Source organism: Pseudomonas imrae (genome assembly GCF_046352735.2).
Classification (GTDB): Bacteria; Pseudomonadota; Gammaproteobacteria; order Pseudomonadales; family Pseudomonadaceae; genus Aquipseudomonas; species Aquipseudomonas imrae.
The window spans coordinates 3,334,234-3,388,896 of record NZ_CP110853.2 but is presented as its reverse complement, the minus strand read 5'-3'; the positions used below and the strand labels follow the sequence as shown (position 1 = coordinate 3,388,896).

Here is a 54,663-nt window from a genome sequence, read left to right as displayed (position 1 = left end):
GTCGCGTACCCCTTGCATGACCATCGGGATCGAGCCGGAAGCCAATAACGCTGGGCGCAGGTTGCCCAGGTTCAGGTCAAGGAAGCGGGATGGAAAATCCTTGAGCGGATGCAGGGGAGGTGCCTGGCGCGGATCGTGGATGATCAAGCGTTCAAAATGCCGGGACAACCGCGCACGGCCTCGCAGGTTGTCGGCGATCACCGACGACAAGCCCAGGCCCAGGCGGCCACGGTGATCGTCGGCCAGCAAGCCGTGGCTTTTGACCACCATGATGTTCAATCGGTAGTGAGGGTTATCCAGCACCGTGGCATCGCGCCCGGCCAGCAACTCATCGAGCATGCGCTGGCAGCTCTGGCTGACTTCGACCATGGTCACGCCTTTGGCAAAACGCTGTTCGTTGTACAACTGGCCCAGATCGAGCAAGCCTTGTACCGGGTCGGGCAGGCAGGCGCTGGCAAAGCGCCAGGAGCCAATGGATGCGCCGATCAGCGCACGTTCACGAGGCTCACGCAGCAGCCAGTCACCAAACAGCGCCAGGTCCAGGCCCTGGATACCCAAGGCTTTCGGACCTCCGGCAGCTCCCGGCAAAATGCCCACATCGGTGGGTTTCAGGCCTTGTTCGCGGATGCGCGAAAAAGCGCGTTGGCCAGCCTTTAACGTCAGCGCTGGGAACTTGATGTGGATGGCAGTCATACCGGTCTCTGTGGCAGCGAGCGGGGCAGTATAGAAAATCCTGTCGCGTTGATGGCGGGCATTGCCGATAATTGCCATGGTGGCAATTCAGTTTCAGTTAAGTTGCCGTCGGTACTGTGAGGCTGTAGGAATAACATCCTGAATTGGAGAACCATCATGAAAACCCTCACAGCATTAGTCGCCACCAGTATTATTGCCCTCTCCAGCGGTGTAGCCCAAGCCCGCGACCTGGGGCCGGACGAAGCGCTGAAACTGCGTGACGCTGGTACTATTCTGTCATTCGAGAAGCTCAACGCCACAGCCCTGGCCAAACATCCCGGCGCCACAGTGACTGAAACCGAACTTGAAGAGGAATACGGCAAGTACCTTTACCAGGTTGAGCTGCGTGATGCCCAAGGCATCGAGTGGGATCTGGAATTGGACGCTGTCAGCGGGCAAGTCCTCAAGGATCATCAGGATACGTAATGAAGGTAAATCTACGCACCAGCAGTCGATTGGCGCTGGTGCTCCTGGTCTTTTGCTCGATGGTAGCGGCCCGGGACCTCAATCAGGATGAAGCCTTGGCGCTTCGCCAACAAGGTGTGATCCTGCCCCTCGAGCGACTGTTGCAGCAGGCGATGGCGCGTCATGCTGGATCCAGGTTGCTGGAGGCAGAGTTGGAAACCAAACATGGCCTTTACATCTATGAGGTGGAATTGGTGACCACCGAAGGTGTAGTGCGGGAAATCAAACTGGATGCGACCACCGGGGCGCTGCTTAAAGATGAGGAGGATGACTGATGCGCCTGCTTCTGGTGGAAGACCACGTCCCGCTGGCCGATGAGTTGATGGCCGGGCTCAATCGCCAAGGGTATGCCGTCGACTGGCTGGCCGACGGGCGTGACGCGGTCTATCAAGGCCGTAGCGAACCTTATGACCTGATCATCCTCGATCTGGGCCTGCCGGGTTTGCCGGGGCTTGAGGTATTGAGCCAATGGCGCGCCGCTGCGCTGGCCACACCGGTCCTGATCCTGACAGCCCGCGACTCCTGGGCCGAGCGCATTGAAGGGCTCAAGGCCGGGGCGGATGACTACCTGAGCAAACCCTTTCATCCCGAAGAGCTGCACCTGCGTATCCAGGCGTTGTTGCGCCGCTCCCATGGGCAGGCCAACCAGCCCACGTTGCAGGCTGCCGGTTTGCATCTGGATGAGGGCCGCCAATGTGTCATGCGTGACGGTGACGAGATTCAATTGACCGCCGCCGAGTTTCGGTTGTTGCGCTATTTCATGCTGCACCCGGAACAGATTCTTTCGAAAAGCCACCTGGCCGAACATTTGTACGATGGCGAGACCGAGCGCGACTCCAACGTATTGGAGGTCCACGTCAATCATCTGCGGCGCAAGCTGGGGCGCAGCGTGATTGAAACCCGGCGTGGCCAGGGCTATCGCTTCGGTGCCAACCCGACGTGAGGTCTATCCAGCGGCGGTTGAGCCTGGGGTTGATCAGCGTAATGGTGATTGTCGGCCTGGTGCTGGCGCAAACCAGCCTTTGGCTGTTCGAAATGGGTTTGCAGCGTTATCTGGAGTCCGGCCTGCGCAACGACAGCGAGAACCTGCTGGTTGCGCTGGTGCGCGGCCCCGCAGGGCTTCAGTTGGACGAGCAGCGCTTGTCGTCGGCCTATCAGCGACCGTTTTCCGGGCATTATTTCAGGATCGACTTCAGCGACACACATTGGCGCTCTCGTTCCTTGTGGGACCAGGAACTGCCGCGGCTGCCCCAGGCGGGCTTGAAAGGCAACCTGCAACTGGGCCCGGAAGGGCAACAGCTGTTGGTGTTGCGCTCGGACTACAAGCGTTTTGGCCAAGCGATTTCCATCAGCGTGGCCCAGGACTACACGCCGGTCCGGGAAAGCTTTCGCTTGATGCGACAAATCGGCCTGGTCCTTGGCCTGTCCGCGCTACTGTTGATTCTGATCCTGCAGCGAGTCACCGTACGTCGGGCCTTGCGCCCACTGGAAACGGCACGCGAACAGATTGCGCAACTGCAACAAGGCCAGCGTTCGCAACTCGATACCCACGTGCCAGTGGAGCTGGAGCCATTGGTGGCGCAGATCAACCATTTGCTGGCCCATACAGAAGACAGCCTCAAACGCTCGCGTAATGCGCTGGGCAACCTGGGACATGCCTTGAAAACCCCGCTGGCGGTGTTGTTGAGCGTGGCATCCAGCGAACAGCTCAAGGACCATCCGCAACTGGCCAGGCTGCTGCGCGAGCAATTGGAGCAGGTGCAGCAGCGACTCAACCGTGAACTCAACCGCGCCCGGCTGGCCGGTGAGACCTTGCCGGGGGCCTTGTTCGACTGCGATGCAGAGCTGCCGGGTTTGCTGGCGACCCTGAACATGATCCACGGTGAACACTTGGACTTGAGCTACCGCGCGCCCCCTGGCCTGCAGTTGCCGTGGGACCGCGAAGACCTGCTGGAGTTGCTCGGCAATCTGCTGGACAACGCCTGCAAATGGGCGGATGCCGAAGTGTGCCTGAGCGTTGAACAAACACCTTTGAGCTTTTACCTGGTCATCGAAGACGATGGGCCGGGAATTCCCCAAACCCAACGCGATCAGGTATTCAGCCGTGGTACCCGCCTGGATGAGCAAACGGACGGCCATGGCCTGGGGCTGGGGATCGTGCGGGACATTGTCGAAGTCTGGGGTGGGACGTTGCTCTTGTGCGAGAGTGAATTGGGCGGGCTCAAGGTAGTGATCGAGTTGCCAAGGCGCCAGGCCTGAAAAAATGGGCCACGCCTTTTTGGGAGTGGCCCGCGCAACATCGCCTCAAACCCTGAACTGATCCATCAACCCTTGCTGCTGGTTGGCCAGATTGTTCAGTGCCTGGCTGACCCGTGCCGATTCATTGGCCTGGCCAGACAACGATTCTGTCACGTCACGAATGGTCGCCACGTTGTGGTTGATTTCTTCGGCCACGGCGCTTTGCTCTTCGGCGGCGCTGGCGATCTGCAAGTTCATGTCGCTGATCACTGTCACCGCATCACCGATCTGGCGTAGTGCAGTCACGGCCTGACCCACTTGTTCGACACTGCCTTGGGCCTGGCGATGACTGCTGCCCATGGCGCCAACTACTTGCTGAGTACCAGCTTGCAACTGTTCGATGACCTGGCGGGTTTCTTCCACCGACTCCTGTGTCCGGCGGGCCAGGTTGCGCACTTCGTCAGCCACCACCGCAAAACCACGACCGGCCTCACCGGCGCGGGCGGCTTCGATTGCGGCGTTGAGGGCGAGCAAATTGGTCTGCTCGGCAATCGCACGAATCACTTCCAGCACCGAACCGATCTTTTCGCTGTCGGCCGCCAACCCCTCCACTTGAGTCATCGCCATGCTCATGTCGGACGCTAAATGGCCGATGCTGATGGTGGTACGCTCGATGACGGTCAGGCCTTCACGGGTTGCCTGGTCGGCGTCGCGCGCTGCCTGGGCCGCTTGGGCTGCGCTGCGGGCGACATCCTGGGCAGTGGCGCTCATCTCGTGGGAAGCCGTGGCCACTTGATCTACCTGGCGGTATTGCTGCTCCATGCCGGCGCTGGTTTCGCTGGCGATGGTGGCGGACTGATCGGCAGTCCCCCGGGCGTCCTGTACCGAGCGTTTGACCTGGGCGATGGTCGGCTGCAACTTGTCCAGGAAGCGGTTGAACCAACTGGCCAGTTCGCCGAGTTCGTCCTGCTTGTCGTAGGCCAGGCGCCGGGTCAAATCACCTTCGCCGCTGGCAATGTCCTGGAGCATGCGCGCCACCCCGAGAATCGGCCGGGTCACGCTGCGCGCCATCAGCCACACCAACCACAAGCCGACGATAGCGGCCAGCAAGCCCAGGCCCAGTTCCAGCAAAGTGCCTTTGGTGTTATCGGCGTCCAGTTCAGCCTTGAGGGTTTCGGCAGGGCCGACCAGGACTTTTTCCGGTACTTCGAGCAATACGCCCCATGATTTGCCGTCGGGGATCGGCTGGAACGGTGCCAACACCTTCAGTCGATGGTCGGCGCGCAAGCTGTGGGTCTGCGTACCGCTGGCCAGGAGATTGATCAACTGCGCGCCGCTGGCGGTGTCGACGCTGTCCAGGCGCTGGCTGAGCTTGCTGGCGTCCGGGCTGTAGCCTGCGAGCAGACCCACCGGGCTGATGATGCTGACGCTGGTCTGACCGTCATACAGTTTCTGGCCGGCATTCTGGCTGACTGCCTGCAAGCTATTGAGATTGATGTCCACCGACAGCGAGGCGATGACTTTACCGTCTACTTTCAGTGGGAAGACGATGCTGGTCATCAGCACATTCTGACCGTCAATCACATAGAAATAGGGTTCGATCACGCACGGTTTGAGGTGCGTACGCGGACAGGTGAACCAGGCGTTGGCCTTTTCGCCGCTGGGGCCGGTGCTGGTGTCGGACATGTCGCTTTCGGGCAGCGCCATCGAGTTCAGTGAACCGGCTGTCGGCTGTGACCAGTACAGGGCAAAGCGGCCCTTTTCGTTGCTTCCCAGCTCTTGCTGGCCGGCGAACAGCTCATCCTTGCCGTCCAGCGCATTAGCCTCGAACACCAGGGACAGGCCCAGCAGGTCTGGGTTGGCTTGCAACGCGGCCTTGACCTGGCGGGTCAGGTCCTCACGCAGGTCGAAAGCGTCGAGGAAACGTTTCTCGGCTTGTTCGCGCAGGAACAGTACCTGTCGGGAGAAACCATGGCCGTACTGATAGGCGTCCATGAACTGCTGGCGGATGCCCAGGGCCTGGACCTCCCCCTGGGCCTCGATTCGCGCTTGAGCCGCAACGTTGAGCATTTGCATGCTCGATGTCTTGACCTGTCGGGAGCTGTGGTCCATGCGATACAGTGAAAGACCCACCAGCAGGGTCACGATCCCGATCAGGCACAGGCCGGCCAGCAGGGTGATTTTCCATTGAATGGACAGCTGTCTGAGCGACATGGAGATTCTTTACCTTTTCAGTTCGACAGAAATGATTCACTAATATCGGCTGGCCAGCATTTTTCTTTATTCATACGTTCAATTGAATGCACTGGGCAGCGTCGTTCTTTGACATGACGCGCTGCCTGCTGCAAAGTGCGCGCCCTCTAAGAAAGCTCCTTTTTGCCTGTATCCTGCAGCCGCTCGCACGGCGGGCATGGCGCCGGCATGTGCGTTTTTTGTCGTTTTCACGTTTCTGCCTGAGGTAACCATGATTAATGCAGTAATTGCCGCGGTCGGTACCATGCTGGTGCTCAGCCTGTCCCGCGTGCATGTGGTCATCGCGATCATCGTCGGCGCCCTGGTGGGAGGCTTGACCGGTGGGCTTGGCATCGATGCGACGCTCAAGGCGTTCAACAGTGGGCTGGGCGGCGGTGCCACGGTGGCGCTGTCCTATGCCTTGCTGGGGGCTTTTGCGGTGGCAATCGCCAAGTCCGGGTTGGCTCATGCGTTGGCGGACAAGGCCTTGCATCTGGTAGGACGCCAGGAGTCCGCGGGCGGCGGCCATGTCAAATGGCTGTTGATCGGCCTGTTGGGTTCGGTGGCGATTGCCTCGCAGAACATCCTGCCGATTCACATTGCCTTCATCCCGTTGCTGGTGCCGCCACTGTTGTATGTGCTGACCAAGCTGCAGCTGGACCGTCGTCTGATTGCCTGTGTCATGACGTTCGGCCTGATCACGCCCTACATGTTCCTGCCGGTCGGGTTCGGCAATATCTTCCTCAACCAGATATTGCTGGCCAACGTCGCCAAGAGCGGGGTGGATATCAGCCAGGTCAACGTGACCCACGCCATGGGCATTCCGGCCCTGGGCATGGTCTTTGGCTTGTTGGTGGCGGTGTTATTCAGCTATCGCAAGAAGCGCGTGTACGACCTCAAGAAAATCGAACGGGTCGAACAGGTCGCCGTGCAGTACAACCCGCTGACGCTACTGGTGGCCGGGCTGGCGATTGCCTCGGCGTTCGTCATCCAGTTATGGCTGGATTCGATGATCATCGGCGCGCTGGTTGGCTTCCTGATCTTCTCGGTGTCGGGCATCGTGCGCTGGCGCGACACTGACGACTTGTTTACCGAAGGCATGAAGATGATGGCGATGATCGGCTTCATCATGATTGCCGCCTCGGGTTTTGCCGAAGTGCTCAAGGCCACCGGCGAGGTACAGACCCTGGTGCAATCCTCCGCAGCCTTGATCGGCCATAACCGAGGCGTAGGTGCGCTGCTGATGTTGTTGGTAGGTTTGCTGGTGACCATGGGCATTGGCTCGTCGTTCTCCACGGTACCGATCCTTGCTGCGATTTTCGTGCCGTTGTGTGTACAGCTCGGTTTCAGCCCGCTGGCCATTGTGTGTATTGTCGGCACCGCAGGCGCCCTGGGGGATGCTGGCTCCCCAGCGTCGGACTCCACGCTGGGCCCGACCTCGGGATTGAACATTGACGGTCAGCATCACCACATCTGGGACACCGTGGTTCCGACATTCCTGCACTACAATTTGCCCTTACTGGTGTTTGGCTGGTTCGCTGCCATGACCCTGTAGTCGAGACTCCAGTTTTCTCCCGGCGGGCCGTTAACCTGTTAACGCTGCCCTATACAGAGAGAAGATCCATGCGTCTGAGTCTGAAGGTCAAAGTCCTGTCCCTCGCCGTACTGCCCGTGCTGTTGTTTGCCTTGGTCATCAGCCTGACCACGGTCTGGATACTCAAGGAGCAGGCGCGGACCGAAGTCGAAGATACCCGCCAACGCCTGCTCAATGATGCGAAGGCCACCCTGCAAAGTTATGTAGAGGTGGCCTTGACGACTATCAAGCCTATCTACGACGCCGCCGCGCCGGGTGATACGGCGGCGCGGGCGCAGGTGGTCAAGTTGTTGTCGAACATCACCTACGGCAAGGACGGCTATTTCTTTGGCTACGATTCCGAGACCATCCGCCTGTTCAAGGGCAATAGCCCGGACGGCGTGGGCAAAAGCTTCAAGGACAATCGCGACCCCAACGGCGTGTACGTCAACCTGGGGCTGGTGAAAGTCGCCAAGGACGGTACGCACTACCTGCAATACAGTTCGACGCAGCCGGGGCAGACCGAACTGGTGCCCAAGCTCGGCTATACCCAATACCTGCCCAAGTGGGACATGGTGATCGGTACGTCAGTCAACCTGGACGGCATTGAAGCGTTGGTCGGCGAGGTCCAGGCCAACGTCGATGAACGCATGGAAGGCGTGCTGCTGAGCATCGTCGGGATCGCGGTGGTGCTGTTGGTGGTGATCGCTGCCGTCGGCATATTGCTGGCCAATACCATTTTGCGGCCACTGCACTTGATGAAAACCAACCTTGACGACATCGCCGCCGGCGAAGGCGACCTGACCCGACGCCTGGCAATTACCAGCCAGGACGAGCTGGGTGAGTTGGCCGGTTCATTCAACCGGTTCGTCGACAAGATCCACGGTCTGGTGCGGCAGATTACCGAAATGACTTCGCAGCTCACCGGCCTGGTGAGCCAGGTTGCGGAGCAGGCCCAGCGCTCGGAGCGGGCCATGGAACGCCAACGCCATGAAACCGACCAAGTGGCGACGGCGATCAACGAAATGTCTTGCGCAGCCCATGAAGTGGCTCGCAGCGCCCAGGGGGCTGCGGTGGCAGCGCAGCAGACCGACGCCGAAGGCCAGGCCGCCAAACGTGTGGTGGATGGCAGCATTGCGCAGATCCATGCGCTGGTGAGCGACATCCGCAGCAGCGGCGTATCGCTGGACAGCCTGCAGCAGGACGTTTCTTCGATTGTCAGCGTGCTTGGGGTGATTCGCTCGATTGCCGAACAGACCAATCTGTTGGCGCTCAACGCAGCGATTGAAGCTGCCCGTGCCGGCGAGGCAGGGCGTGGTTTTGCGGTGGTGGCTGATGAAGTCCGCGCGCTGGCCAGCCGTACCCAGCAAAGTACCCAGGAAATCCAGGGCATGATCGACCGCTTGCAAAAAGGCACCGAGGCCGCCGTCGAGTCCATGCGCCGCTCCAGCGATGCCGGTGACGGTACCTCGGCCCAGGCCAACGAAGCGGGGGCCTCCCTCGATACCATGGCGCAGTTGATTGGCACCATCAACTCGATGAACGCACAGATTGCCAGCGCCGCCGAGGAGCAAACGGCAGTGGCCGAAGAGATCAACCGCAGCGTGCATCAGATTGCTGTGGCGGTGGACAGTGTGGCGAATGAGACCCAGCAGGGCGCACAGACGTCTCGCAGCCTGGCTGATTTGGGGCAGCGGCTGGGGCAACTGGTGGGCCAGTTCAAGATTTGAGCGTTTTGAGCGAGCTTGCTCGCTCCTACAAGGTGATGGAGTGCAGTTGTCGGGCTGTCGTGCTTTTGATTCAGGCACCGCTAAACATCGCGCATCAGCAAGCCGAACTGCACCTCCATCTCCAGCGGAACCGGCACATACACCGTGTGCCCATCTCCCGGCGCCACTTCGATGGCTTGATCCTTGGCATTGCGCATCATCCCCAGATCAAAATGAAAATTTCCCGCCGGTGTCATCAATTCCAGATGATTGCCCACGGCAAAGCGGTTTTTCACCTTGACCTCGGCCAGTTCCCCGCGTCGCTCGCCGGTCAATTCACCGACAAACTGCTGACGCTGCGACACTGAGCTGCCGTTCTGATAGTTCTGATATTCGTCGTGTACATGGCGGCGCAGGAAGCCCTCGGTGTAGCCGCGCTGGGCCAGGGATTCCAGGTTTGTCATCAGGCCGCGATCAAACGTGCGACCCGCCACTGCATCATCGATTGCCTGGCGGTACACCTGAGTGGTCCGTGCGACATAAAAATGAGATTTGGTGCGGCCTTCAATCTTCAGCGAATGCACGCCCATGCGGCTCAGGCGTTCGACGTGTTGCACCGCCCGCAGGTCCTTGGCGTTCATGATGTAGGTGCCATGTTCGTCTTCGAATGCCGGCATTTGTTCGTCCGGGCGGTTGGCCTCCTGCAGCAGGAATACCTGGTCGGTGGGTGCGCCCAGGCCCAGGGTCGGTTCGGGCGGGTAGTGCTGGACGATATCGCCCACCGCATTTTCCTCGGCCGGCGTGGCCTGATACTTCCAGCGGCAGGCATTGGTGCAACTGCCTTGGTTGGCGTCGCGTTTGTTCATGTAGCCCGACAGCAGGCAGCGACCGGAGTAGGCCATGCACAATGCGCCATGCACGAATACCTCCAGTTCCATGCTGGGCACGTGTTGCCGGATCTCGGCGATTTCTTCCAGTGACAGCTCCCTGGACAGGATGATCCGGCAAATCCCTTGCTGCTGCCAGAATTCCACGCTGGCCCAGTTCACCGTATTGGCTTGTACCGACAAGTGAATCGGCATCTGCGGGAAGTGTCGGCGCACCAGCATGATCAGTCCCGGATCGGACATGATCAACGCATCCGGCGCCATGGCGATGACCGGTTCCAGGTCCTTGAGGAAGGTCTTCAGTTTGGCGTTGTGCGGCGCGATATTGACCACCACATAAAAGCGCTTGCCCTGGGACTGGGCCTCTTCGATACCCAAGGCGAGGTTGGCATGGTCAAACTCATTGTTGCGCACCCGCAGGCTGTAGCGCGGTTGGCCGGCATAGACTGCATCGGCACCGTAGGCGAAGGCATAGCGCATGTTTTTCAGGGTGCCGGCGGGGGCCAGCAATTCAGGGGCAGGGAACATGGGAGTTTCGATCGCAAAAGGGCGGCAGGGTAATGGGCGGCGCCCCGGGTGGTATTGATCTGGGTCTACGCTGAATGAATTAAAGAGGGCACTCCCGGGATTTGCGGTGGACTAAGCAACATGGCGCGATTGGGCGTCTTGCGTTTTTAGGGCATGGATCGGACATGAATCAGACGAATCTGCAATTCAAAACCCTGTTGCTGCTGCTGGTCCTGGCGACCATAGCTTTTGTCTGGATCCTGCTGCCGTTTTACGGCGCGGTGTTCTGGGCGGTGATCCTGGGGATTATCTTTGCGCCCATGCAACGGCGCCTGCAAGTCAAGTTTGGCTGGAACCGCAACCTGACGTCCTTATGTACGTTGATGGTGTGCCTGGTGATCGCCATTTTGCCGGTGATTATCACTAGCGCTTTGCTGGTTCAAGAAGGGGCGACGCTGTACAAGAATATCGAAAGCGGCAAGCTGGACGTCGCCGGCTATATCGAACAGTTCAAGAACTTCCTGCCCCCGTACTTTCAGCAACTGCTGGACCGCTTTGGCATGGGCAACCTGGAAGGCCTGCGGGAGAAGATCGTCAAGGGCGCGATGCAGGGCAGTCAGTTCTTCGCCACTCAGGCGTTCAGCTTTGGCCAGGGTACCTTTGAGTTCCTGGTGAGCTTTTTCATCATGCTGTATCTGTTGTTCTTCCTGCTGCGCGACGGCCCGGAACTGGTGCGCAAGGTGCGCACGGCGGTGCCGTTGGCCGAGCCGCAGAAGCGCCGTTTGCAGCTCAAGTTCAACCGGGTGGTGCGCGCCACAGTCAAGGGCAACGTACTGGTGGCCGTGACGCAGGGGGGGCTGGGAGGCTTGATCTTCTGGTTTCTGGACATTCCCAGCGCGCTGCTCTGGGCGGTGCTAATGGCTTTTCTGTCGTTGCTGCCGGCGGTGGGCGCGGGGCTTGTCTGGGGGCCGGTGGCGGTTTACTTCCTGCTCAGCGGTTCGATCTGGCAAAGCGTGGTGCTGGCGTCGTTCGGCATATTTGTCATCGGCCTGGTGGACAACGTGCTGCGTCCCATCCTGGTGGGCAAGGACACCAAGATGCCCGATTACCTGATTTTGATCTCGACCCTGGGTGGCCTATCGATCTTCGGTCTCAACGGCTTTGTGATCGGACCGCTGATCGCCGCGCTGTTCATCTCCAGCTGGGCACTGTTTGTCGAAACCAAACGCAGTGTGAGGCTGCCACTGCCTTAGGCCTGGAAGCGGTGAGCCATCTTGCGCGACAGGGCTTGAGCAGCGGGCAACGAGGTGAGCGGGCCGCTGATGGCTTCTCCATCCTGCACCAGATACCAGCAGGCGAGCATGCCCATTTCGCGAAGCGAGGCGGGTACGGCGCTGCCGATGACGGACATGATTTGAATAGTGGGCATGATTACCTCCAGTTCGTTCTGGAGGTCACCTTACGGTTTGCAGGCAGTCAGGAAAAATCAACCTGCTTGATAGTCGACATCATTGTTTTCATGACAACGCTCATCAAGACCACGCCAGGCGCTGATCAGTCGACCACCTGGTCAAGCATGCCTACCACTTCCTGCTCGCTGAGCAGCCCCTTGCGAACCAGGTTTTCTGTCAGGAGCGCAAGGAACTTGGCGCTGCGATGGCCCTCCAGGTGCTTGAGTTCGGTCAGGGCGCTGTAGACCTTGCTAGAGGTGCAAAGACCGGCGGTACGGTGCGGGTTTTGTGTGGGCATGCTGAGGCGTCCTTGTTGTTATGGCTTGTCAGGGATGGACAGTGTTGATAGTGAGAAGATGATGTGACACAAACATGACAGCGCACGACCTTGCGGGGCAAGTACATAGTGCCTCAATGATGGAGGATTTAATCGCAGCCGATATCCTCATAGCGACCTTGGCAAGATTTATTCAGACCAGGCGACTCAAGGACTGTCGCGCAGGATGCTTTAAAGCAGTGTATTTGCCGAAAACAGCATGGCCTCGATAGATCAAGGTTGTGTAAGGTCTGTATCGAGTTGCTTACTTCAAGGAGTTACCCATGCTGATGAATCCCAACAGGGACACCCAACTGTGCATGTCACTGTCGGCGCGCCCCGGGAATTTCGGGCTGCGTTTCCACAATCATCTGTATGAGCAGTTGGGGCTGAATTTTTATTACAAGGCTTTCAGCAGCCAGGACTTGCCGGGCGCCGTGGGCGGTATCCGTGCGCTGGGTATTCGCGGTTGTGGTGTTTCCATGCCATTCAAGGAAGCCTGCATTGCCTTGGTCGATGAGCTGGACGACTCGGCCCGAGCCATCGCTTCAATCAATACGATCGTCAATACAGACGGCCACCTCAAGGCTTACAACACCGATTACATTGCCATTGAACAACTGCTGAAAAAGCACGCCGTGCCCAAGGATTCGACATTCGCCCTGCGCGGTAGCGGCGGCATGGCCAAGGCAGTAGCCAGCGCCCTGCGCGATGGCGGTTACACCAAAGGGCTGATCGTCGCCCGCAATGAAGCCTCCGGCAGAGCGCTGGCACACAGCCTTGGGTATGAGTGGCAAGCCCAATTAGGCGATGTGCGACCACAGATGCTGATCAACGTGACGCCTATCGGTATGACTGGTGGTGCGGAAGCTGACGAACTGGCGTTTGAGGCTGATGCGGTCGATGCGGCGGACACAGTGTTTGATGTGGTGGCGATCCCCGCCGAAACACCATTGATCGTGCGTGGACGCGCTCAAGGCAAGCGTGTGATTACCGGTCTGGAGGTGATTGCGATCCAGGCCCTGGAGCAATTTGTGCTGTACACCGGGGTAAGGCCGACGGATGAGCAGTTCCAGGCGGCTGTCGCATTCGCCCGTCAATCCTGAGGCCATACCCGCGTAAATGCTGTTATTCGAGCAGGGAAAGGCGTTCTTCCAGCGCCGCGATCCGCGCTTCCAGCTCTTCGATGCGCTCCAATGACACTGCGCCGCCAGCACTGCGCTCCACCGGATTGCCGCGGGCGGCGAGGATTGCGTCGATGTCTGCCGGGTCGCCCAGGGCATGGGTGTAGCGGTCTTCACGCTGACCCGCCTGCCTGGGCACCAGCAGCGCCAGGTCGCGGGCGATCAGGCGTTCGAGTTGATGGACCACTTGCTCGGCGTCTTCAAAGTCGTGCATGCGACCGCTGCGGGTCAGCAGTTCGTTGACGGTCTGCGGGCCACGCAGAAACAGCAGGCCAGTGAGGATTACCTGGGCGGGCACCAGCTCCAGGGCCTTGTCGACCCGGTGTTCCCAGCGATCAGCGCGACTGCCCATCACCAGTTTGGTAAAACCACGACCTTCCAGCGCGCGCAGGCTCTGCCCGACCTGGCCCTGGCTCAGGTTCATCACCGGTTCACGGCTGGTTTTCTGGTTGCAGGCCAACACCACGGCATTGAGCGTCAGCGGGTAGGTTTCCGGGTTGGTGGCCTGTTTCTCGATCAGGCAACCCAAAACGCGAATCTCCGTGCTATTGAGGCGCGGCTCGGAGGCGGTGGTGTCGTGCTCGGTGGTCATCGCGTTTTCCCTATGCAGTGAGCCCACTAGCCTAATCCTGAAAAAATAAAAGACAAGCAGCAGCAGTAGCGAGCATGTCTATAATCGCGCCTGATCCAAATCCAGCCACAACTGTCGAGACTGTCATGACTATTTCCCTGTACGCCGCTTCCCTCCCGGTCTTCAAACAAATGCTCAACGCCCTGAGCGATGTGCTGAACAAGGCAGAGGCCCACGCCACTGCCAAGAACATCGACCCGAACGCCTTGCTGCAAGCGCGCCTGTTCCCGGACATGTTCCCGCTGGTACGCCAGGTGCAGATCGCCGCTGACTTCGCCAAAGGTGTTTGCGCACGCCTGGCCGAGATCGAAGTACCGAAATACGATGACAACGAAGTCACTTTCGCCGACCTGCAAGCCCTGATCGCCAAGGTCCTGGCCTTTATCGATACCATCACCCCGGCCCAGGTCGACGGCAAAGAAGGTATCGAAATCGTGACCCGTCCCGGCACCCCGAAAGAAAAACGCTTCACTGGCCAGTCCTACCTGCTGACTTACGGCCTGCCGCAGTTCTTCTTCCATGTCACCACTACCTACGCGCTGCTGCGTCACAACGGTGTGGAAGTGGGCAAGCGCGACTATATGGGCGCGTTCTAAACCCGCACACCATAAAAAACCCGGGCGGCTCCTCAAGGAGCGGCCCGGGCTTTTTATGGTGCGCGCATCAAGCCGGGGTTTTGTTTTCCTGGCCCAGGCAGGCAGCAGCGGTGAACAGCACGTCAGTGGAGGAGTTCAGCGCGGTTTCGGCCGAATCCTGCAGCACGCCGATGATGAAGCCCACGGCGACCACTTGCATGGCGATTTCACTGGGAATACCGAACAGGCTGCATGCCAGCGGGATCAGCAGCAACGAACCACCAGCCACACCCGACGCACCGCAGGCGCAGATCGCGGCCACTAGGCTGAGCAGCACTGCCGTCGGCAGGTCCACGGCAATGCCTAGGGTATGTACGGCGGCCAGGGTCAGCACGGTGATGGTGATGGCGGCACCGGCCATGTTGATGGTTGCGCCCAATGGGATCGACACCGAGTAAGTGTCTTCATGCAGGCCCAGTTTCTCGCTCAACGCCAGGTTAACCGGAATGTTGGCCGCCGAACTGCGGGTGAAAAACGCCGTGATGCCACTTTCGCGCAGGCACATCAGCACCAGCGGGTATGGGTTGCGACGCAGTTTCCAGAACACGATGGCCGGGTTGACCACCAGCGCCACGAACAACATGCAGCCGATCAGTACCAGCAACAGATGTGCATAGCCCAGCAGCGCGCCGAAACCCGAGGTGGCCAAGGTCGATGCCACCAGGCCGAAGATCCCCAGCGGGGCGAAGCGAATCACTACGCGTACGATCAACGTGACGCCAGTGGACAGGTCGCCCAGCACCGTACGTGTAGTTTCACCGGCATGGCGGATAGCGATACCCATGCCGATGGCCCAGGCCAGGATGCCGATGAAGTTGGCGTTCATCAGGGCGCTGATCGGGTTATCCACCACGCTGAACAACAGGCTTTGCAGCACTTCAGTTATGCCGCCGGGGGCACTTACCGCCACGTCATGGGTAGTGAGCACCAGGTTCGAGGGGAACAGCGTGCTGGCGACGACTGCCACGACCGCTGCGGAAAAAGTCCCCAGCAAATACAGGAACAGGATTGGCCGGATATGGGTTTCCTGACCGTGCTTATGGTTGGCAATCGAGGCCATAACCAGTACGAACACCAGGATCGGCGCGACGGCCTTGAGCGCCGAGACAAATAACTTGCCGATAATCCCTACCGATTGAGCGGCACTGGGCAACAGCAAGGCCAATACGATGCCTGCAATCAGGCCGATGACGATTTGGGTCACCAGGCTGACGCGCATGAGGCGTTGAAAGAGCGAAGGGGCAGCAGTCATAAGAGTTGTCTCTAGTTTTTTTAATGTGCGCAGCGTAATACAGGGTGCGGAGTCTAACATGCCGTGCCAGATATCCATGTTTCCTGCGGCATTCAGTCACCCGGGCGCTGGGTGGTCTGGATACATTCTGTTAAGATTGGCCATCCTCATCTTTTTCATTGTCAGCGGGCCCTTGGGCCAACGCTGGCGTCGCCGTTTCTGGAGTTGTTCATGCTGTTGCCTATCCTGCTGCTATCTGCGGCCGGTTTTACCGTGTTGACCACCGAGTTCGTGATTGTTGGCCTGCTACCGTCCATCGCTCGTGATCTTGATGTTAGCGTGTCCCAGGCCGGCCTGTTGGTGACCCTGTTCGCTTTCACCGTGGCGGCTTTCGGCCCGTTTCTCACTGCCTATTTTGCGCGTTTCGAGCGCAAGCGATTGTTTATCAGCATTTTGCTGATGTTCGGGGTGGCGAACACCCTGGCAGCCCTGGCGCCGAACATTTGGGTCATGTCCCTGGCTCGCTTGATCCCGGCCTTGGGCTTGCCGGTGTTCTGGGCACTGGCCAGTGAAACGGCGGTTGACATTGTCGGGCCTGAATACGCCGGCCGGGCGATTGCCAAGATCGGTTTCGGGATTGTCTGTGCCACGGTATTCGGTATCCCGGTCGGCACTTTGATCTCCGACATGTTCGGCTGGCGCACAGCCTTTGGCATTTTGGCCGTGGTGGCGGTGCTCAAGGCATTGCTGCTGTTGGTTTACCTGCCGTCGACAAAAGTGAAGATGGACGAAGTGACGCTGCGCTCGCAGTTCAAGATCCTGCGCAACCCGTTGATGCAGGGGCATGTGCTGCTGTCGATTCTGGTCTTTAGCGGCATGTTCACCGTGTATACCTACCTGGCGGACATCCTCGAGCGCCTGGCCGGTTTCGATGGCACGCTGGTGGGTTGGTGCCTGATGGGCTTTGGCGCAGTCGGCCTGATCGGCAACTCCCTTGGCGGGCGTGCGGTGGATCGCCATCCGTTGATTGCCTCCATGGTGTTCTGCGGCTTTATGATCACCGGAATGGTGGCGTTGGTTCCCGCGATCCATTCCACGCTGGGCCTGGCGGCAGCAATGGGGATCTGGGGTGTGACCCAGGCGGCGCTGTTTCTGGTCAGTCATGTGCGGTTGATGAAGGCCGCGCCCCATGCGCCAGCTTTTGCGGCATCGCTGAACATCGCGGGGGCGAACCTGGGGATTGGCCTGGGGGCGATGGTCGGTGGGCACGTGATCGATACACTTGGGTTGGGCAGCCTTGGGTTTGCCGCCTCCGGCTTTATCCTGTTGTCGATTCTGCTGGCCTTGTGGCTGATGACCAGCAAAACCCGCGAAGCATGCGCCTGAACCCTATCCAGGCAGAGCGGTAAACAGTTCCCGTCGTGCGCCTTCAGTAATCGCCACGATGCCGGGGTGTTTGACCTTGCGCTCCACCGAGATGGCATAGAACGATTCAGTCACCGCGTCTGTCTGACCTACCAGCGTGACGCCGTACTGACGTTCAACCTCATCGGCGATGACGCTGGGTGCGATAAAAATCCCGCTGCCGGACTGGCCGAAAGCCTGCATCAATGCACTGTCGTCGAATTCGCCGACGATTCGTGGTTGGATTTTCTGTTCGGCAAACCAACGCAGCAGGCGGCTGTGGACCACGGTTTCCGCGCCCGGAATCAGTAGCGGGGCGCCATGCAGGCACTGTGGGAAATCACCGCCATGCTGTTCGCTCAGCGCCTGGGTGGCGAAAAAGCTGATTCCGCACTCTCCCAGCTTCTGGCTATAACCTTTGATATCCAGGTGGCTGGGCATCGGGCTATCGGAAATCACCAGGTCCAGGCGCTGGATCGCCAGGTCAGCCAAGAGCCGTTCGAGTTTGTCCTCGCGGCAAGTGATGCGAATCGGCTCGCTCAGCTCCATGGTCGGTGCGATCAGCCTGTAGACGATGGACTTGGGCACCACGTCCGCCACTCCCACGCGAAATGGAATCTGCTGTTCGTTGGGCTGGGCCCTGAGCATTCCTTCCAACTCATTGCCCAACAGGAACATTTGTTCGGCATAGGGCAACGCCTGGCGCCCGGCCTCGGTCAGTTCCAATTGGCGCCCGACCCGCTGGAACAGTGCCACGCTGAAGGTTTGCTCAAGCAAGCTGATTTGCCCGCTGATAGTCTGCGGCGTGAGGTTCAACTGTTCGCACGCGCGCACGATGCTGCCGGTCTTGGCCACCACCCAGAAGTAATGTAATTGTCGGTAGTTGAGCATTTGGCGCCTCATGGAGAATTCATTACTTCGTATAAACCGAAGTATAAGCGAAAAAAATACGAATTTTTCTGAAGTGTCAGGCTCCTTAGAATGCCTGGCTATCGCGGGCCCACCGCTTGGGTCCATCGGTTCTAACGAGGAAAGCATCATGAAACTTAATCCTTTAGGCGCAGCGGCGCTGCTTGCGCTTTCATTAGTGATGGTCAGCGGCTGTGACCAGGCTGAAAAAAGTGCACAGCAATTGTTGGGTAAGGCCAGCGAGTCGGCCAAGCAAGCGATCGACGAAACCCACAAGGCTGCCGAGCAGGCGTTGAGCGAAGCCACTCAAGGTTTGATTGCACCCAAAGAAGACGAGCAAGAGCAGCGCGACAAGCCTGAACCCACCTCGCAAGAAACTTAATTTTTCCGAACACCGAGTCAGGACTGACCTATGGATTACCTTGTACAACTGGCCGCGAGCCCTACCGCCTGGGTAGCCCTGGCGACTTTGATCGTGATGGAAATCGTGTTGGGGATCGACAACCTGATCTTCATCTCGATCCTCACCAACAAACTCCCGGAAAAACATCGGGCCAAGGCACGCCGTATCGGCATCAGCATGGCGCTGTTCCTGCGCCTGGGCTTGTTGAGCACCATCGCCTTTATCGTGCAGTTGACGGCGCCGGTGTTTGAAGTGTTCGGCCAGGCCTTTTCGTGGAAGGACATGATCCTGATTGCAGGTGGCCTGTTCCTGGTGTGGAAGGCGACGACCGAGATCCATCACAGCATGGATCCAGAGCCTGAAGAGAAGCCAAGTGCTGGCAACGCCGTGTCCATCGGCTTCGCAGCGGCTATCGGGCAGATCCTGTTGCTCGACCTGGTGTTCTCGATCGACAGTATCATTACGGCCGTGGGCATGACCGAGCACTTGCCGATCATGATCATCGCCGTCGTGACCTCGGTGATCGTGATGCTGGTGGCGGCAGAACCGCTGGCCAAGTTCATCAACGACAACCCGACGGTGGTGATGCTGGCCCTGGGCTTCTTGATCATGATCGGCATGACGCTGATCGCCGAAGGTTTCGGCGCCCATGTGCCAAAAGGCTATGTGTACGCGGCGATGGCGTTCTCGGCAGCGATCGAGTGCCTGAACATCGCGCGGCGCAACCGGCACAAGCGATTGCTCGCCGCCAGGCAGTAACCGCTGACACCCAAAGGCCGGCCGTACTCTCAAGAGTCCGGCCGGCCTTTTGCCGTCTGTTAGAATCCACGGACTTGATAGCTTGAGGTCCCCCATGAACGAGCAGATTCGCCTTACCCAGTACAGTCACGGCGCGGGTTGTGGCTGCAAAATCTCGCCCCAGGTCCTGGAAGTGATCCTCGCCGGCAGCGGTGCGCAGAACCTGGATCCCAGGCTTTGGGTAGGCAATGCCTCGCGGGATGACGCGGCGGTCTACGCCATCGACGAAGAGCGTGGCGTGGTTTCCACTACCGATTTTTTCATGCCCATCGTCGATGATCCCTTCGATTTCGGACGTATTGCCGCTACCAACGCCATCAGTGATATCTATGCCATGGGCGGCGACCCGCTGATGGCCATTGCGATTCTCGGTTGGCCGGTCAATATCCTGGCCCCGGAAATAGCCCGGGAAGTGATTCGTGGCGGCCGTTCGGTGTGCGATGCCGCTGGCATTCCCCTGGCGGGTGGCCACTCCATCGATGCTCCGGAGCCAATCTTCGGCCTGGCCGTTACCGGCCTGGTAAACAAGCGCCATATGAAGCGCAACGACACAGCCACTGCAGGCTGCCAGTTGTACCTGACCAAGCCGTTGGGTATCGGCATCCTGACCACAGCAGAAAAGAAGGGCAAGCTGCGCGACGCTGACATCGGCCTGGCGCGTGACTGGATGTGTACCCTCAACAAGCCCGGCAGCCGCTTTGGCAAGCTGGCTGGCGTTACCGCGATGACCGATGTGACCGGCTTTGGCCTGCTGGGGCACTTGGTGGAAATGGCTGACGGCAGTGGTTTGACTGCCCACATCGAGTACGAAAAAGTCCCACGCCTGCCAGGCGTCGAGTATTACCTGGATCAGGGTTGTGTGCCCGGCGGCACGTTGCGTAATTTCGACAGCTACTCCCGCCAGTTGGGGCGTATCAACGAACTGCACAAGCGCGTGCTGTGCGACCCGCAGACCAGTGGCGGCCTGTTGGTAGCGGTTACCCCTGAGGGTGAAGTCGAGTTCCTCGCCGTAGCTGCCGAGCTTGGGCTGGACCTGGCGCCCATTGGCCGATTGGTGGAGCGACAGAGCAACGCGGTAGAGGTGTCTTGATGCCCATCGACATTACCGATTACCGCGATATTTTTCTTCACGATCGGCCGATGATGGATACCCGCGCGCCGGTGGAGTTCGTCAAGGGCGCGTTTCCAGGCGTGATCAACTTGCCCTTGATGACCGATGACGAACGTCAACGGGTGGGGACTTGCTACAAGCAGCAAGGGCAGCAGGCGGCAATTGTGCTGGGGCATCAGTTGGTCTGCGGCACCGTCAAGGCTGAGCGCGTCGAACAGTGGGCACAGTTCGCCCGCGCCAACCCAAATGGTTACCTGTACTGCTTTCGCGGCGGCTTGCGTTCGCAGATCGTCCAGCAGTGGTTGAGCGAGGCGGGTATCGACTATCCGCGGGTAGGCGGTGGCTACAAGGCCATGCGCGGCTTTTTGCTCAATACCCTTGAACAGGCCGCTACCCAATGTGATTTTGTCTTGCTGGGAGGCATGACCGGCACCGGCAAGACCGAAGTACTGGGCCAGTTGCGCAATGCCCTGGACCTGGAAGGCCATGCCAATCACCGGGGTTCCAGTTTCGGCAAGCATGCCACCGGGCAGCCGTCGAATATCGACTTCGAGAACCGCCTGGCCGTCGACGTGCTGAAAAAGCGTGCGCTCGATATCGAACAGTTTGTGCTGGAAGACGAGAGCCGCATGATCGGCAGTTGTGCTTTGCCGCTGGCCTTGCACAAGGCGATGCAGACGATGCCTATGGTGTGGCTGGAAGACAGCATCGCCGGGCGGGTCGAGCGGATCCTGCGCGATTATGTGGTCGATCTGTGCGCCGAGTTTGTCGAGGTATTTGGTGATCAGGGCCAGGAGTTGTTTGCCGAGCGTCTGACCCAAAGCCTGGGCAATATCCATAAACGCCTGGGCGGCGAGCGCTTCCAACGTTTGCAGACGCTGTTGCAGGAGGCCTTGGAGGAGCAGGGCCGTACAGGGTCAGTGGACTTGCACCGAGCCTGGATCGAGGGGTTGCTGCGCGAGTATTACGATCCGATGTACGCCTTCCAGCGTGAGAAGAAAGGCGCACGGATCGAATTCGCCGGGGAGCAGGGGGCGGTGTTGGAGTACCTGCGTGAGCGAGTTGCCCGGCGCGGGTGAGGCCCTGATGAGCCTCGATGTCCATCGGCGTGCAATGCCAGGCCGTGCCGCCTGGTCATCCGGGTGACTGGAGTGCCTGGGCGGTATCGGCCTGCTTGCCCGCCCTGGCCGAGCGAACCAGCATCAGCGCGCCCAGCAACGCCGTCCCGGCCAGGAAGTACATGCCTGCATGGGCGTTATCGAAGTAGACTTCGGCCCAGGTTTTGACTGTTGGCGCGAGAAAACCGCCCAGGTTGCCCAGTGCGCCGATCACAGCAATGCCGCTGGCTGCGGCCGCTCCGCCCAAAAACCGCGTAGGCAAAGTCCAGAACAGCGGCTGTACCGTGATAAAACCGGCAGCTGCGACGCAGAACGCCACAATCACCAATGGCAAACTGCCGCTCAAGGTCGAGCCGACCATGCCTACGGCGGCCAACCCCAGCATCACTGCGGCGAAGCGGGTTTGCTGGCCTTTGCGGTCGGCGTAGCGGGTCACGGCATACAGCATGATCACAGTGGCAATCCATGGGATCGAGGTCAGCAAGCCTACCTTCAAGCCAATGCCGGTACCGAGCAGTTCGGCGATTCTCGTGGGCAGGTAAAACAGCACGCCATACACACTGACCTGAATCGTGAAGTAGATCAGGGTGAAGTACAGCACCTTGGGATTGATCAGTGCGGCGCGCCACGAAGACGGACCTTTATTGGCCTTGAGCAGTTGCTCTTTTTCCAGTTCGTGCTCGATCGCGGCCTTTTCTTCAGTGCTCAACCACTTGGCATCGCGGGGTTTGTCGGTCAGGTAAAAGAACGCGAACACGCCAATGATCGACGCAGCCAGACCTTCAGTCACAAACATCCATTGCCAGCCAGCGAGGCCGAACTGGGCGGTTTCCAGCAGCCAGCCCGAGACCGGCCCGCCGACCATCAGCGACACTGGCACGCCAAAATAATAAATGCCATACGCCGAGCCCCGCTGGTTTTGCGGGAACCAGTAGGTCAGGTACAACACCACGCCCGGCGACAGGCCCGCTTCGGCGACACCCAGCAGAAAGCGCAGGATGTAGAAGCTGGTTTCATCGTGGGCAAACATCATGGCGGCCGAGACCAGGCCCCAGGTGATCATGATCCGGCTCAGCCAGATACGGGCGCCAATCTTGTGCAGCATCAGGTTGCTTGGCACTTCAAACACGGCATAACCGATAAAGAAAATACCCGCGCCCAGCGCGAATGCTGCATTACTCAGGCCGGTATCAGCCTGAAAGGCGTGTTTGGCAAAACCAATATTGGAACGGTCGATGATCGCCATCGCGAACATCAGCGCGACAAAGGGCAAGATGCGCCAGCGGATTTTGCTTAGAGCCTGTTTCAATGCGAGGTTAGACATGAGGTGCTCCGATTATTGTTTTTGTGAAGGCAGCAACATCGGTACAGCGATTAACGGTTTTTCAAGGCCGCACGGGCATAGACGGCGATAATGACAAAGCACCCCATCGGCAACAGATACGCCGCGGCGGTGGACCAGTGGTCGGCCACCATTCCCATCACGTAGGGCAGCAATGCACCGCCGACAATGGCCATGATCATGAACGAGCTGCCGCGCTTGGTATGTACACCAAGGTTCTTGACCCCCATGGCAAACAGGGTCGGGAACATGATCGACATAAAGAAGAACATCGCGACCAGCGCCACCACCGAAATGCCTTCGTATCCCAGCACCACCACGGCGCTGAGTGCGACGTTGATCAGCGCATAAATCAGCAGCAGGTGTTGGGCATTGACGCGCCCCATCAGCCAGGTGCTGAAGAAGCGCCCGAACATGAAGCTGAGCATTGCCACGGACAGCAGATACGCGGCTTGCTGGCTGCTTATCTGCGCCCAGTGTTCGGTGACGTAGTTGATAAAAAACGCACCCACGCCGACTTGCGCGCCGACATAAAAGAACTGGGTGATGACCCCGCTGACAAACTCGCGGTGCTGCCATAGGGACTTGCTGTCGTGCTGCTGGACATGGGCCTCCTGCTCGCGTAAATCCGGCAGTGGAGTACGGGCGATCAGCACGGCGACCAGCAACACCATCGTGGCAATCACCAGATACGTCATTTGCAGCGACTGTGTGGTGTCGACGCTGTTGGCACCGCTGAAGAACAGTGCGCCGCCAATCAATGGTCCGAAAAACTGCCCTAAACCGTTGAACGACTGCGCCAGGTTCAAGCGTCGCTCAGCGCCTTCGGGTGCGCCCAATACCGTGGCATAAGGGTTGGCGGCAGTTTCGAGGCAGCCCAGGCCGCAGGCAATCACAAACAGCGCGAACAAGAAAAACTGAAAACTTTGTGCCGCAGCGGCGGGCATGAACAAAAGGGCTCCGGTGGCGTAGAGACACAAACCCAGCAGGATGCCGGCCTTGTAGCCGTACTTGTCCATCAGCAAACCGGCGGGCAGGGCGATCAAAAAATACGCCCCGAAATACGCGCTTTGCAGCAGGCCTGACTGCGCCTTGCTGACGTGCAGGGTTTCCTGAAAGTGCTTGTTCAGCACATCCAGCAAGCCGTAGGACAAACCCCACAAAAAGAACAGGCAGGTCACCAGAGTCAGGGCCCAGCGATAAGACGTAACGGTGCGGGTAAAACGCGGTACTGCGGCGTTCGAGTGCTTGAGCGACATGACGCATCTCCTTTTTTATTGTTGTTGGCGACTTGCGTGAATCGTCTGCAGGAGAGAGCTTGTTCATGATTCCTTGGTACTGAAAAAGCTCGTTCCTGCAGATGCCTGTTTGCCTCAGGGTTGATCGATCAGGCTGAATATCCGGGTCATCGGCCGCCATTTTTCATTTGGCAGGGTCCACGGCGTGGGCTGCTGAAAGCGCGACATCAGCGCTTCCCATTCCAGCACTTGCGCATCGCTGGCGCTGGCCTGGGCAAACGCTGTTGCACTGAACTGTGGTCCTGTGTCCATGACCATGAACAACCGGGTGCCCAGTCGCCAGATCTGCATATCCAGCACGCCGTGCTGGCGCAGGTGGGCGCTGATCTGCGGCCAGATCTGTTGGTGCAAGTGCTCGTACCGGGCAATCAGCTCCGGGTCGTCGATCAGGTCCAGCGCCAGGCACTGGCGGCTCATGTCAGCGCCCGGTCCAGATGGGTGTAGCCGCCATCTACCACCAACCATTGCCCGGTGGTGTGAGAAGAGCGCGAGGACAATAAAAACAGCACGCTGTCAGCGATCTCTTCGCTTGTTGTCATGCGTTGGCCGAAGGGGATTTTTTCGACGATGCTCGCCAGCTTGGCTTTCGGGTCGGTGAAGGTGTTGATCCAGCGTTCGTACAGCGGGGTCATGACTTCGGCGGGAATCACCGCATTGACCCGAACTCCGTCGCCGAGCAATGAGGTGGCCCATTCGCGGGTCAGCGATAGTTGCGCGCCTTTGGCGGCGGTGTAGCCGCTGGTGCCACCCTGGCCGGTGAGGGCGGTTTTGGAACTGATATTGACGATAGATCCGCGCGTGGCCTTGAGCGCGTCTACGCACAAATGCGTCATCAGGTAGTAATGGATCAGGTTTTTTTCCAGGGATTCGACGAACGCCGAGCGCCCGGCTTCAAGCCCGACACCATCGTTGACCCCGGCGTTATTGACCAGACCGTCAATGCGGCCCAAACGTTGCAATACCAGGGCGACGGCGGCGCGGCAAGCGTCTTCGTCGCGCAGCTCAACCTGGATAAACAGGTGTCGCGGGCTGCGCTGATCCAGTTGCTGCGCCAGTTCATCGGACAGCGGGCTGTGACCGAAAATCACCGGGATCGCGCCTTCGTCGGCCAAACCCAGCGAAATAGCGGCGCCGATGCCCGAGCCGCCACCCGTAACGATAAAGACCTTGTCTTGCAGGTACAGATTCATCGTTTCACTCCTTCAATCCTATAAAGGGCGCAGGCATTCGCGCCCCAGATCGCTGCTTGTTCTGACGCGCTCAAACCCTGCAGCGCGCCGTCGAGCAAGGTGCAGGTGTCTGCGTAAACGCCCGCCAGCAGACACACTGGCCAGTCGGAGCCGAACATCAGGCGTTCAGGGCCGAACAGCTCCAGCGCAGTGTGCAAATAGGGCGCAAGTTGTGCGTCGCTCCAGCCTTGCCAATGGGCTTGGGTAATCAGCCCCGACAGTTTGCAACTGACGTGGGGCAGTGCTGCCAATGGCGCGAGTTGCTTGGCCCAAGCCTTCAAGTCGTTGGTCTGCACATCGGGTTTGCCCAAGTGGTCGAGCACCATTGCGTGCCGGTCATGTTGCTGGCACAAAGCTGTTGCAGCGCCCAGATCCGGTGACTTGATCAATACTTCGTAGACCAACCCCTGACGTTGCAAGCTAGCCAGCCCCCGACCGAATGCCGGGTTCTGCATGAACTCGGCAGGCGAGCTTTCGTCCTGAATTTGATGACGAAAGCCACGCAACACCGATGCCTGGGTCCAGCGTTCCAGCGACTGCTCCAGGTCGCTGGAACACAGGTCTACCCAGCCCACTACGGCACGAATCCATGGGTAGCGTTCGGCCAATGCCAGCAACTGATCGGTCTCGCTTTCGCAGGTGCGGGCCTGCACGGCAATGCAGCCGTCAAATCCGCTGGCATCGAGCAAGGGCTGCAAATCATCGGGTTGAAAGTCACGGCGCAGGCAGTCCATGCCGGCAGTGATCCACGGATAGCTTGCGGCGTCATAGCGCCAGAAGTGCTGGTGTGCATCCAGCCGCAGTGAGGGCGCCATGGCATTCAGCCCCGATACCGGTACTGTTCGCGGGATGCGGCTTTCATCTGGATCGAGAACCCCGGCGCCTGCGGTGGCATGTAGGCCGCATTGCGAATCACGCACGGGTCTTCGAAGTGTTCGTGCAGATGGTCGACAAACTCCACCACGCGCCCTTCATGAGTCCCGGCGATGCATAGATAATCGATCATCGACAGGTGCTGCACGTACTCGCACAAACCAACGCCACCCGCGTGTGGACACACTGGCAAGTTGTACTTGGCGGCCATCAGCATCACCGCCAGCACTTCATTGACTCCTCCCAGCCGGCAGGCGTCGATCTGCACCACATCGATCGCCTCGCGCATGATCAGTTGCTTGAACACGATGCGGTTTTGGCACATCTCGCCGGTGGCGACCTTCACCGGGGCCACACCGAGGCGGATTTTGCGATGGCCCTCGACGTCGTCGGGGCTGGTGGGTTCTTCGATAAACCACGGGTTGGCGAAAGACAGCTCGCGCACCCAGTCGATGGCTGTGTCGACTTCCCATACTTGGTTGGCGTCGATCATCAATTGACGATCCGGCCCGAGCACTTCGCGAGCAATGCGCACGCGGCGTATATCGTCCTGCAAGTCATGGCCGACCTTCAACTTGACGTGGGAAAAGCCCGCGTCGACGGCTTCCTGGCACAGCCGGCGCAGCTTGTCGTCGGCATAACCCAACCACCCGGCAGAGGTGGTGTAGCAGGGATAGCCTTGGGCCTCGAGCAGTGCAATGCGCTCGGCCTTGCCGTGGGCGCGCTCGCGCAGAAAGGCCAGGGCTTCTGCCGGGGTGATGCAATCGGTGATGTAGCGAAAATCAATGCAGCGCACCAGTTGTTCGGGGCTCATATCGGCCACCAGGCGCCATACCGGTTTGCCTTCGGCCTTGGCCCACAGGTCCCAGGCAGCGTTGACCACAGCACCAGTGGCGAGGTGAATCGCACCTTTGTCCGGGCCGATCCAGCGCAGTTGGCTGTCGCTGGTGACGTGGCGCCAGAAGCGGCCCATGTCTTCGGCGATCCATTCCAGCTTCAATCCCACCAGCAGACCCGCCAGTGCATTGATCGAGACGCAGCAAATCTCGTTGCCACGGCCGATGGTGAAGGTCAGGCCATGACCTTGCAGGCCCGGCGTATCGGTTTCGAGAATCACATAGGCGGCGGAATAATCCGGGTCCGGGTTCATCGCGTCCGAGCCGTCCAGCGATTGCGAGGTGGGGAAGCGAATGTCTTCAACGCGTACGGCGGTGATCGTGGTCATGGCGCAACTCCCTGTCAGTCGGCATTCACAGTGCGTTGGTTTTGTTCACCGAGGCCTTGGATGCCCAGGCGGATCTGCTGACCTGCGCGCAGGTAGACGGGGGCTGGTTTGATGCCCAGGCCTACGCCGGGCGGTGTGCCGGTGGAAATCACATCACCGGGTTGCAGGCTCATGAACTGGCTGAGGTAGCTGACGATTTTCGGAATCTGGAAAATCATCGTGCGCGTGTTGCCGTTCTGATAGCGCTTGCCGTCGACTTCCAGCCACAGATCCAGCTGATGCGGGTCAGCGATTTCATCGCGGGTCACCAGCCATGGACCGATCGGGCCGAAGGTGTCGCAGCCCTTGCCTTTGTCCCACGTGCCGCCCAGTTCCAGCTGGAACTCGCGCTCGGACACATCGTTGACCACGCAATAACCGGCCACGTGTTCGAGGGCATCGCTTTCGCTGATGTAGCGACCGCCTTTGCCGATAACCACGCCGAGTTCGACTTCCCAGTCGGTCTTGCATGAGTTGCGCGGGATTTCTATGTTGTCGTCGGGGCCGCCAATGGCGCTGGTCCACTTGCTGAACACCACCGGCTCGGCCGGGATGGCAGCGCCGGTTTCGGCAGCATGGTCGGCGTAGTTCAGACCAATGCAGATGAATTTTCCTACCTGGCCGACGCAAGCGCCGATGCGCGGCGAGCCTTCGACCCGTGGCAGGGTCGAAGGGTCGATGTCCTGCAAACGGGCAATGCTTTGCGGGCTGAGGGCATCGCCTGCGATATCTGTGACCACTGCGGACAAGTCGCGCAGATCACCGTTGTTATCAAGCAAAGCGGGACGTTCCAGGCCTTTTTCGCCGTAGCGCAGCAGTTTCATAAAATTTCCTTTATCGATTAGAAATCCAGGCAGGAGCGAGCTTGCCCCTACATCAGGAGTCAGTTGCTCCAACCACCATCAATGATTTGCGCCGTGCCGGTGGTGAAACCGCTGGCGCTCGATCCCAGGTACAGCGCCAGTTGCGCTATCTCCTCAGCAGTACCAATGCGGCCCATCGGTTGGCGCGCAGCAAAGGCGTCGTACACCTGCTCGGTGCTGCGGCCTTCGCGCAGGGCTTGTTCGCTGATGCGTTGACGCAGGGAAGGGGAGTCGACGGTGCCGGGGCAGATGGCGTTGCAGCGAATGTGCTGGCTGATAAAGTCCGCCGCAACCGAACGCGTCAGGCCAATCACTGCGCCTTTGCTCGCGCAGTAGGCAAAGCGGTTGGGCACGCCTTTGACGCTGGACGCCACCGACGCCATGTTGATGATCGAGCCGCCGCCGCTTTCCAGCATGGCAGGCAAGAACGCACGGATCATGCGGTACATGGCCGTGACGTTGAGGTCCAGGGCGAAGGACCAGTCTTTTTCGTCGCACTCGAGAATGTTGCCGCTGTGCACCACGCCCGCGCAGTTGAACAGCACATCCAGCGCACCCAGCTCTTTTGCCAGGCGGCCAATGGCAGCGGCATCGGTGACGTCTAAAACATGTTTGTGCGCGCCTTCCAGAGAGTCGAGGGCGCCAGCATTGATGTCGGCGGCGAAGACTTCGGCGCCAGCGGCGAGGTACGCCTGGACACTGGCCAAGCCAATGCCCTGAGCGGCTGCGGTGATCAGCACGCGCTTGCCGGAAAGATCCATGAGGTACTCCGTGACGCTGTTGATTGTTTTTATTTTTTCTTGTTTGACTAAGGCCTAAAGGTCAGGCCATTACAGGCGTAGTAAATGGCAAATCGACGCAAGTGACAGGATAAGGTTTGCTATGATCGCTCTACGATATCCGTCCAATGGTCAGGCCATTGGGCCTTTTGTAGCATGCACCTCAAGCGTCAACAAGCGTCTTTTTTTAGAAAAAATGCTCGATAGCTGCTTCACTCTCCAGAGTTAATTGCACGATGCCATTTCAAGTAATTGATAACCAAAGACTTTACCGACAGATCGCCGACCAGCTGCGGGCCTTGATCGACAGCGGTGAATTTCCACCGGGCAGCCGCTTGCCGGCCGAGCGCGAGTTGGCCAAGCTGCTGGGGGTGAGTCGGGCGTCGATACGCGAAGCAATGATTGCGCTGGAAGTTATTGGCTTGGTGGATGTGCGTGTAGGCAATGGGGTTCTGGTCTGTGAACCGGCAGTAAAACCGGCTTCCGATGAACCCGTAATGGCCCAGGCCACGCGTGATCAGTGGAAAGAGCTGGACCCTGAACTGGGGATCGAAGTTGATTTCAGCGCAGAAATTCCACCATTCGCGTTACTCCAGGCCCGGCGTTTGATCGAGCCAGAGGCTGCGGCACTGGCGGCGGTGAATGCCAGCGATGAAGAATTGGCGGGTATTCGCGAGGCGTTCGAACGTAACGTTCAGGACAACCGCGAGGGTTCACACACCCATCCCGGTGATCGTCTGTTCCATATCCGCATCGCTCAAGCTTCGGATAACCCGGCGTATGCGCTGATGATTCAGCACCTGCTGGGCCATCGTTACGGCAGCATGTTCCAGCGTTTGCAAAGCCACTACAGCTCGGGCGATATGCCCCATCGTTCAGAGGACGAGCACCGCCGCGTGTTGCAGGCCTTGGAACAACACGATCCGGCTGCAGCACGTCAGGCAATGGCCGAGCATTTGGATGAGGTGATCCGGATTTTCAGTCGTAACGCTCAATAGCCCAAACCGGTTATTTGGCCCCGGACTCACCCCATCATTACAGAATCACCACTGCCACCAGTCCACACACCACGCCCATCAGCATGGTCAGCCCGGCCACGGTCACCAATACGCGGGTGTCGAAATCCTTGCGCAGCATCAATAGCGACGGCAGGCTCACGCTTGGCAAGGTCATCAGCAACGCCACGGCAGGCCCGGTGCCCAGGCCCAGGGTCATCATGGTTTGCACGATAGGAATTTCTGCTGCCGTGGGGATCACAAACAGCGTGCCGACCACCGCCAGCGGCACCAGCCACAACAGGCTGTCCGCCATCGCCCCGTCCACGTGGGGAAACAGCCACACCCGCGCTGCGCCCAGTAACAACACCGCCAGGATATAGACCGGGATGGTGCTCCAAAACAATTGCCACAAGCTGCGCAGCCAACGGCTCAGGAACGGTTGGGTCTCGGTGTTGCTGACGTCGGCCACAGCCTCAAGCGCTACTTGCGGCACCTGATCAGGGCGGGCGATTCGTTGTGCGATCAGTGCCACGCCCACTACCAGCACGAGGCCTGCCACCAGCCGCAGCGCGGCAAAATCCCAACCCAGGACAAACCCCATGAATACCAGGGTGGCCGGATTGAGCACTGGATTGGCCATCCAGAATGCCAATGCCGCGCCTACCGATACTTGCTGGCGACGCATGCCTGCAGCCACCGGCGCGGCGCAGCAGCTGCACATCATGCCCGGCAGGGCAAACAGCCCGCCGCGCACGGTGGAGCCGAGCCCGGCGCGACCGAACAGGCGCAGCAGCCAGTCTCGCGGGATCAGCACTTGCAACAGCGAACCGAGAATCACCGCCAGCACGGCAGCTTTCCAGATCGCCAGGAAATACACCTTGGCGTAGGCCAGTGCCGCGGCCAGTGGAGCGCTGTGTTCGTCGTTGAGTATGGAGCCGCCGATGCTGTGGCTGTCCGCTGCCACGAAGGCCTTGAAGTAGTAGGGCGACCACTTCACGTAATACAGGCCAACACAGGCCACCAGGAGAAACAGCGCCGGTTTCCACCAGAAAGACCAGCCGCGCACAGGGCTGGCAGAGGTGAGGTTGGACATAGTGATGATCCGCAGGTAAGTCGATAGCGGCACATCATACGCGCAGGTAAAGCGGTTCGCCCGGGAAGCTCGAGGGCTCCCACAGGGAGCCAGCTCAGGTGTCGGCGTTTACATGCGTTGCATCCGGGCAGGTGTGCAGGCCGTTATCCAGGCCTTGCTTGTAATTGCGGCTGAGCAGGGTGGCCTTGCCATCGTGCCATGTCAGGGTCAGCACGTAGAGCGTGTCGAAGTCATTCCCGGACCAGTCATCGGTAATGGTGCGCTTTTCGCCCAATGCTTCGCTCGCCACCTTGTTGATCAGCTCCGGCAGATAACCGTGGGACCAGGCGGTGTAGATGATCGAGTTGCGGTATTTGCTATCTACCAGTTCATCTGCCAGTTCGCTGGTGTCATTGGCCGAGAACTCAATGTTCACCGGCAGGCCGAGCTTGATGGCGCTGGGGCTGATGGTCATCAGGGGGCGAATGTAGCTGTAGGAATTGTCCAGTTCACCTTCCTCGACATTCCGGGTCGGATTGGCCGCGAACACAAAATCGGCGGCGCCGAATCTTTCGGGCAACACCGTGGCCAGGTTCATCGCGCGATTGAGGCCCTGGCAATTGAGCTGGCCCAGGCCGCCGGCCGGCTTTTCGCCGTGGCGCAGGAACACCAGGGTCTGTACGCCATTGACCTGCTGGGCACGGCTTTCGCGGGCTTCGAGGGTCAACATCAATGCACCACCCACCACCAATAACGGCAACATTATGTATGAATATCGTTTAAGGCGCTTGGCAAGGCACAACGGCTGGATCTTCATTATTGGTCAAGTCTTCAGTGCATCGGATTACGGCTTACGAGCCGGCCCACAGCGGTGCTTCCCGCATCGCATGGTGCTCCGTGACAAATATGGCGGTATGCCTCCATTCAACCGTTCAAGCGCATTTAAGAGTGCAACTTGGCATTTTGGTTCGTTTGTACAGGAGGTTAGCGAGTTGATGTTGCGAATTGAAGACCAATGCAGGCTGCGCGTCAGATGACTATGATGGGGGTTTCCTGTCCTGGTGCTTATCGATGACTTCTCTATCGGCATTCCCGATCACTGCCAAATGGCCCGCCCAGCATCCTGAGCGCTTGCAACTGTACTCCCTGCCGACCCCCAACGGGGTAAAAGTGTCGATCATGCTCGAAGAGTTGGGGCTGGCGTATGAGGCGCATAAGGTCAGCTTCGAGACCCAGGATCAGTTTTCTGCAGAATTTCTGTCGCTGAACCCCAACAACAAGATCCCGGCGATCATTGATCCAGCGGGCCCTGGCGGTGAACCGCTGGCCTTGTTTGAATCCGGCGCGATCCTGATTTACCTGGCGGAGAAGAGCGGCCAGCTGTTATCCAAGGCTCCTGCGGCTCGCTACCAAACCCTGCAATGGCTGATGTTCCAGATGGCAGGGGTGGGCCCCATGTTTGGCCAGGTCGGTTTTTTCAACAAGTTTGCCGGCAAGACCTACGAAGACAAGCGCCCGCGCGATCGTTACGCTGCTGAAGCCCGGCGTCTGCTTGGGGTGCTGGAGCAACGCTTGATGGGGCGCACCTGGATCATGGGCGACGACTACAGCATCGCCGATATCGCCACTTTTCCATGGATTCGCAACCTGATCGGCTTCTACGAATCTGGCGACCTGGTAGGGATCCAGGATTTTCCCAACGTACTGCGGGCGCTGCAGGGATTTGTCGCACGGCCCGCGGTGATTCGCGGCTTGAGCATTCCTGAATAACACCTAAGCACATCTACTTCTGATAGGGATTTCATGCCAACCTTCGATTTCAAGCAATTGGATGTTTTCAGTCACCAGGCCATCAAAGGCAATCCCCTGGCCGTGGTACTGGGCGCCGATAGTCTCAGCGACCAACAAATGGCCGATTTCGCCAATTGGACCAACCTCAGCGAGACCACGTTTTTGCTCAGGCCCCGTGATCCACGGGCCGATTACCGGGTACGTATTTTTACCACCTTGTGCGAGTTGCCGTTTGCGGGTCACCCGACCTTGGGCAGTTGCCATGCCTGGCTGCAGGCCGGCGGTGTAGCCAAGGGCGAAGAAATCATCCAGGAATGCGAGATCGGTCTGGTGCGTATTCGCCGCGAGGGTGATGAACTTGCTTTTATCGCGCCCCCACTGCTTCGCTCAGGCCCGTTGGAGGCTGATTTGCTGGAGCGTGTGTGCCGGGCGCTGAATCTCGAGCCGCAAGCCGTTGTCCGCAGCCAGTGGGTCGATAACGGAGCGGGTTGGCTGGCATTGATGCTGGCGGACCGGGAGGCGGTGCTGGGGTTGCAGCCGGACTATTCGCAACTGCTGGGGTTGGCAGTGGGCGTGATTGCGCCGTGGAACTCAGCTCGCGTCGGTGACGACGCGCAATTTGAAGTACGTGCTTTTATTGCCGGTGATGGTGCCCCGGAAGATCCGGCCACTGGCAGCCTGAATGCGGGAGTTGCCCAATGGCTGTTGGGCGAAGGCCTGGCGCCGAGCCGTTACGTGGTCAGCCAGGGCACGGCGATGGGGCGTGCCGGGCGTATCCGGGTAGAGCAGCAGGGCGACGAGATCTGGATCGGTGGCGCTGTTACGCTGTGTATCGATGGGCGCTTGACGCTTTAACGAGCATCGGCGCAAACGCCATTGTTACTTGAATGGAAAAACAGCGTTATGGATGCGGTGTTTGTGCTCTCGGTCAATCGCGGCATAAGCTTTCGCCCTTACGCTACCGGCCTCGCCAGATGCGCTGGCCTTTCTTGTAGGAAATTGTAGGAAAATTCATGTCCAGTCAGTTCCCCGAAGCCCGTTCTCGCCGTCTGCGCCGCTCCCCGGAGTTGCGCAGCCTGTTCCAGGAAACCGAATTTACCCTCAACGATCTGGTGCTGCCGATTTTCGTCGAAGAAGAAATCGATGAATTCGTACCGATTACCAGCATGCCGGGCGTGATGCGTATTCCCGAGTCGAAACTGGCGGGTGAAATCGAGCGCTATGCCCGGGCCGGGATCAAGTCGGTGATGACGTTTGGCGTGTCCCATCACCTGGATGCCAGCGGCAGTGATACCTGGAGCGAGCGTGGCCTGGTATCGCGCATGTCCGCCATCTGCAAGGATGCAGTGCCGGAAATGATCGTCATGTCCGACACCTGCTTCTGTGAATACACCGATCATGGTCATTGTGGTGTGATGCACGGCAGTGAGGTCGATAACGACCGCACGCTGGTCAACCTCGGCAAGCAAGCCGTGGCTGCCGCGCGTGCCGGTGCTGACGTGATCGCGCCGTCGGCAGCGATGGACGGCCAGGTCCAGGCCATTCGCCGGGCGTTGGATGAGGCGGGGTTCACCCATATCCCGATCATGGCGTATTCCACCAAATTCGCCTCGGCCCTCTACGGCCCGTTCCGCGAGGCCGGCGGCAGTGCGTTGAAGGGCGATCGCAAAAGCTACCAGATGAACCCGATGAATCGCCGCGAGGCGGTGCGTGAGTCCCTGCTGGACGAACAGGAAGGTGCCGACTCATTGATGGTCAAGCCTGCAGGTGCGTACCTGGACATCATCCGTGACATCCGCGAAGCCTCGCGCTTGCCGGTGGCGGCGTATCAGGTCAGTGGCGAATACGCGATGATCAAGTTCGGCGCCCAGGCCGGGGCGATAGATGAGGCACGGGTGGTCCGGGAAACCCTGGGCTCGATCAAGCGCGCGGGCGCGGACCTGATCTTCACTTACTTTGCGATGGATCTGGCGTTGGCCGGCATCTGAGCCGACTGATTACTCCCAGGAGCGAGCAGGCACCAGGCGTGTCCCTCGCTCCAGGGGTGGCAAGGCTTTATCGCTGTGCAAATGCCAGGTTCAACCCCAGGCCTGCAAAGGCTGCGGAAAAACTGCGGCGCAGCCAGTTCTGTACCCGTGGCGACTCGATCACGGCTCGACGGAATACGTTGGCCAGCAGGCCATAGATGACGAATACCGCAAATGTCATCGCCATGAACACACTGCTCAGTACTGCCATTTGCAACACTGGCGCGCCGGCGCCCGGTGTAACGAACTGGGGCAGGAATGCCAGGAAAAATATCGTCAGCTTCGGGTTGAGAATGTTCAGCAGAAAACCTCGCAGCATCAGGCTACGGGCGCTGGAAGTGGTGGGTGCGTCATTCACCGAGAAGGCAGAACGATCCCGCCAGGTGACGTAGGCCAGGTACAGCAAATAAGCCGCGCCGGCATATTTCAAGGCTTCAAAGGCCAATGCACTTGTATGCAGCAGGGCGGACAAACCGAGGGCTGAGGCCATCAGATGCGGGATGATTCCCGCCGTACAGCCCAAAGCCGCGAAAATACTCGCGCGTTTGCCGGCCGTCAGCCCTGTGGAAACGGTAAAGATCACCCCCGTTCCTGGGATCAGTACGACGATTAGGCAAGTAATCAGAAAATTCAGGCTAAGCATGGCGTTCAAAGTCCTTGTTGGAACCGTGGGGCTTGATCGTTCCATATTTTGCTGCGGTTGGCGAGAGCAGCGAACCGACGTTGGACTTGTCGGTCGATATCTGCCAAGACTGGACCTTCACCGCTCAAGGACACTTCATGTACTCATCCCGCCTGATCCTCTGCCTGACCACTTTATTGGTGCTTGCCGGCTGTTCGACGCAACGCAGCCAGCAGCAACCGGAGCGCAGCGAGGCCGAGGTCAAAGCGCAGATCGTACGATTGATGCCGGCGAAGATCCCTGATCGTGCCGGTTGGGCCCAGGATATCTATACGGCATTCAACACGCGTGAAATCTACCCCGGCACCGAGAACATCTGCGCGGTATTGGCTGTGACCGAGCAAGAGTCGACGTTTCAAGTCAATCCACCGGTGCCGAACATGGGCAAGATCGCCCAGGATGAAATCTTCAGGCGTGCGGCCAAGGTCCATGTCCCCGGCGTGCTGGTGCGCACAGCGCTGCAATTGCGCTCACCCACCGGCAAGTCCTACGCCGAACGCTTGAGGTCGGCGCGCACCGAAAAAGACTTGAGCGCGATTTTCGATGACTTTATCGGTGTCGTGCCTTTGGGGCGTACATTGTTTGGCAGTTTCAATCCGGTGCATACCGCAGGCCCCATGCAGGTCAGCATTGCCTTCGCCGAGAAACAGGCGCGCGGTTATCCCTATACGGTGGATGGCAGTATTCGCCGGGAAGTGTTCACCCGGCGCGGCGGCATGTATTTCGGTATCACGCACCTGCTGGATTACCCGGTTAATTATGACCAGCCGTTGTACCGCTTCGCTGATTTCAACGCTGGCTGGTACGCCAGTCGCAATGCCGCGTTCCAGGCAGCTGTCAGTCGTGCCTCGGGCAAGCCCCTGGCGCTGGACGGCGACTTGATCCGGCACGGCTCGATCCTCCCTGGGACTACGGAACTGGCAGTGCGATCGTTGGGCAAGGCGCTGGACATGCGCAACCCGAGTATCCGCAGCCAACTGGAGCAAGGCGATAGCCTGGATTTTGAAGACACGACCCTGTACCAACGGGTATTTGCCCTGGCCGAGAGGGCCGAAGGCAAACCACTGCCGCGGGCGATCCTGCCGGGCATCGTGCTCAAAAGCCCGAAAATCACCCGCAACCTGACTACGGCCTGGTTTGCCAATCGGGTGAATGACCGTTATCAGCGTTGCATCAAGCGCTGACCCGGCGATCGACAGGCGCTATCGACAGGGATTTGCGTGGTTGATGTTGATAGGCGTGAGGTAGAGGCCGGGTTAAACCTCATCTTCCTCCCCCTCAAAGGACTATTTCGTCATGGCTGCCATCCCGGAAGGTTTCATCCCGTTGCCGCGCAGCAGCCCGCTGCTGGATCTACTGGGCCCGGTATATTGCCGTGGCGAGGGCTTGCGCCTGCACCTGGGCCTGCGTGCCGACAGCCGCCATGCCAATGGACGTGGCACTGTACACGGTGGTGTGCTGGCGACCTTGGCGGATGTGGGCATGGGGTACGCCATGGCGTTTTCCAGTGAGCCGCCACTGCCCCTGATTACGGCGAGCATGACCCTTGATTATCTGGGCGCGGTGCAGGTGGGCGAGTGGGTCGAGGTGCGGTTGGAGCACCACAAGCGCGGGCGCCAGATGGCGTTTGCCACGGTCAGCTTGCAGGTGGGGGAGAAGGTGGTAGTACGGGCCAGTGCGGTGTTTGCGGTGCCGTCGGTTCCTTCTGGTCAATGAGTATCAAGGCGGGATAGGGAATATCCAAATCCCACCTCAAAAAAGAAAGGCCCGACTTTTCGTGGAGTCAGGCCTTTCTCATGTTGCTCGATGAATCAGTTGCGTTCGAGGGCCAGTGCTACGCCCTGGCCGCCGCCAATGCACAAGGTTGCCAGGCCTTTCTTGGCATCGCGCTTGATCATCTCGTGAAGCAGGGTCACCAGCACCCGGCAGCCTGACGCGCCAATCGGGTGGCCGATAGCAATGGCACCGCCATTGACGTTGACCTTGTCGGCATCCCACTCCAACTCCTTGCCCACCGCCAATGCCTGTGCGGCGAAGGCTTCGTTGGCTTCGATCAGGTCCAGCTCGGCCAGTGTCCAGCCGGCCTTGTCCAGGCAACGACGGGTGGCAGAAACCGGGCCGATACCCATGATCGCTGGATCGACACCAGCGTTGGCATAGCTGGCGATACGGGCCAGGACCGGTAGGCCGAGGGCCTTGGCTTTGCCTGCGCTCATCAGCAATACCGCGGCAGCGCCGTCATTGAGGCTGGAAGCATTTCCGGCGGTCACGCTGCCGTCCTTTTTGAACGCGGGCTTGAGCTTGCCCAGGGAGTCGGTAGTAGTGCCGGCGCGGGGCTGTTCGTCCACGGCGAAGGCCACCGGGTCACCCTTTCGCTGGGGAATCAGGATCGGCGTGATTTCGTCGACAAAACGCCCGGCCTCGATGGCCGCAGTGGCTTTGTGTTGCGACGCGGCAGCAAAGGCGTCCTGGGCTTGGCGGCTGATATCGTATTTGTCCACCAGGTTCTCGGCGGTGATGCCCATGTGATAGTCGTTGAATGCGTCCCACAAGCCGTCGGTGATCATGCTGTCGACCATCTTGGCGTGGCCCATGCGCAGGCCGGTACGGGCGCCAGGCAACACATAGGGTGCCAGGCTCATGTTCTCCATGCCGCCGGCGATGATCACTTCGGCGTCGCCACAACGGATCGCCTGGGCGCCAAGGTGCAGGGCCTTGAGGCCTGAGCCGCAGACCTTGTTCAAGGTCAGGCTCGGCACTGCATGAGGCAGCCCGGCGAGGATCGATGCCTGGCGCGCCGGGTTCTGGCCGCTGCCAGCGGTCAGAACCTGTCCGAGAATCACTTCATCCACCAGCGCAGGATCCAGGCCGGTCTGCTCCAGCAGGCGGCGGATCACCGCGGCGCCCAGTTCCGGTGCCGGGATGCTGGCCAGTGAACCCTGAAAGCTGCCCACGGCGGTGCGGGTGGCAGCAACAATCACGACGTCTTGCATGGAATCTGTCCTCACTGGAAATGCATTTCTGGAACATGGTCCGGGACGATCAGTTTACCGGCGGTCTTGCTGACAATCTCTTCGACGCTGACGCCAGGTGCGCGTTCCTTCAGGACAAAAGCGCCATTTTCGATCTCCAGGTACGCCAGGTCCGTCAGTACGCGCTTGATGCAGTTAGCGCCGGTCAGCGGCAGGCTGCATTGGCTGAGTAACTTGGATTCACCGTCCTTGGAGGCGTGGGTCATGATCACGATGATATTTTCTGCGCCAGCCACCAGGTCCATGGCGCCGCCCATGCCCTTTACCAACTTGCCGGGGATCATCCACGAGGCGATGTTGCCTTGTACGTCCACTTCAAAAGCGCCGAGCACGGTGAGGTCGACATGACCGCCACGAATCATTGCGAAAGATTCGGCCGAGGAAAAAATCGAAGCGCCAATACGCGCGGTGACGGTTTGCTTGCCGGCGTTGATCATGTCGGCATCGATGGTTTCTTCGGTAGGAAATGGTCCCATGCCCAGTAGGCCGTTTTCCGACTGCAGCATCACTTCCATGCCTTCGGGAATGTAATTGGCCACCAGGGTCGGGATGCCGATGCCCAGGTTGACGTAGAAACCATCCTGCATTTCGCGGGCGACGCGTTGAGCCATTTGTTCGCGGGTGAGAGCCATGTGTTGTCTCCTTATTATCAGGGCTGGAGGATTATTTGCGTACGGTGCGCTGTTCGATGCGCTTCTCGAAGGTGCCGCAGATAATCCGGTCGACGTAGATGCCTGGGGTATGGATCTGCGCCGGGTCCAACTCACCCGGTTCGACGATTTCCTCGACTTCGACCACGGTGATCTTGCCGGCAGTAGCGGCCAGCGGGTTGAAGTTCTGCGCCGTGTGACGGTAGATAACATTTCCGAAGTGGTCGGCTTTCCAGCCTTTGACGATGGCGAAGTCGCCGGTAATGGACTCTTCCATCAGGTACGGGCGACCGTTGAATTCGCGAGTTTCCTTGCCTTCGGCAACCGGGGTGCCGACGCCGGTGGCGGTGAAGAACGCAGGAATACCGGCACCACCGGCGCGCATTTTTTCGGCCAGGGTACCTTGAGGAGTCAGGACCACTTCGATTTCGCCACTGAGCAGTTGCTTCTCGAACAGGGCGTTTTCACCGACATAGGAGGCGATCACTTTGCTGATCTGCTTTTGCTCCAGTAATACACCCAGGCCAAAACCATCGACACCGCAGTTGTTGGAGACCACGGTCAGGTCGCGTGTGCCCTTGCGTTTGATCTCTGCGATCAGGTTTTCCGGAATGCCACACAGGCCAAAGCCGCCAGAGAGTACTGTCATGCCGTCCTCAAGACCTGCCAGCGCTTCTTCATAGGACGCCACGCGTTTATCGAAACCTGCCATATGCACCTCTTTTATTGTTTGTGGGCCAGCCATTGCTTCAGAGTGTTGCGCTGATGGATTGATTTGTTAAGTTGTTTTTTAAGGTTTATTGATTTAAAAAACAGCATAATTGTCGACAACCAGGAGCAGTGCCATGACCGTAAAACAGATGCGCGCCTTCCTTGCTGTGGCCCAGAGCCTGAGTTTTGCTGCCGCGTGCGAGCGCCTGCATTTGTCACAGTCGGCCCTGAGCCTGACCATCAAAGGCCTGGAGGAGGGGCTGGGTGGCCGACTGTTCAGCCGCAACACCCGTAACGTCGCGCTGACTCCCGAGGGTGAATCGCTGTTACCCCTGGCCCGGCGCCTGATTGCCGATTGGGACAATGCCGAGGATGAGCTGCGCCAGCGGTTTACCTTGCAACGCGGGCGGGTGACGGTGGCGGCGATGCCTTCGTTTGCCGGTAATTTGTTACCGCCGATCCTGAAGGTATTTCGAGCTCGTTATCCCCATGTCAACGTCACCGTCCATGACTTGATTAATGAGCAGGTGCTGGAGATGGTCCGCGATCGCCAAGTCGAACTGGGTGTCGCGTTCGAACCATCGACTGGGTCGTCGCTGCACTTCACTCCCTTGTACCTGGACCGTTTTATTGCCGTGGTGCCGGGTGATTCGCCCCTGGCGCAGAGGTCCGAAATCGACTGGATAACCTTGCTGGCACAACCTTTCATCACGTTGCAGCGGCCTTCGACTGTGCGGGTGATGCTGGAGGAGCACTTGGGCGTACTGGATATGAAACTGCCGGTGGCGCTGGAAAGCCATCAACTTGCCACGGTGGGCAAGATGGTCGCCAGTGGATTGGGGGTCAGTGCCGTGCCAGCGCTGTGCGCGCGGCAGATGGAAGAGGCAGGTGCTCATTGCATCACCTTGACTGGCCCGGTGATCGAGCGACCGATCGGAGTGTTGACCAAGCCCGGTCACGAACTGTCGGCGGCAGCCCAGGCCTTGTTTGATATTTTTCGTGATGAAGCAGCAAAAGGCCGATTTCCAGCATTGCTTTAAATAAGCCACGGAACGATAAAAAGCCTGCTCGTTTAAACGAACAGGCTCAAGTAGTTAGTTGTGTTATATCAGCAGTATCTGTCGATCACTTTAACGTGCGAGTTGTCCTTGAGGGACTGCCACTCGGTATTAAGTGTATGGAAGACCTGCTCAATAAAGTTTCGATCGGCAGCCGCCTTCTTGCCAACATAACCCTGGCCACGACGGTACATCTTCAGGCGCGCCGCCAGTTCACGGTTATTTTTGTCGAACTCTGCTTCTTCGGTGTGGGGCGCCAGGCAGTCAATCTGGACTTCGCCCGATTTGCCAATCCACAGGATATGGTCGTCGAGTGTGTCTTTCTGCGCTGCGAACATCTCAGCCAATTCATCGATAGTTGGTTGGTTGTTCAGATTCATGTGTAAGCCCCTTGACCAGTTGGCGATCTATCAATTGATTCGTTAAAACTGCTTAGTTGTCTCCGGTTCCGAAAACCGGGCGTCAGTAACGGTCTGCCGAATACGGGCAGGGTCTTGAACCTGATGCATGTAGTCTTGCTGATGAACTGCTACGCAACGCTTTCATAACGAAGACAAGCAGCGATTTAGCTCCTTGTACCGATCCCTTTCAGGAATGGTCAGCTTCATCAATCTGCCTTGTGGGCAGTGCACATCCGGAGAAACAGCTCGGCGGTCAGACGAGCTTGTTCAAAACGCGTGTTACCTACGCTCCCGATCCGGGAGACGTCTGAATCATGCAAGGACAAATTGATTACGTCAACGATTATGTAGTGATTATTTTTTGTCACTACATAAAAAGTTGCGGGGCGGGGTAGATGCGGGGAAAGGTGACTTGGGCGTCACTTTTTGTACTGTTGGGCCGGGTCTCTGTGGAGTCGGGCTTGCCCGCGATGCAGGCACTGCGCTGTGCCAGTTCCGCCTCGGCGATGCTATCGCAGGCAAGCCAGCTCCCACAGGACCGGAGCTGGGTGTTTGGGAATATATCATTCGCCGCGGATGTACTGTTCCAATTGTTTGATAAGGTCGGCCTGCTCGGCAATGGCTTCCTTGACCAGGTCACCAATGGACAGCAGGCCCAGCAACTTGCCATTTTCGACCACGGGCAAGTGACGCAGGTGGCTGTCGGTCATGATGTTCATGCATTCATCAACGCTTTTATGGGTGTCGACGGTGATCACCGGCGAGCTCATTACCTCATCGACCCGGGTGGTGACCGACGACAAGCCTTTGAGTATGAGCTTACGAGCGTAATCTCGTTCGCTGATGATCCCTACAACCGCGCCCTCCTTGACGACCGGCAAGGCTCCGACGTTTTTCTCGGACATCCGCACCAGCGCTTCAAACACGGTGTGGTCCCATTGGATGGTGTGGACGTCCTGATTCTTCTGGTCCTTGGCTTTGAGCACTTGTGCGACGGTTTTCATGGCAACTACTCTGGTGTTGTTGTAGGAAGTCTGCGTGTCCCCTACAGAATCCTAGACGCCTTGGTCTGAGGCAAGGTCCAAAGCGGCGCATATCTGGTCGAAAAACGTCATTCGCCGGTTTTTTTCGCCTTTGATCGGGTATTTGCCGGTTTTTTTGCTCGGCTGGAGTTGGCGGCTGTCTTGCGTTTGTTCTTCCACGGCGTGGCATCTCGCCCCGCCGGGCTGGCGGGGCCGGTGATGGTCATGCGCATGCCATTGCAGCGGGCTACCTGTTTGCTCATCCACGCGGCTTGTTTGGCGACGAATTCTTCCAGGCTCATCTCACCGCTCTGCACCATGTCCAGCGCCTGTTCCCAAATGGCAGTGGTGCCGGGATCGGCGATGGCCCGGGGCACTGCGTCGATCAGGCTGAAAGCCGCCGGGGTTGCCGACAGCGCCTTGCCGTTCTTCACTAGGTAACCTCGGTCCAGCAGGCCCTGGATAATCCCGGCGCGGGTGGCTTCGGTGCCAATACCGGTGGTGTCCTTGAGCTTCTGCTTGAGCAGCGGGTCTTGCACCAGCTTGGCGACGTTTTTCATCGCCTTGATCAGGTCGCCTTCGGTAAAAGGCTTGGGTGGTTGGGTCCACAGGTCCTTGAGATTGACCTTGGCCACCGCATAGTCCTGACCTTGCACCAGCATTGGCAAGGCTTGGGGCGCGGGAGCTTCCCGGCCTTTGGCGGGGGCAAGGGCTTCGGGCAGTGCGCGTTTCCAGCCAGGCTCCATGACTACCTTGCCGACAGCGCGCAAGGCAAACCCTGCGCAATCGAAATCCGCCTGGGTGCGATCGTATTCGTGGTTGGGCAGGAATTGCGCCAGGTAACGCGCGCGTATAAGGGTGTAGACCGCACGGTGCTTGCCGGTGAGCAACGCGACATCCTTGCCGGCCCCAGTGGGAATGATGCCGTGGTGCGCGCTGACCTTGGCGTCGTTCCAGGCTCGCGAGCGGCGCTGGGGATCGATATGCACCATCAGTTCGTTGACCGCTGCGTCTGCGCGGCCCAAGGCTGCGAGAATCTTCGGGGCTTCGCTGTGCTGGCTCAATGGCAAGTAGCCGCAGTCGCTGCGTGGATAGGTGATGACCTTGTGGGTCTCGTAGAGTGACTGGGCAATGTCCAGGGTTTCCTGGGCGCCCAGGCCGAGTTTCCTGGAGCAGATTTCCTGCAGGGTGCCGAGGTCGAAGGGCAGGGGTGCCACCTCGCGCATGCGTTCGGTGCTCAGCTTGACCAGCCGCGCACTGGCGGCGTTGTCCATGGCATCGGCGGCGTCCCGCGCCAGTTGCGGGTTGAGGCAGCGGCCCTGGTCGTCACAGGCATCGTCGTTGGCGCGCCATTGGGCGGTGAAGGTCATGCGCTCGTGGCGCAGGTCCACATCGATGGCCCAATACGCGACGGGGACGAAATCAGCGATGCTGCGGTCGCGGTCCACCACCAGGCGCAGGGTAGGCGTCTGCACCCGACCCACCGGCAGCACACCCTGGTAACCGGACTGGCGGCCCAGCAGTGTAAACAAGCGGCTCATGTTCATTCCGATCAGCCAGTCGGCACGGGAGCGTCCGAGGGCCGAATGGTAGAGGCTGAAGGTATCGGCGCCGGGCTTGAGGGCCGCCAGGGCCTTGCGGATCGACGCATCGTCGAGCGCCGACAGCCACAGCCGCTGGATCGGCCCGCGGTAGCGGCAATGTTCTACCAGTTCCCGGGCGATCATCTCGCCCTCGCGGTCGGCATCGGTGGCGATTACCAGTTCCCGGGCTTCCCCCAGCAGGCGCTTGACCGCCTTGTACTGGCTGGCGGTCTTGGGCTTGACCTTCATCTTCCATTTTTCCGGGACGATGGGCAGGTCGGCCAGCACCCAGCGCTTGTACTTGGAGTCATAGGCGTCGGGCGGGGCGGTTTCCAGCAGGTGGCCGATGCACCAGGTGACCGTGACCTCCGCGCCCACCCAGCAGCCGTCGCCCCGCCGGCGTGCACCGAGCACGGCGGCGATGTCTTTGGCCTGGGAGGGTTTTTCACAGAGGAACAGCCGCATGGTCACCCCATTCGTTGCAAAGTTGAATGGGGTGCAGGATGGGCAAGATAAGGGCGTTGATCAAGCTTTATCTGGATGGATATACAGCAATTTGTGAGTGCAGAGCCAATGTAGAGCTGACTCGTGTGGGAGCGGGCTTGCTCGCTCCCACACAAGCCAGCTCGCACAAGGGATCTACAGTGTTTGCGGCATAGTCAGTTGTTATCAATATCCACGTGCCGGGTTTCCTTGAGGCACAGCAAGCCGACAATCAGGCTCACTCCGGTAATCACCACCGGGTACCACAGGCCGTAGAAGATATCGCCGGTATACACCACCAGCGCAAACGACACCGTCGGCAGGAACCCGCCGAACCAGCCATTGCCGATGTGGTAAGGCAGGGACATGGAGGTGTAGCGGATACGCGTCGGAAACAGTTCGACCATCAACGCTGCCAGCGGGCCGTAGCACATGGCTGCGATCAGGATCAGGGCGACGATCAGCACCACCACCATGGTCTTGTTGACCTGGGCCACGTCTGCCGCTTTCGGGTAACCGGCCAGGGTCACTGCACCGCGCAGGGCATCCTCGTTGTAGCCGTCGATGCGAATATCGCCGATGCTGACTTGCACGGCGCTACCGGCAGGTGCGGCTTCACTGCTGTACGGCAGGCCTTGTTTGACCAGGAAGGTCTTGACCTTGTCGCACGGGCTGTCAAAGCGCGCCTTGCCCACCGGGTCGAACTGGAAGGTACAAGTGGCCGGATCTGCCAGTACGGTGATTGGCGCCTGGCGGCTGGCCTGGTCCATCGCTGGGTTGGTGTAGTGGGCCAGGCCCTTGAAGATCGGGAAGTACAAGGCAGTGGCCAGCAACAGGCCCACCATCAATACCGGCTTGCGCCCCATTTTGTCCGACAGCCAGCCGAAGAAGATAAAGAACGGCGCGCCAATCACCACGCTGATAATCAGCAACATGTTGGCCAGGGCCGGGTCCATCTTCAGGAACTGGGTGAGGAAAAACAGCACATAGAACTGCGCGGCATAAAAGGTTACGGCCTGGCCTGCGTTGATGCTGAACAATGCGATCAGCACCACCTTGAGGTTTTCCCACTTGCCGAACGACTCGCGGATCGGCGCCTTGCTGGCCTTGCCTTCCTCTTTCATCTTCAGGAACGCGGGCGACTCGTGCAGGCTCATGCGGATCCAGGTGGAGATCCCCAGCAGCACGATCGACAGCAGGAACGGCAGGCGCCAGCCCCAGACCTCGAACTGATCGCCGGTGAAGTAGCGGCACGCCAGCACCACCAGCAACGACAGCAGCAGGCCGATGGTGGCGGTGGATTGAATCCAGCTGGTGTGGAACCCGCGTTTTTCGGCTGGCGCGTGCTCGGCGACGTAGGTTGCCGCGCCGCCGTATTCACCGCCCAGGGCCAGGCCCTGGAGCATGCGCAGCACTACTAGAATGATCGGCGCGGCAATGCCGATGCTCGAGTAGGTGGGCAGCAGGCCGACACAGAAGGTCGCCACGCCCATCAGGATGATCGTGGCGAGGAATGTGTACTTGCGCCCGATCATGTCGCCCAGTCGGCCAAACACCAGGGCGCCGAACGGACGAACCACAAAGCCGGCCGCAAATGCCATGAGCGCAAAGATGAAAGCCGTGGTGTCGTTGACCCCGGCAAAGAATTGTTTACTGATGACCGCCGCCAGGGCGCCGTAGAGGAAAAAGTCATACCACTCGAACACCGTCCCCAGGGACGAGGCGAAGATGACCTTTTGCGACTCCTTGCTGGTGGTCGCGACGCCAGAGCTGGCGTCCAGGGTTTGAGCACGTTCTGACATCGGGTATCCCTCACAGTGATTATTTATTGTTGTTCCACTGTCGACGCCGTAGTGGCGTCGCCTTACCACTTCTGCTCAGCAGAGCGGTGGCATTCAGATTGCTGTAACCAGTTCTTTTTCCGGGGCGAGGCTCCTTGTTTGTGAGGACAGGATCAGTTGTGCGGCTTTTTCCGCGATCATCAGTGTGGGCGAACATGTGTTGCCAGAGGTGATGCTCGGCATGATCGACGCATCGGCGATGCGCAGGCCCGGAATACCGTGAACCCGCAGTTGTGCGTCCACTACCGCGTCCTTGTCGTGACCCATGCGGCAGGTGCCCACGGGATGGAAGATCGTGGTGCCAATCCGCGCGGCGGCTTCTTGCAACTGCTCATCGCTTTGCAAGGCTTCACCGGGCAAGTATTCCACCGGATTAAACGAACGCAGGGCCTGGGCGCCTACGATGCGACGGGTCAGGCGAATGGCGTCGGCGGCTACTCGCAGGTCTTGCGGATGGCTCAGGTAATTGGGCTGGATCAGCGGTGCGGCTGAAGGATCGGCCGAGCGGATATCGATGCGCCCGCGACTCTTGGGGCGCAGGTCGCAAACCGATGCGGTAAAGGCCGGGAACGCGTGCAACGGTTCGCCGAAGCGCTCGAGGGAGAGCGGTTGCACATGGTATTCGAGGTTGGCCGTGGTCTGCTCCGGCCCCGAGCGGGCGAACGCGCCGAGCTGGCTGGGAGCCATCGACAGCGGACCGCTGCGGTCGTAGAGATATTGCAGGCCCATGCCCATCTTGCCCCAGATGGAGCCAGCGATCTGGTTCAGGGTCCGGGCGTTTTCCAGCTTGTAGATCAGCCGCAGTTGCAGGTGATCCTGCAAGTTGCCGCCGACACCGGGCAGCTCATGCAGCACATCGATGCCCAGAGGCTTGAGCACATGTGACGGGCCGATACCGGAACGTTGCAGGATGCCGGGCGAACCTACGGCACCGGCGCACAGGATGATTTCCTTGCGGGCTTTCCAACTGACTAGCTGCCCTTGCTGGCGGCCGACGATGGCACTGGCGCGGCCGTTTTCCAGCAGTACGCGATCGACTTCCACTTCGGTCAATACCGTGAGGTTGGGACGTTGGCGGATCGGCTTGAGAAAGGCCTTGGCCGCGTTCCAGCGTACCCCGGCTTTTTGGTTGACCTGGAAGTAACCGCAGCCTTCGTTATCGCCCTGGTTGAAGTCGTCGATGCTGGCGATGCCGCTTTGCCTGGCCGCTTCACGAAAGGCATCGAGGATCGGCCAGTGCAGGCGTTGTTGTTCGACACGCCACTCGCCCTTGTCGCCGTGCAGTGGGGAGGCGCCGGCAAAATGATTTTCGCTTTGCTTGAACAATGGCAGTACGTCGTTCCAGGCCCAGCCCGGATTGCCTTCGGCAGCCCAGCCGTCGTAGTCGTTGGCCTGGCCACGCATGTAGATCATGCCGTTGATCGATGAACAGCCGCCCAGTACCTTGCCTCGCGGATAGCTCAACGCACGGCCCTGCAGACCTTCCTGAGCTTCGGTCTTGAAGCACCAGTCGGTGCGCGGGTTGCCGATGCAGAACAGGTAGCCGACGGGGATGTGGATCCAGGGATAATTGTCGCGGCCGCCGGCTTCAAGCAGCAGCACGCGATGGGCCGGGTCGGCGGACAGTCGATTGGCCAACAGGCAGCCCGCGGGGCCTGCACCTACTACCACGTAATCGTATTGCGCGGTTGCAATAGTCATCTGGGGACTCGCTTGTTTTTCTTATTGGCTCCATCCTAGTTGTTAGTTTTCGTCTTAAAAATGTTAGTTTTTACCCAGCTGCTGTGCGTTTTCGAACAGCGCTGTTCTCAAGGCCGAGAGGGAAGCGACATGTTTGACTGGAATGATCTGCGGTTCTTTCTCGAGTTACAGCGCAGTGGGCGCCTGCTCACCGCCGCCCAGCGTTTGAAAACAACCCATGCGACGGTGGCTCGGCATATCGAGGCGATCGAGAAAAGCCTCGGTACTGCGCTGTTCGTGCAGCATGCCCAAGGCTACGAGCTGACGCCGTCGGGTGAAGCGTTGCTCAAGCACGCTGAAGCCATGGAAAACCTCGCGCTGCTGGCCGAAGAAGAACTCACGCATTCGGCCGCGCCCCTGGGCAAGATCCGTCTCGGCGTCGCCGAAGGGTTGGGGGTGATGTTCCTGGCCGGTCGCATGGGTGGGCTGTTCGAGCGTTATCCGGGCCTGGAAGTGGAGTTGGTGGCGGTGCCGCGCTTTGTCAGCATTCTCAATCGAGAAGCGGAAATCAGCATTCACCTGGAGCGCCCCAGCGTGGACCAACTGGTCACGCGCAAGCTCACCGACTATCGCCTAGCGCTCTATGCCAGCCGCAGCTACCTGGCGCGTACGCCGGCAATTGAGAGACGTGAAGACCTGGCCGCGCATGCCTGGATCGATTACGTCGATGATCTTTTGTTCAGTCAGGAACTGAAGTTCCTCAGCAGTTTTTGTCGTAACCCCAAAGTCGTGTTCCACAGCACCAGCGTCATTGCTCAGCACCAGGCGGCGCGTTCCGGGCTGGGGATTGCGGTGCTACCGTGCTTCATGGCAGCCGGGGATCCGGACCTGGTGCCGTTGTTGCCGGAGGAAAGCATCCAGCGCAGCTACTGGATCAGCTCCCGGCGCGAACTGCATAAGTCGGTGCGGTTGCGGGTGCTGTGGGATTATGTTTTGGAGTTATGCGCCAAAGAGCAGCGGCTGCTGTTGGGACAGTAGCTTGAAGGAGCCACCCGTCGCCCCAACCCTCTCCCGTGGGAGAGGGGGCCAGGCAGTGGTTTCAGAGCTTCACCACCTGATGCACCTGCTCCCCACACAGGCGGGCATCGTTGATCATCTTTTCAAACGGCGCGCTGACAATGTCGTCGTGGCTTAGCCAGCGGACCTTCTGGGTCAGGCGGTAGTGATAGCGCAAGCCATCGTCGAGCGGTTCGCCCTTGAGCTCCAGGTCGTACCAGGGCGAGTGGATCTGGCAGCCCTGCACTGACTTGTCCATCTTGCCGCCGGTGAGGGTGAAACTGTAATCGAGGGTTAGCGGATTGCCCAGGTACAGATCGGCCAATTGCCCGTTGCGGCGGTAGTTGATCAGGTCATCCCAGTTGTCCTTCAGCGACTGGTCGGTGTAGACGTAGCCGTCGGCCAGTTTTTCCAGGGGTCGCAAGTCGGTCATGCTGGCCTTGACGGTGTAGGCCTCGGGGGTCACAAAAGCGGTGGCCGAGCGGGTCACCTGACAGTCGCTGATTTCGCTGCCGAAGTTGTCGCAGATGTTCTGGTCAGTGGCGGTAACGCCTTGCTCGCGGTCGGCGACGCTCAGTTGCATCAGCGGCAGTTGGCTGAAAGTCACCGTGGCACGGGTCGCGGCGTTGCCTTGTTGATCGAAGTGCACCTGCTTGTCCAGGCGAATGCTGGTTTCAGGGCGCTGCAGTGGGATGTGCTCTTCACGCACCTGGCCCTGGGCGTCATTGACCAGCACCCAGCGGTCCTGGATGTCGGGCATGGTCTGGCCCGGGGCGAATACCGGGTTGGTCGGGTCGAGCCACCACACCTGGCCCGCGACTTCTGCACGCACGATTGCATGATTCGGCGCGTTGGTGCCGGGAATCAGCAGCGACTCCACCACATCCCCGCGACTGACCCACGCGGTTTCGGCCTTGATTGCGCTGGCCTTGAGCATCGCGGTCAACAGGATCGCCAGGTCTTTGCAATCGCCGTAACCGTGCTGTTCGATCTCTTGCAGGCTGAAGGGTATATAGCCGCGATCCGAAGCGCGCCAATCGCCCAGGTAACGGTAATGATCGTTGATATGTTGCATCAGGCTCGCGACTTGTCGGGCGGGTGGCAACCCTTTGACTGCAGCAACGGCGGCGGCACTCTCGGCCGGCAGGCTGGCCGCCAGAATCTGGTTGTAGCGCTGGGCGAAGCCGCCAAAGTACTGCTGCACGTCAAGGGTGCTGCCCACCTCGATACGTGGGATCAGTCGGATGTAGGCCTTGCTCGATTCGTTGATGTAGTTGATGTAGACCGGGGTTTTTTGCTCAATATCCAAGGTCTTGCGATTGGCTGAAGGCGTGATGGTGAAATTATCCATCAATTCGCTGCGCCACTGGATCGGCCGCTCTGCGGTGAAGCGCGCCTTGACCCGATCACGGCGTGCGGCACTGGGGCCAAATTGCATCGCGTAGTGGAACTCGGTCATCAATGGTTTGGCGCCATGGTGTTCGCGCACGGTGTAGCGCACCTGAGTACCGACCCGCAGGTTTGGAAACGCCAGGGAAGTCTGTTTTTCCCGGGAAAAACCCTGGTCGGGATTCGGCGCGGTGCGCGTATCGATCTGCGCCTCGCCCAGCGGTCGTGGCTTTTCGCCCGGTTGAGTGGACTCGGCATGGAGCACTTCAAAGCCATCGACCTGGGCGTAGTTGAAGTCGATCCGCGACAGCATTTCACGGCCGCTTGGCTTGAGGATCGTATAGCGATACGTAGTGGTGCAATCGGTGCTGGCGTCACGATTGAAGTGGCAGTGCAGTTCGGTATCGCTGGCCAGCGGCGCTTCGGCCAGCGGCTGCAATGCGGCGGATACCGAGTGGCTTACGAGCCCCAGACTGGCGCAAATCAAAGGGCGATAAAACGTAGAACGGTACATGGGCGCCTCGGATGAAACATTGGAACAGATACCTGGGCAGGTATCCGGGAGGCGCGTGATGATAATTGATCGCAACACCGAAGGCCAGTATTGTCAGACAGTCAATGTCGATAAAAGGCCCGAGATAGAGCCTTTCATGATGTGGGAAGGGTCAGTTGGACAGCTCGAAATCGGCACTGCCCACGCGCTCGCCGTTCACCAGCACATGCACCGTGTGTTTACCGGGATAGTGTTTGCGGGTGGTCATGTCGCGAATGTGTTGCGTGCGTCGTAGCGGATGTTGTTCGCCTGCCTGCAGGGTAAAGGCCTTGAGCTTGAATACCTTGGCAGCGCTGTGCCCAGCGTTCTTGACGTAGTCGATGGCATAGTCCACCACCAACTTCTGCGGGGCGGCGGCGAGGGATTCCAGGGTAAACGACAGGTTGATGCGTTCGCCCAGGCGAATGACCGTTGGTTCGACGCAGAGCCGATGAATCTTCACCTCGGCCTTGGCACCGGCGCCCATGATTGTCAGCGCCCGGACATTGCCTTGCTTGATCAGGCTGCGTAACCCGTGACGAGCGATCCAGGCGGTATGAGGATGGTCCAGTTGCCAGCCTTCGAGCATGTCCAGCACCCAGTCCGGATGGTCCTTGGCGATGTCATTGAGGTGATTGGCCACGGACTTGCGCACATACAGGCTGCTGTCGGCCTTGAGGTTGTCGAGGATCGAGGCGCACAGGCTCGGATCGGCTTGCACCCGGGCCAGGCGAAACGACCAGGGCAAGCGGGGCCGCGAGCCTTCACTGGCGAGCCGGCGAACATGCTCGTTGTCATCCTGCGACCACTGTTGCATCACCGCCAGGGTGCGCTCGAAATCCTTGAGCAGAAAATGCCGTATGGCAAATTCGGCAGAGCCGAAGGTGGTGAAGTATTTCAGCGCTGCCATTGAGCGCTCGAAGTCATCCAGGCCGTGACTGGCCACATAGTGCGGCAGGAACAGGCTGACGAAACGGTTATTGAGGCGTGGAGCCAGGGCATACAGGTGCTCGAGGGTCTGGGGATAGTCCAGCGCGATGACGGCGTGCAGGCTTTCGCTGACGCGGGCCATGCGCTGCATGACTGACAGTTCGTCCAGATCCCGGCTGGCGTGTCTGAGAAAACCCTTGGCGTCGAACGGCGGATACACCGCACTCATTTGCGTGGCGATATGTTGCAGACGTTCGACGTTGAACATCTCCTTGAGGGCTGGTGCGCTTTGTTCGGTCATGGACAGTCCGCAGGGTTGAGTGGGAGTTGATTGAACGCTATCGACTATAGATACCAGCGATACTCCCGGGCATTGATTTCCTGCTGGAATGCCAGGTGGTCCTGGCGTTTGTTTTCGCAATACACGTCGACAAACTCCCCGCCCAGCCCTTCACGCAGGATGGGTTGCTGCTGCATGGCGCGCACTGCTTCAAGCATTTCGAGCGGGAAATCGCTGCCGCTGTCACGGTCCTCGTTCAACGGCGGGAAAGGTTCGCGGGTAGCGTGCAGGCCATGTTCGAGGCCGACCAGGATCGCCGCCAGCACCAGATAAGGGTTGGCGTCGGCGCTGGCCAGTCGGTGTTCGATGCGCAGGTTGCGCGGGTCAGACTCCGGAATACGCACACAGGCATCACGATCCTCATAACCCCAGCACGCCTTGGTGGCCGCGTTGACCGTGCCGCCGAGGCGCCGGAAGGCGTTGTGGTTGGGCGAAAAAATCGGCATGCAGTGGGGCAGCAGTTCCAGGCAGCCTGCAATGGCATGCCGCAACGGTTGTTGTTGGTGAGCCGCCAACAGGTTATTGCCCGCTGCATCGTAAAGGCTGACGTGAACATGCATGCCGCTGCCCGGATGTTGCAGGTAGGGCTTGGCCATGAAACTGGCGCGATAGCCGTGCTTGAGGGCCACGCCACGCGTGCTGCGGCAGAACAGGGCAGCCCAGTCGGCAGCACGCAGGCCGTCGTCGAGGTGGCCGAAGTTGATTTCGAACTGGCCCGGCCCCAACTCGGCGGTAATTACCGTGATGTCGATGCCCTGGGCCTGGGCGGTCTGCACCATGTCATCGAGCACCGGGGCGAAACGCGACAGCCGTTCGATGTGCAGCGTGGGCTGGTCGTCAAGGTCGTCGCTCAAAGGGTCGCGGGCAAATTGCGGCAGTCCGCCTTCGAGCTTTTTATCGAACAGGTAGAACTCCAGTTCAAACGCCACCACCGGGTGAATGCCCTTGCCGTGCAAGCGCTCCAGCACCTTGGCCAGGACTTCGCGGGGTTCGAACTCGATGGGCGCTTCGGTACCGTCGGAGGTGATCAACATCTGCCCCAGAGGTTGTGCTTCCCAGCTCACCGGTTTGAGTGTGCCGGGCACCAGGCGTCGGTTGGCGTCGGGGTCACCGTCGTTAAAGCAATAATCGCCGATCTTGAACAACCCGCCCTGGGTGCCCAGCAACACCGCGTTCTGCGGCAGCTTCAACGGGCTGCCGGCAGCGACCTTTTCGAGCATTTCCACCGGGTAGCGCTTGCCATAGAAACGACCTGGGATATCCAGGGAAATCAGGTCCACATATCGCACGTGCGGATGGTTCTGGCGAAAGCTGCGTACTTCGGCCAGCAGTGTGGAGGATTGGCTTTTCACGGGTGACGCTCCTTGGTGTGCCTCAGTTATAGACCCACAGCACGCGGGTTGGCAGGTCGGTCAGGTTGCCGTAGCGGCAATGGGCAAAACTGGCCAGGTGAAAACTGTCACCGGGACCGAGAGTGACCGCATCGGTTTCGTCCTCGACCCACAACGTCAAGTGGCCCTCAAGCACATAGCCGGCCTGTTCGGCACGGTCGCTCATGGTTTGCTCGCCGCTGTTGGCGCCGGGCTCCAGCAGGCTGTCGAGGATCGAAAACGCGCCCTGCATGCTTGGCGAGACCAGAATGTCGGTGATGCCATTGGCGTAATACACCGTGCGCCGCTCGTTCGGGCGGGTGACCCAACTCACCGCCTTGGGTTTGGGCAGGCTGTAGAAATAAGTAGTGGGCACGTCCAGCGCGTGGCTGATGGCGGTCAGGTCGGCCACCGTCGGGCGCGACAGGCCGCGCTCGACCTGAGACAGGAAACCCACGGAGCGCTCGATCTTTTGCGCCAGTTGCGCGAGGGTAAGCTTCTTGTGCTTGCGCAGGTCGTGGATCAGGATTGCCAGGGCGTCGAGTTCGGCTTGTTTGTCCATGGGGAGCTTGTGAAATTTTTATCAGAAAATTTCATGAAAAAATACATTATTAATTTCACGGATGCAATGGGAGGTCCGATGGAGGCTTTGGCTGCGCATTTGCAGGATCTTGAGCGAGAGTTGCATCAGTGTGCGACACGTAACGACGCGCAGCGTCTAGCCACCTTGCTTGCCGATGACTTTGTTGAGTTTGGCGCCAGTGGCCGTATCTGGGACAGCAAGGCGCAAGTCATTGCCGGGCTGAGCGATGAGGTCTTTGCGGCGCGCAGTA

At 59.4% G+C, this 54,663-nt stretch carries 54 protein-coding genes and 2 pseudogenes (2 of these 56 cut by a window edge); 24 read left to right on the top strand and 32 right to left on the bottom strand.

Features of this window, described 5'->3' with window-relative positions:
- Positions 1 to 693, bottom strand: the 5' portion of a protein-coding gene (locus OQ460_RS15100) for a patatin-like phospholipase family protein (RefSeq protein ID WP_410018248.1). It extends 387 nt beyond the left edge of the window; 693 of the gene's 1,080 nt are visible here — the first part of the coding sequence; its start codon is at positions 691 to 693; its stop codon lies off the left edge, out of view.
- A gap of 156 nt (positions 694 to 849) precedes the next feature.
- Between OQ460_RS15100 and OQ460_RS15095 the strand changes: the two genes are divergently transcribed.
- Genes OQ460_RS15095 through OQ460_RS15080 form a run of 4 tightly spaced genes read left to right on the top strand, consistent with a single transcriptional unit; the run spans position 850 to position 3,456 of the window.
- A complete protein-coding gene (locus tag OQ460_RS15095) occupies positions 850 to 1,158 on the top strand; it encodes a PepSY domain-containing protein (protein ID WP_410018247.1) in 309 nt (102 codons plus the stop codon).
- Complete coding sequence (locus OQ460_RS15090; RefSeq protein ID WP_410018246.1) at positions 1,158 to 1,472, top strand: PepSY domain-containing protein; 315 nt, start codon at positions 1,158 to 1,160, stop codon at positions 1,470 to 1,472. Before OQ460_RS15095 ends, OQ460_RS15090 begins: the two co-directional genes overlap by 1 nt.
- Positions 1,472 to 2,140 carry a response regulator transcription factor gene (locus OQ460_RS15085; protein ID WP_410018245.1) on the top strand — a complete coding sequence of 223 codons (669 nt, stop codon included), beginning with the start codon at positions 1,472 to 1,474 and terminating at the stop codon, positions 2,138 to 2,140. Before OQ460_RS15090 ends, OQ460_RS15085 begins: the two co-directional genes overlap by 1 nt.
- The gene (locus OQ460_RS15080; RefSeq protein ID WP_410018244.1) at positions 2,137 to 3,456 is read left to right on the top strand and encodes a sensor histidine kinase; all 1,320 of its coding nucleotides are present in this window, start codon (positions 2,137 to 2,139) and stop codon (positions 3,454 to 3,456) included. Before OQ460_RS15085 ends, OQ460_RS15080 begins: the two co-directional genes overlap by 4 nt.
- Positions 3,457 to 3,501: 45 nt before the next feature.
- Here OQ460_RS15080 and OQ460_RS15075 read toward each other — a convergent pair whose 3' ends face one another.
- A complete protein-coding gene (locus OQ460_RS15075; RefSeq protein ID WP_410022018.1) occupies positions 3,502 to 4,257 on the bottom strand; it encodes a methyl-accepting chemotaxis protein in 756 nt (251 codons plus the stop codon).
- 102 nt (positions 4,258 to 4,359) lie between these two features.
- Positions 4,360 to 4,506 (bottom strand): annotated as a pseudogene (locus OQ460_RS15070) (HAMP domain-containing protein); the annotation flags it as partial.
- Between the two features lie 1,396 nt (positions 4,507 to 5,902).
- Between OQ460_RS15070 and OQ460_RS15065 the strand changes: the two are divergent.
- From OQ460_RS15065 to OQ460_RS15055, 3 genes and pseudogenes are all read left to right on the top strand, one after another.
- Positions 5,903 to 7,222 (top strand): Na+/H+ antiporter family protein, encoded by a 1,320-nt coding sequence (locus OQ460_RS15065; protein ID WP_410022017.1) that lies wholly within the window; start codon positions 5,903 to 5,905, stop codon positions 7,220 to 7,222.
- 68 nt (positions 7,223 to 7,290) lie between these two features.
- A pseudogene (locus OQ460_RS15060) lies at positions 7,291 to 8,112 on the top strand (cache domain-containing protein); the annotation flags it as partial.
- Positions 8,113 to 8,148: 36 nt separating this feature from the next.
- Entirely contained in the window at positions 8,149 to 8,970 is an 822-nt protein-coding gene (locus OQ460_RS15055) for a methyl-accepting chemotaxis protein (RefSeq protein WP_410022016.1), read from the top strand.
- Positions 8,971 to 9,050: 80 nt separating this feature from the next.
- Here OQ460_RS15055 and yegQ read toward each other — a convergent pair whose 3' ends face one another.
- Entirely contained in the window at positions 9,051 to 10,364 is a 1,314-nt protein-coding gene (gene yegQ / locus OQ460_RS15050) for a tRNA 5-hydroxyuridine modification protein YegQ (RefSeq protein ID WP_410018243.1), read from the bottom strand.
- Positions 10,365 to 10,528: 164 nt separating this feature from the next.
- Between yegQ and OQ460_RS15045 the strand changes: the two genes are divergently transcribed.
- Entirely contained in the window at positions 10,529 to 11,596 is a 1,068-nt protein-coding gene (locus OQ460_RS15045; protein ID WP_410018242.1) for an AI-2E family transporter, read from the top strand.
- Here OQ460_RS15045 and OQ460_RS15040 read toward each other — a convergent pair.
- Both OQ460_RS15040 and OQ460_RS15035 read right to left on the bottom strand, forming a co-directional pair.
- Positions 11,593 to 11,772, bottom strand: a complete 180-nt coding sequence (locus OQ460_RS15040; RefSeq protein ID WP_410018241.1) for a hypothetical protein — start codon at positions 11,770 to 11,772, stop codon at positions 11,593 to 11,595. The two genes, OQ460_RS15045 and OQ460_RS15040, sit on opposite strands and share 4 nt — an antisense overlap.
- Before the next feature lie 125 nt (positions 11,773 to 11,897).
- On the bottom strand, positions 11,898 to 12,092 hold the full coding sequence (locus OQ460_RS15035; RefSeq protein ID WP_410018240.1) for a hypothetical protein: 195 nt from the start codon (positions 12,090 to 12,092) through the stop codon (positions 11,898 to 11,900).
- Positions 12,093 to 12,394: 302 nt separating this feature from the next.
- Between OQ460_RS15035 and OQ460_RS15030 the strand changes: the two genes are divergently transcribed.
- Positions 12,395 to 13,216, top strand: coding sequence for a shikimate 5-dehydrogenase (locus OQ460_RS15030; protein ID WP_410018239.1), 822 nt, complete (start codon positions 12,395 to 12,397; stop codon positions 13,214 to 13,216).
- A gap of 22 nt (positions 13,217 to 13,238) precedes the next feature.
- On the opposite strand, the gene OQ460_RS15025 is transcribed toward OQ460_RS15030, so the two are convergent.
- Positions 13,239 to 13,886, bottom strand: coding sequence for a YceH family protein (locus OQ460_RS15025; protein WP_410018238.1), 648 nt, complete (start codon positions 13,884 to 13,886; stop codon positions 13,239 to 13,241).
- A 125-nt stretch (positions 13,887 to 14,011) separates the two neighbouring features.
- Between OQ460_RS15025 and OQ460_RS15020 the strand changes: the two genes are divergently transcribed.
- Positions 14,012 to 14,521: a DUF1993 domain-containing protein gene (locus OQ460_RS15020; RefSeq protein WP_410018237.1), complete on the top strand. Its 510-nt coding sequence runs from the start codon at positions 14,012 to 14,014 to the stop codon at positions 14,519 to 14,521.
- A 67-nt stretch (positions 14,522 to 14,588) separates the two neighbouring features.
- Here OQ460_RS15020 and sstT read toward each other — a convergent pair whose 3' ends face one another.
- A complete protein-coding gene (sstT, locus tag OQ460_RS15015) occupies positions 14,589 to 15,812 on the bottom strand; it encodes a serine/threonine transporter SstT (RefSeq protein ID WP_410018236.1) in 1,224 nt (407 codons plus the stop codon).
- A 210-nt stretch (positions 15,813 to 16,022) separates the two neighbouring features.
- On the opposite strand from sstT, the gene OQ460_RS15010 reads away from it, so the two are divergent.
- A complete protein-coding gene (locus OQ460_RS15010; protein ID WP_410018235.1) occupies positions 16,023 to 17,177 on the top strand; it encodes an MFS transporter in 1,155 nt (384 codons plus the stop codon).
- A 3-nt stretch (positions 17,178 to 17,180) separates the two neighbouring features.
- On the opposite strand, the gene nhaR is transcribed toward OQ460_RS15010, so the two are convergent.
- Entirely contained in the window at positions 17,181 to 18,086 is a 906-nt protein-coding gene (nhaR, locus tag OQ460_RS15005; protein ID WP_410022015.1) for a transcriptional activator NhaR, read from the bottom strand.
- A gap of 148 nt (positions 18,087 to 18,234) precedes the next feature.
- Here nhaR and OQ460_RS15000 point away from each other — a divergent pair, with 148 nt between their 5' ends.
- From OQ460_RS15000 to mnmH, 4 genes are all read left to right on the top strand, one after another.
- Positions 18,235 to 18,486 carry a hypothetical protein gene (locus OQ460_RS15000; protein WP_410018234.1) on the top strand — a complete coding sequence of 84 codons (252 nt, stop codon included), beginning with the start codon at positions 18,235 to 18,237 and terminating at the stop codon, positions 18,484 to 18,486.
- Between the two features lie 30 nt (positions 18,487 to 18,516).
- On the top strand, positions 18,517 to 19,266 hold the full coding sequence (locus tag OQ460_RS14995) for a TerC family protein (RefSeq protein ID WP_410018233.1): 750 nt from the start codon (positions 18,517 to 18,519) through the stop codon (positions 19,264 to 19,266).
- 94 nt (positions 19,267 to 19,360) lie between these two features.
- The gene (selD, locus tag OQ460_RS14990) at positions 19,361 to 20,395 is read left to right on the top strand and encodes a selenide, water dikinase SelD (protein WP_410018232.1); all 1,035 of its coding nucleotides are present in this window, start codon (positions 19,361 to 19,363) and stop codon (positions 20,393 to 20,395) included.
- Positions 20,395 to 21,495, top strand: coding sequence for a tRNA 2-selenouridine(34) synthase MnmH (gene mnmH / locus OQ460_RS14985; protein WP_410018231.1), 1,101 nt, complete (start codon positions 20,395 to 20,397; stop codon positions 21,493 to 21,495). Before selD ends, mnmH begins: the two co-directional genes overlap by 1 nt.
- Before the next feature lie 55 nt (positions 21,496 to 21,550).
- Here mnmH and OQ460_RS14980 read toward each other — a convergent pair whose 3' ends face one another.
- The 8 genes from OQ460_RS14980 to OQ460_RS14945 all read right to left on the bottom strand — a co-directional run bounded on the left by OQ460_RS14980 (position 21,551) and on the right by OQ460_RS14945 (position 29,164).
- Positions 21,551 to 22,858: an MFS transporter gene (locus tag OQ460_RS14980; RefSeq protein WP_410018230.1), complete on the bottom strand. Its 1,308-nt coding sequence runs from the start codon at positions 22,856 to 22,858 to the stop codon at positions 21,551 to 21,553.
- Between the two features lie 50 nt (positions 22,859 to 22,908).
- Entirely contained in the window at positions 22,909 to 24,135 is a 1,227-nt protein-coding gene (locus OQ460_RS14975; RefSeq protein ID WP_410018229.1) for a sugar MFS transporter, read from the bottom strand.
- 114 nt (positions 24,136 to 24,249) lie between these two features.
- The gene (locus OQ460_RS14970; protein ID WP_410018228.1) at positions 24,250 to 24,591 is read right to left on the bottom strand and encodes an L-rhamnose mutarotase; all 342 of its coding nucleotides are present in this window, start codon (positions 24,589 to 24,591) and stop codon (positions 24,250 to 24,252) included.
- Positions 24,588 to 25,364 (bottom strand): SDR family oxidoreductase, encoded by a 777-nt coding sequence (locus OQ460_RS14965; protein ID WP_410018227.1) that lies wholly within the window; start codon positions 25,362 to 25,364, stop codon positions 24,588 to 24,590. Before OQ460_RS14965 ends, OQ460_RS14970 begins: the two co-directional genes overlap by 4 nt.
- Positions 25,361 to 26,218 (bottom strand): amidohydrolase family protein, encoded by an 858-nt coding sequence (locus OQ460_RS14960; RefSeq protein WP_410018226.1) that lies wholly within the window; start codon positions 26,216 to 26,218, stop codon positions 25,361 to 25,363. Before OQ460_RS14960 ends, OQ460_RS14965 begins: the two co-directional genes overlap by 4 nt.
- A 5-nt stretch (positions 26,219 to 26,223) precedes the next feature.
- Positions 26,224 to 27,501, bottom strand: a complete 1,278-nt coding sequence (locus OQ460_RS14955; RefSeq protein ID WP_410018225.1) for an L-fuconate dehydratase — start codon at positions 27,499 to 27,501, stop codon at positions 26,224 to 26,226.
- A gap of 14 nt (positions 27,502 to 27,515) precedes the next feature.
- Positions 27,516 to 28,364, bottom strand: a complete 849-nt coding sequence (locus tag OQ460_RS14950) for a fumarylacetoacetate hydrolase family protein (RefSeq protein WP_410018224.1) — start codon at positions 28,362 to 28,364, stop codon at positions 27,516 to 27,518.
- Positions 28,365 to 28,423: 59 nt separating this feature from the next.
- Positions 28,424 to 29,164 carry an SDR family oxidoreductase gene (locus tag OQ460_RS14945; RefSeq protein ID WP_410018223.1) on the bottom strand — a complete coding sequence of 247 codons (741 nt, stop codon included), beginning with the start codon at positions 29,162 to 29,164 and terminating at the stop codon, positions 28,424 to 28,426.
- Positions 29,165 to 29,418: 254 nt separating this feature from the next.
- On the opposite strand from OQ460_RS14945, the gene OQ460_RS14940 reads away from it, so the two are divergent.
- A complete protein-coding gene (locus tag OQ460_RS14940) occupies positions 29,419 to 30,180 on the top strand; it encodes a FadR/GntR family transcriptional regulator (RefSeq protein WP_410018222.1) in 762 nt (253 codons plus the stop codon).
- A gap of 37 nt (positions 30,181 to 30,217) precedes the next feature.
- Here the strand turns inward: OQ460_RS14940 and OQ460_RS14935 are convergent, their stop codons facing one another.
- Positions 30,218 to 31,273: a permease gene (locus tag OQ460_RS14935; RefSeq protein WP_410018221.1), complete on the bottom strand. Its 1,056-nt coding sequence runs from the start codon at positions 31,271 to 31,273 to the stop codon at positions 30,218 to 30,220.
- 94 nt (positions 31,274 to 31,367) lie between these two features.
- Positions 31,368 to 32,069, bottom strand: a complete 702-nt coding sequence (locus OQ460_RS14930) for a histidine phosphatase family protein (protein WP_410018220.1) — start codon at positions 32,067 to 32,069, stop codon at positions 31,368 to 31,370.
- Between the two features lie 254 nt (positions 32,070 to 32,323).
- Here OQ460_RS14930 and OQ460_RS14925 point away from each other — a divergent pair, with 254 nt between their 5' ends.
- The 3 genes from OQ460_RS14925 (at position 32,324) to hemB (ending at position 35,031) form a co-directional block, all read left to right on the top strand.
- Positions 32,324 to 33,022 (top strand): glutathione S-transferase N-terminal domain-containing protein, encoded by a 699-nt coding sequence (locus OQ460_RS14925; RefSeq protein WP_410018219.1) that lies wholly within the window; start codon positions 32,324 to 32,326, stop codon positions 33,020 to 33,022.
- Between the two features lie 33 nt (positions 33,023 to 33,055).
- Positions 33,056 to 33,898, top strand: a complete 843-nt coding sequence (locus OQ460_RS14920; protein WP_410018218.1) for a PhzF family phenazine biosynthesis protein — start codon at positions 33,056 to 33,058, stop codon at positions 33,896 to 33,898.
- A gap of 158 nt (positions 33,899 to 34,056) precedes the next feature.
- Complete coding sequence (gene hemB, locus OQ460_RS14915; protein WP_410018217.1) at positions 34,057 to 35,031, top strand: porphobilinogen synthase; 975 nt, start codon at positions 34,057 to 34,059, stop codon at positions 35,029 to 35,031.
- Positions 35,032 to 35,098: 67 nt separating this feature from the next.
- On the opposite strand, the gene OQ460_RS14910 is transcribed toward hemB, so the two are convergent.
- Entirely contained in the window at positions 35,099 to 35,713 is a 615-nt protein-coding gene (locus OQ460_RS14910) for a LysE family translocator (RefSeq protein WP_410018216.1), read from the bottom strand.
- A 137-nt stretch (positions 35,714 to 35,850) separates the two neighbouring features.
- Between OQ460_RS14910 and OQ460_RS14905 the strand changes: the two genes are divergently transcribed.
- Positions 35,851 to 36,936: a DUF1615 domain-containing protein gene (locus OQ460_RS14905; RefSeq protein WP_410022014.1), complete on the top strand. Its 1,086-nt coding sequence runs from the start codon at positions 35,851 to 35,853 to the stop codon at positions 36,934 to 36,936.
- 112 nt (positions 36,937 to 37,048) lie between these two features.
- Positions 37,049 to 37,468: a PaaI family thioesterase gene (locus OQ460_RS14900; RefSeq protein WP_410018215.1), complete on the top strand. Its 420-nt coding sequence runs from the start codon at positions 37,049 to 37,051 to the stop codon at positions 37,466 to 37,468.
- Between the two features lie 95 nt (positions 37,469 to 37,563).
- Here OQ460_RS14900 and OQ460_RS14895 read toward each other — a convergent pair whose 3' ends face one another.
- The 3 genes from OQ460_RS14895 to OQ460_RS14885 are packed head-to-tail and all read right to left on the bottom strand — an operon-like array spanning position 37,564 to position 40,146.
- Positions 37,564 to 38,745: an acetyl-CoA C-acetyltransferase gene (locus OQ460_RS14895; RefSeq protein ID WP_410018214.1), complete on the bottom strand. Its 1,182-nt coding sequence runs from the start codon at positions 38,743 to 38,745 to the stop codon at positions 37,564 to 37,566.
- An 11-nt stretch (positions 38,746 to 38,756) separates the two neighbouring features.
- The gene (locus OQ460_RS14890) at positions 38,757 to 39,416 is read right to left on the bottom strand and encodes a CoA transferase subunit B (protein WP_003211625.1); all 660 of its coding nucleotides are present in this window, start codon (positions 39,414 to 39,416) and stop codon (positions 38,757 to 38,759) included.
- Positions 39,417 to 39,447: 31 nt separating this feature from the next.
- Positions 39,448 to 40,146: a CoA transferase subunit A gene (locus OQ460_RS14885; RefSeq protein ID WP_058425579.1), complete on the bottom strand. Its 699-nt coding sequence runs from the start codon at positions 40,144 to 40,146 to the stop codon at positions 39,448 to 39,450.
- Positions 40,147 to 40,279: 133 nt separating this feature from the next.
- Here OQ460_RS14885 and OQ460_RS14880 point away from each other — a divergent pair, with 133 nt between their 5' ends.
- Positions 40,280 to 41,185, top strand: a complete 906-nt coding sequence (locus OQ460_RS14880) for a LysR family transcriptional regulator (protein WP_410018213.1) — start codon at positions 40,280 to 40,282, stop codon at positions 41,183 to 41,185.
- Between the two features lie 68 nt (positions 41,186 to 41,253).
- On the opposite strand, the gene OQ460_RS14875 is transcribed toward OQ460_RS14880, so the two are convergent.
- The 5 genes from OQ460_RS14875 to OQ460_RS14855 form a co-directional block, all read right to left on the bottom strand.
- Complete coding sequence (locus OQ460_RS14875) at positions 41,254 to 41,583, bottom strand: hypothetical protein (RefSeq protein ID WP_084377769.1); 330 nt, start codon at positions 41,581 to 41,583, stop codon at positions 41,254 to 41,256.
- A gap of 584 nt (positions 41,584 to 42,167) precedes the next feature.
- Positions 42,168 to 42,608, bottom strand: coding sequence for a CBS domain-containing protein (locus OQ460_RS14870; protein WP_410018212.1), 441 nt, complete (start codon positions 42,606 to 42,608; stop codon positions 42,168 to 42,170).
- Positions 42,609 to 42,715: 107 nt separating this feature from the next.
- Positions 42,716 to 44,674 (bottom strand): DNA topoisomerase III, encoded by a 1,959-nt coding sequence (locus OQ460_RS14865; RefSeq protein ID WP_410018211.1) that lies wholly within the window; start codon positions 44,672 to 44,674, stop codon positions 42,716 to 42,718.
- A gap of 194 nt (positions 44,675 to 44,868) precedes the next feature.
- The gene (locus OQ460_RS14860; RefSeq protein ID WP_410018210.1) at positions 44,869 to 46,494 is read right to left on the bottom strand and encodes an MFS transporter; all 1,626 of its coding nucleotides are present in this window, start codon (positions 46,492 to 46,494) and stop codon (positions 44,869 to 44,871) included.
- Positions 46,495 to 46,587: 93 nt separating this feature from the next.
- Positions 46,588 to 48,234, bottom strand: a complete 1,647-nt coding sequence (locus tag OQ460_RS14855; protein WP_410018209.1) for a GMC family oxidoreductase — start codon at positions 48,232 to 48,234, stop codon at positions 46,588 to 46,590.
- 129 nt (positions 48,235 to 48,363) lie between these two features.
- Between OQ460_RS14855 and OQ460_RS14850 the strand changes: the two genes are divergently transcribed.
- Entirely contained in the window at positions 48,364 to 49,251 is an 888-nt protein-coding gene (locus tag OQ460_RS14850) for a LysR family transcriptional regulator (RefSeq protein WP_410018208.1), read from the top strand.
- Between the two features lie 61 nt (positions 49,252 to 49,312).
- Here OQ460_RS14850 and OQ460_RS14845 read toward each other — a convergent pair whose 3' ends face one another.
- The 4 genes from OQ460_RS14845 to OQ460_RS14830 all read right to left on the bottom strand — a co-directional run bounded on the left by OQ460_RS14845 (position 49,313) and on the right by OQ460_RS14830 (position 54,392).
- Complete coding sequence (locus OQ460_RS14845; RefSeq protein ID WP_410018207.1) at positions 49,313 to 51,172, bottom strand: DUF3857 domain-containing transglutaminase family protein; 1,860 nt, start codon at positions 51,170 to 51,172, stop codon at positions 49,313 to 49,315.
- A gap of 151 nt (positions 51,173 to 51,323) precedes the next feature.
- Positions 51,324 to 52,421: a DNA alkylation repair protein gene (locus tag OQ460_RS14840; RefSeq protein ID WP_410018206.1), complete on the bottom strand. Its 1,098-nt coding sequence runs from the start codon at positions 52,419 to 52,421 to the stop codon at positions 51,324 to 51,326.
- A 44-nt stretch (positions 52,422 to 52,465) separates the two neighbouring features.
- Positions 52,466 to 53,812 (bottom strand): glutamine synthetase family protein, encoded by a 1,347-nt coding sequence (locus OQ460_RS14835; protein ID WP_410018205.1) that lies wholly within the window; start codon positions 53,810 to 53,812, stop codon positions 52,466 to 52,468.
- A 22-nt stretch (positions 53,813 to 53,834) separates the two neighbouring features.
- A complete protein-coding gene (locus OQ460_RS14830) occupies positions 53,835 to 54,392 on the bottom strand; it encodes a helix-turn-helix domain-containing protein (RefSeq protein WP_410018204.1) in 558 nt (185 codons plus the stop codon).
- Between the two features lie 78 nt (positions 54,393 to 54,470).
- Here OQ460_RS14830 and OQ460_RS14825 point away from each other — a divergent pair, with 78 nt between their 5' ends.
- A protein-coding gene (locus OQ460_RS14825; RefSeq protein ID WP_410040582.1) for a DUF4440 domain-containing protein crosses the window boundary here: on the top strand, positions 54,471 to 54,663 show its 5' portion. 185 nt of this gene lie beyond the right edge of the window; 193 of the gene's 378 nt are visible here — the first part of the coding sequence; it begins with the start codon at positions 54,471 to 54,473; its stop codon lies beyond the right edge, outside the window.

What these genes read in the sequence shown, in the direction of transcription:
- OQ460_RS15095 (WP_410018247.1), top strand. Translation starts at nt 850, where the DNA reads ATGAAAACCCTCACAGCATTAGTCGCCACCAGTATTATTGCCCTCTCC.
- OQ460_RS15090 (WP_410018246.1), top strand. Translation starts at nt 1,158, where the DNA reads ATGAAGGTAAATCTACGCACCAGCAGTCGATTGGCGCTGGTGCTCCTG.
- OQ460_RS15085 (WP_410018245.1), top strand. Translation starts at nt 1,472, where the DNA reads ATGCGCCTGCTTCTGGTGGAAGACCACGTCCCGCTGGCCGATGAGTTG.
- OQ460_RS15075 (WP_410022018.1), bottom strand. Translation starts at nt 4,257, where the DNA reads ATGGAGCAGCAATACCGCCAGGTAGATCAAGTGGCCACGGCTTCCCAC.
- OQ460_RS15055 (WP_410022016.1), top strand. Translation starts at nt 8,149, where the DNA reads ATGACTTCGCAGCTCACCGGCCTGGTGAGCCAGGTTGCGGAGCAGGCC.
- yegQ (WP_410018243.1), bottom strand. Translation starts at nt 10,364, where the DNA reads ATGTTCCCTGCCCCTGAATTGCTGGCCCCCGCCGGCACCCTGAAAAAC.
- OQ460_RS15045 (WP_410018242.1), top strand. Translation starts at nt 10,529, where the DNA reads ATGAATCAGACGAATCTGCAATTCAAAACCCTGTTGCTGCTGCTGGTC.
- OQ460_RS15040 (WP_410018241.1), bottom strand. Translation starts at nt 11,772, where the DNA reads ATGCCCACTATTCAAATCATGTCCGTCATCGGCAGCGCCGTACCCGCC.
- OQ460_RS15035 (WP_410018240.1), bottom strand. Translation starts at nt 12,092, where the DNA reads ATGCCCACACAAAACCCGCACCGTACCGCCGGTCTTTGCACCTCTAGC.
- OQ460_RS15030 (WP_410018239.1), top strand. Translation starts at nt 12,395, where the DNA reads ATGCTGATGAATCCCAACAGGGACACCCAACTGTGCATGTCACTGTCG.
- OQ460_RS15025 (WP_410018238.1), bottom strand. Translation starts at nt 13,886, where the DNA reads ATGACCACCGAGCACGACACCACCGCCTCCGAGCCGCGCCTCAATAGC.
- OQ460_RS15020 (WP_410018237.1), top strand. Translation starts at nt 14,012, where the DNA reads ATGACTATTTCCCTGTACGCCGCTTCCCTCCCGGTCTTCAAACAAATG.
- sstT (WP_410018236.1), bottom strand. Translation starts at nt 15,812, where the DNA reads ATGACTGCTGCCCCTTCGCTCTTTCAACGCCTCATGCGCGTCAGCCTG.
- OQ460_RS15010 (WP_410018235.1), top strand. Translation starts at nt 16,023, where the DNA reads ATGCTGTTGCCTATCCTGCTGCTATCTGCGGCCGGTTTTACCGTGTTG.
- nhaR (WP_410022015.1), bottom strand. Translation starts at nt 18,086, where the DNA reads ATGCTCAACTACCGACAATTACATTACTTCTGGGTGGTGGCCAAGACC.
- OQ460_RS15000 (WP_410018234.1), top strand. Translation starts at nt 18,235, where the DNA reads ATGAAACTTAATCCTTTAGGCGCAGCGGCGCTGCTTGCGCTTTCATTA.
- OQ460_RS14995 (WP_410018233.1), top strand. Translation starts at nt 18,517, where the DNA reads ATGGATTACCTTGTACAACTGGCCGCGAGCCCTACCGCCTGGGTAGCC.
- selD (WP_410018232.1), top strand. Translation starts at nt 19,361, where the DNA reads ATGAACGAGCAGATTCGCCTTACCCAGTACAGTCACGGCGCGGGTTGT.
- mnmH (WP_410018231.1), top strand. Translation starts at nt 20,395, where the DNA reads ATGCCCATCGACATTACCGATTACCGCGATATTTTTCTTCACGATCGG.
- OQ460_RS14980 (WP_410018230.1), bottom strand. Translation starts at nt 22,858, where the DNA reads ATGTCTAACCTCGCATTGAAACAGGCTCTAAGCAAAATCCGCTGGCGC.
- OQ460_RS14975 (WP_410018229.1), bottom strand. Translation starts at nt 24,135, where the DNA reads ATGTCGCTCAAGCACTCGAACGCCGCAGTACCGCGTTTTACCCGCACC.
- OQ460_RS14970 (WP_410018228.1), bottom strand. Translation starts at nt 24,591, where the DNA reads ATGAGCCGCCAGTGCCTGGCGCTGGACCTGATCGACGACCCGGAGCTG.
- OQ460_RS14965 (WP_410018227.1), bottom strand. Translation starts at nt 25,364, where the DNA reads ATGAATCTGTACCTGCAAGACAAGGTCTTTATCGTTACGGGTGGCGGC.
- OQ460_RS14960 (WP_410018226.1), bottom strand. Translation starts at nt 26,218, where the DNA reads ATGGCGCCCTCACTGCGGCTGGATGCACACCAGCACTTCTGGCGCTAT.
- OQ460_RS14955 (WP_410018225.1), bottom strand. Translation starts at nt 27,501, where the DNA reads ATGACCACGATCACCGCCGTACGCGTTGAAGACATTCGCTTCCCCACC.
- OQ460_RS14950 (WP_410018224.1), bottom strand. Translation starts at nt 28,364, where the DNA reads ATGAAACTGCTGCGCTACGGCGAAAAAGGCCTGGAACGTCCCGCTTTG.
- OQ460_RS14945 (WP_410018223.1), bottom strand. Translation starts at nt 29,164, where the DNA reads ATGGATCTTTCCGGCAAGCGCGTGCTGATCACCGCAGCCGCTCAGGGC.
- OQ460_RS14940 (WP_410018222.1), top strand. Translation starts at nt 29,419, where the DNA reads ATGCCATTTCAAGTAATTGATAACCAAAGACTTTACCGACAGATCGCC.
- OQ460_RS14935 (WP_410018221.1), bottom strand. Translation starts at nt 31,273, where the DNA reads ATGTCCAACCTCACCTCTGCCAGCCCTGTGCGCGGCTGGTCTTTCTGG.
- OQ460_RS14930 (WP_410018220.1), bottom strand. Translation starts at nt 32,069, where the DNA reads ATGAAGATCCAGCCGTTGTGCCTTGCCAAGCGCCTTAAACGATATTCA.
- OQ460_RS14925 (WP_410018219.1), top strand. Translation starts at nt 32,324, where the DNA reads ATGACTTCTCTATCGGCATTCCCGATCACTGCCAAATGGCCCGCCCAG.
- OQ460_RS14920 (WP_410018218.1), top strand. Translation starts at nt 33,056, where the DNA reads ATGCCAACCTTCGATTTCAAGCAATTGGATGTTTTCAGTCACCAGGCC.
- hemB (WP_410018217.1), top strand. Translation starts at nt 34,057, where the DNA reads ATGTCCAGTCAGTTCCCCGAAGCCCGTTCTCGCCGTCTGCGCCGCTCC.
- OQ460_RS14910 (WP_410018216.1), bottom strand. Translation starts at nt 35,713, where the DNA reads ATGCTTAGCCTGAATTTTCTGATTACTTGCCTAATCGTCGTACTGATC.
- OQ460_RS14905 (WP_410022014.1), top strand. Translation starts at nt 35,851, where the DNA reads ATGTACTCATCCCGCCTGATCCTCTGCCTGACCACTTTATTGGTGCTT.
- OQ460_RS14900 (WP_410018215.1), top strand. Translation starts at nt 37,049, where the DNA reads ATGGCTGCCATCCCGGAAGGTTTCATCCCGTTGCCGCGCAGCAGCCCG.
- OQ460_RS14895 (WP_410018214.1), bottom strand. Translation starts at nt 38,745, where the DNA reads ATGCAAGACGTCGTGATTGTTGCTGCCACCCGCACCGCCGTGGGCAGC.
- OQ460_RS14890 (WP_003211625.1), bottom strand. Translation starts at nt 39,416, where the DNA reads ATGGCTCTCACCCGCGAACAAATGGCTCAACGCGTCGCCCGCGAAATG.
- OQ460_RS14885 (WP_058425579.1), bottom strand. Translation starts at nt 40,146, where the DNA reads ATGGCAGGTTTCGATAAACGCGTGGCGTCCTATGAAGAAGCGCTGGCA.
- OQ460_RS14880 (WP_410018213.1), top strand. Translation starts at nt 40,280, where the DNA reads ATGACCGTAAAACAGATGCGCGCCTTCCTTGCTGTGGCCCAGAGCCTG.
- OQ460_RS14875 (WP_084377769.1), bottom strand. Translation starts at nt 41,583, where the DNA reads ATGAATCTGAACAACCAACCAACTATCGATGAATTGGCTGAGATGTTC.
- OQ460_RS14870 (WP_410018212.1), bottom strand. Translation starts at nt 42,608, where the DNA reads ATGAAAACCGTCGCACAAGTGCTCAAAGCCAAGGACCAGAAGAATCAG.
- OQ460_RS14865 (WP_410018211.1), bottom strand. Translation starts at nt 44,674, where the DNA reads ATGCGGCTGTTCCTCTGTGAAAAACCCTCCCAGGCCAAAGACATCGCC.
- OQ460_RS14860 (WP_410018210.1), bottom strand. Translation starts at nt 46,494, where the DNA reads ATGTCAGAACGTGCTCAAACCCTGGACGCCAGCTCTGGCGTCGCGACC.
- OQ460_RS14855 (WP_410018209.1), bottom strand. Translation starts at nt 48,234, where the DNA reads ATGACTATTGCAACCGCGCAATACGATTACGTGGTAGTAGGTGCAGGC.
- OQ460_RS14850 (WP_410018208.1), top strand. Translation starts at nt 48,364, where the DNA reads ATGTTTGACTGGAATGATCTGCGGTTCTTTCTCGAGTTACAGCGCAGT.
- OQ460_RS14845 (WP_410018207.1), bottom strand. Translation starts at nt 51,172, where the DNA reads ATGTACCGTTCTACGTTTTATCGCCCTTTGATTTGCGCCAGTCTGGGG.
- OQ460_RS14840 (WP_410018206.1), bottom strand. Translation starts at nt 52,421, where the DNA reads ATGACCGAACAAAGCGCACCAGCCCTCAAGGAGATGTTCAACGTCGAA.
- OQ460_RS14830 (WP_410018204.1), bottom strand. Translation starts at nt 54,392, where the DNA reads ATGGACAAACAAGCCGAACTCGACGCCCTGGCAATCCTGATCCACGAC.